This window comes from Streptomyces sp. NPDC057702, assembly GCF_042799315.1.
In the GTDB taxonomy this organism is placed as follows: domain Bacteria; phylum Actinomycetota; class Actinomycetes; order Streptomycetales; family Streptomycetaceae; genus Streptomyces.
In genome coordinates, this window is the sequence record NZ_JBHVJC010000021.1 from 1 (window position 1) to 57,671 (window position 57,671).

Annotated in this window: 42 protein-coding genes (1 of these 42 running past the window's edge); 22 read left to right on the forward strand and 20 right to left on the reverse strand. The window is 72.9% G+C overall.

Annotated elements, in window-relative coordinates:
• Positions 1–176: 176 nt before the first annotated feature.
• Complete coding sequence (locus ACFVFR_RS17540) at positions 177–1,478, reverse strand: transglycosylase family protein (RefSeq protein ID WP_383702422.1); 1,302 nt, start codon at positions 1,476–1,478, stop codon at positions 177–179.
• Positions 1,479–2,689: 1,211 nt separating this feature from the next.
• On the opposite strand from ACFVFR_RS17540, the gene ACFVFR_RS17545 reads away from it, so the two are divergent.
• From ACFVFR_RS17545 to ACFVFR_RS17565, 5 genes are read left to right on the forward strand one after another with little or no spacing between them, the layout of a single operon-like run.
• The gene (locus ACFVFR_RS17545; protein ID WP_383702425.1) at positions 2,690–4,282 is read left to right on the forward strand and encodes an ABC transporter substrate-binding protein; all 1,593 of its coding nucleotides are present in this window, start codon (positions 2,690–2,692) and stop codon (positions 4,280–4,282) included.
• Between the two features lie 35 nt (positions 4,283–4,317).
• The gene (locus tag ACFVFR_RS17550) at positions 4,318–5,283 is read left to right on the forward strand and encodes an ABC transporter permease (protein WP_383702665.1); all 966 of its coding nucleotides are present in this window, start codon (positions 4,318–4,320) and stop codon (positions 5,281–5,283) included.
• On the forward strand, positions 5,276–6,316 hold the full coding sequence (locus tag ACFVFR_RS17555) for an ABC transporter permease (RefSeq protein ID WP_383702427.1): 1,041 nt from the start codon (positions 5,276–5,278) through the stop codon (positions 6,314–6,316). Before ACFVFR_RS17550 ends, ACFVFR_RS17555 begins: the two co-directional genes overlap by 8 nt.
• Positions 6,313–7,578, forward strand: a complete 1,266-nt coding sequence (locus ACFVFR_RS17560) for an ABC transporter ATP-binding protein (protein WP_383702429.1) — start codon at positions 6,313–6,315, stop codon at positions 7,576–7,578. The genes ACFVFR_RS17555 and ACFVFR_RS17560 overlap by 4 nt, the downstream gene beginning before the upstream one ends.
• Positions 7,571–8,239 (forward strand): ABC transporter ATP-binding protein, encoded by a 669-nt coding sequence (locus ACFVFR_RS17565; RefSeq protein WP_383702431.1) that lies wholly within the window; start codon positions 7,571–7,573, stop codon positions 8,237–8,239. The genes ACFVFR_RS17560 and ACFVFR_RS17565 overlap by 8 nt, the downstream gene beginning before the upstream one ends.
• Before the next feature lie 117 nt (positions 8,240–8,356).
• Here the strand turns inward: ACFVFR_RS17565 and ACFVFR_RS17570 are convergent, their stop codons facing one another.
• The 4 genes from ACFVFR_RS17570 to ACFVFR_RS17585 form a co-directional block, all read right to left on the reverse strand.
• Positions 8,357–9,319 carry a zinc-binding dehydrogenase gene (locus tag ACFVFR_RS17570; RefSeq protein ID WP_383702433.1) on the reverse strand — a complete coding sequence of 321 codons (963 nt, stop codon included), beginning with the start codon at positions 9,317–9,319 and terminating at the stop codon, positions 8,357–8,359.
• Between the two features lie 340 nt (positions 9,320–9,659).
• Positions 9,660–11,063, reverse strand: a complete 1,404-nt coding sequence (locus ACFVFR_RS17575) for a family 2B encapsulin nanocompartment shell protein (protein WP_383702435.1) — start codon at positions 11,061–11,063, stop codon at positions 9,660–9,662.
• 73 nt (positions 11,064–11,136) lie between these two features.
• The gene (locus tag ACFVFR_RS17580) at positions 11,137–12,546 is read right to left on the reverse strand and encodes a family 2B encapsulin nanocompartment shell protein (RefSeq protein WP_383702438.1); all 1,410 of its coding nucleotides are present in this window, start codon (positions 12,544–12,546) and stop codon (positions 11,137–11,139) included.
• Between the two features lie 118 nt (positions 12,547–12,664).
• Positions 12,665–13,909, reverse strand: coding sequence for a phosphodiester glycosidase family protein (locus ACFVFR_RS17585; protein ID WP_383702440.1), 1,245 nt, complete (start codon positions 13,907–13,909; stop codon positions 12,665–12,667).
• A 222-nt stretch (positions 13,910–14,131) separates the two neighbouring features.
• Between ACFVFR_RS17585 and ACFVFR_RS17590 the strand changes: the two genes are divergently transcribed.
• Positions 14,132–14,995 carry a phosphatidylinositol-specific phospholipase C/glycerophosphodiester phosphodiesterase family protein gene (locus ACFVFR_RS17590; RefSeq protein WP_383702442.1) on the forward strand — a complete coding sequence of 288 codons (864 nt, stop codon included), beginning with the start codon at positions 14,132–14,134 and terminating at the stop codon, positions 14,993–14,995.
• Positions 14,996–15,201: 206 nt separating this feature from the next.
• Positions 15,202–15,690: a GNAT family N-acetyltransferase gene (locus tag ACFVFR_RS17595; RefSeq protein WP_383702444.1), complete on the forward strand. Its 489-nt coding sequence runs from the start codon at positions 15,202–15,204 to the stop codon at positions 15,688–15,690.
• Positions 15,691–15,952: 262 nt separating this feature from the next.
• On the opposite strand, the gene xylB is transcribed toward ACFVFR_RS17595, so the two are convergent.
• The 4 genes from xylB to ACFVFR_RS17615 all read right to left on the reverse strand — a co-directional run bounded on the left by xylB (position 15,953) and on the right by ACFVFR_RS17615 (position 23,324).
• A complete protein-coding gene (gene xylB, locus ACFVFR_RS17600; protein WP_383702446.1) occupies positions 15,953–17,395 on the reverse strand; it encodes a xylulokinase in 1,443 nt (480 codons plus the stop codon).
• 148 nt (positions 17,396–17,543) lie between these two features.
• Complete coding sequence (locus tag ACFVFR_RS17605) at positions 17,544–18,413, reverse strand: YceI family protein (RefSeq protein ID WP_383702448.1); 870 nt, start codon at positions 18,411–18,413, stop codon at positions 17,544–17,546.
• Positions 18,414–18,960: 547 nt separating this feature from the next.
• The gene (locus tag ACFVFR_RS17610) at positions 18,961–20,346 is read right to left on the reverse strand and encodes an SWF or SNF family helicase (RefSeq protein ID WP_383702450.1); all 1,386 of its coding nucleotides are present in this window, start codon (positions 20,344–20,346) and stop codon (positions 18,961–18,963) included.
• Positions 20,346–23,324: a DEAD/DEAH box helicase gene (locus ACFVFR_RS17615; protein ID WP_383702453.1), complete on the reverse strand. Its 2,979-nt coding sequence runs from the start codon at positions 23,322–23,324 to the stop codon at positions 20,346–20,348. The genes ACFVFR_RS17610 and ACFVFR_RS17615 overlap by 1 nt, the downstream gene beginning before the upstream one ends.
• 353 nt (positions 23,325–23,677) lie before the next feature.
• On the opposite strand from ACFVFR_RS17615, the gene ACFVFR_RS17620 reads away from it, so the two are divergent.
• The 3 genes from ACFVFR_RS17620 (at position 23,678) to ACFVFR_RS17630 (ending at position 25,636) form a co-directional block, all read left to right on the forward strand.
• Positions 23,678–24,727 carry a fatty acid desaturase family protein gene (locus tag ACFVFR_RS17620; RefSeq protein WP_383702455.1) on the forward strand — a complete coding sequence of 350 codons (1,050 nt, stop codon included), beginning with the start codon at positions 23,678–23,680 and terminating at the stop codon, positions 24,725–24,727.
• 77 nt (positions 24,728–24,804) lie between these two features.
• Positions 24,805–24,987, forward strand: a complete 183-nt coding sequence (locus tag ACFVFR_RS17625) for a hypothetical protein (RefSeq protein ID WP_383702457.1) — start codon at positions 24,805–24,807, stop codon at positions 24,985–24,987.
• A gap of 106 nt (positions 24,988–25,093) precedes the next feature.
• Complete coding sequence (locus tag ACFVFR_RS17630; protein ID WP_383702459.1) at positions 25,094–25,636, forward strand: MOSC domain-containing protein; 543 nt, start codon at positions 25,094–25,096, stop codon at positions 25,634–25,636.
• Between the two features lie 47 nt (positions 25,637–25,683).
• On the opposite strand, the gene ACFVFR_RS17635 is transcribed toward ACFVFR_RS17630, so the two are convergent.
• Complete coding sequence (locus ACFVFR_RS17635) at positions 25,684–26,574, reverse strand: hypothetical protein (protein WP_383702461.1); 891 nt, start codon at positions 26,572–26,574, stop codon at positions 25,684–25,686.
• A gap of 500 nt (positions 26,575–27,074) precedes the next feature.
• On the opposite strand from ACFVFR_RS17635, the gene ACFVFR_RS17640 reads away from it, so the two are divergent.
• A complete protein-coding gene (locus ACFVFR_RS17640) occupies positions 27,075–28,025 on the forward strand; it encodes an oxygenase MpaB family protein (protein ID WP_383702463.1) in 951 nt (316 codons plus the stop codon).
• Positions 28,026–28,213: 188 nt separating this feature from the next.
• Here ACFVFR_RS17640 and ACFVFR_RS17645 read toward each other — a convergent pair whose 3' ends face one another.
• A complete protein-coding gene (locus ACFVFR_RS17645) occupies positions 28,214–29,599 on the reverse strand; it encodes an aldehyde dehydrogenase family protein (RefSeq protein ID WP_383702465.1) in 1,386 nt (461 codons plus the stop codon).
• Between the two features lie 2 nt (positions 29,600–29,601).
• Positions 29,602–32,067, reverse strand: a complete 2,466-nt coding sequence (locus ACFVFR_RS17650; RefSeq protein ID WP_383702467.1) for an aminotransferase class III-fold pyridoxal phosphate-dependent enzyme — start codon at positions 32,065–32,067, stop codon at positions 29,602–29,604.
• Between the two features lie 944 nt (positions 32,068–33,011).
• Between ACFVFR_RS17650 and ACFVFR_RS17655 the strand changes: the two genes are divergently transcribed.
• Both ACFVFR_RS17655 and ACFVFR_RS17660 read left to right on the forward strand, forming a co-directional pair.
• A complete protein-coding gene (locus ACFVFR_RS17655) occupies positions 33,012–33,422 on the forward strand; it encodes a roadblock/LC7 domain-containing protein (protein ID WP_383702469.1) in 411 nt (136 codons plus the stop codon).
• 108 nt (positions 33,423–33,530) lie between these two features.
• On the forward strand, positions 33,531–34,781 hold the full coding sequence (locus ACFVFR_RS17660; RefSeq protein WP_383702471.1) for a DUF6397 family protein: 1,251 nt from the start codon (positions 33,531–33,533) through the stop codon (positions 34,779–34,781).
• On the opposite strand, the gene ACFVFR_RS17665 is transcribed toward ACFVFR_RS17660, so the two are convergent.
• Both ACFVFR_RS17665 and ACFVFR_RS17670 read right to left on the reverse strand, forming a co-directional pair.
• Positions 34,732–35,610, reverse strand: a complete 879-nt coding sequence (locus tag ACFVFR_RS17665; RefSeq protein ID WP_383702474.1) for an acyl-CoA thioesterase — start codon at positions 35,608–35,610, stop codon at positions 34,732–34,734. The two genes, ACFVFR_RS17660 and ACFVFR_RS17665, sit on opposite strands and share 50 nt — an antisense overlap.
• Positions 35,611–35,683: 73 nt before the next feature.
• Complete coding sequence (locus ACFVFR_RS17670; protein WP_383702476.1) at positions 35,684–38,197, reverse strand: DEAD/DEAH box helicase; 2,514 nt, start codon at positions 38,195–38,197, stop codon at positions 35,684–35,686.
• 136 nt (positions 38,198–38,333) lie between these two features.
• Between ACFVFR_RS17670 and ACFVFR_RS17675 the strand changes: the two genes are divergently transcribed.
• The 3 genes from ACFVFR_RS17675 (at position 38,334) to ACFVFR_RS17685 (ending at position 41,653) form a co-directional block, all read left to right on the forward strand.
• Positions 38,334–39,125, forward strand: a complete 792-nt coding sequence (locus ACFVFR_RS17675; RefSeq protein WP_383702478.1) for a metal-dependent hydrolase — start codon at positions 38,334–38,336, stop codon at positions 39,123–39,125.
• A gap of 938 nt (positions 39,126–40,063) precedes the next feature.
• Entirely contained in the window at positions 40,064–40,321 is a 258-nt protein-coding gene (locus ACFVFR_RS17680; RefSeq protein WP_383702480.1) for an ArsR/SmtB family transcription factor, read from the forward strand.
• Between the two features lie 99 nt (positions 40,322–40,420).
• A complete protein-coding gene (locus tag ACFVFR_RS17685; RefSeq protein WP_383702482.1) occupies positions 40,421–41,653 on the forward strand; it encodes an MFS transporter in 1,233 nt (410 codons plus the stop codon).
• 12 nt (positions 41,654–41,665) lie between these two features.
• On the opposite strand, the gene ACFVFR_RS17690 is transcribed toward ACFVFR_RS17685, so the two are convergent.
• From ACFVFR_RS17690 to ACFVFR_RS17700, 3 genes are all read right to left on the reverse strand, one after another.
• Positions 41,666–41,812 carry a hypothetical protein gene (locus ACFVFR_RS17690; protein ID WP_383702484.1) on the reverse strand — a complete coding sequence of 49 codons (147 nt, stop codon included), beginning with the start codon at positions 41,810–41,812 and terminating at the stop codon, positions 41,666–41,668.
• Between the two features lie 427 nt (positions 41,813–42,239).
• Positions 42,240–44,021: an ABC transporter ATP-binding protein gene (locus ACFVFR_RS17695; RefSeq protein WP_383702486.1), complete on the reverse strand. Its 1,782-nt coding sequence runs from the start codon at positions 44,019–44,021 to the stop codon at positions 42,240–42,242.
• Positions 44,018–45,961, reverse strand: a complete 1,944-nt coding sequence (locus ACFVFR_RS17700; protein WP_383702488.1) for an ABC transporter transmembrane domain-containing protein — start codon at positions 45,959–45,961, stop codon at positions 44,018–44,020. The genes ACFVFR_RS17695 and ACFVFR_RS17700 overlap by 4 nt, the downstream gene beginning before the upstream one ends.
• A gap of 193 nt (positions 45,962–46,154) precedes the next feature.
• On the opposite strand from ACFVFR_RS17700, the gene ACFVFR_RS17705 reads away from it, so the two are divergent.
• Positions 46,155–46,886 carry a L,D-transpeptidase family protein gene (locus ACFVFR_RS17705; protein WP_383702490.1) on the forward strand — a complete coding sequence of 244 codons (732 nt, stop codon included), beginning with the start codon at positions 46,155–46,157 and terminating at the stop codon, positions 46,884–46,886.
• Between the two features lie 72 nt (positions 46,887–46,958).
• Here ACFVFR_RS17705 and ACFVFR_RS17710 read toward each other — a convergent pair whose 3' ends face one another.
• Together ACFVFR_RS17710 and ACFVFR_RS17715 are read right to left on the reverse strand one after the other, a co-directional pair.
• Positions 46,959–48,416 carry a Gfo/Idh/MocA family protein gene (locus ACFVFR_RS17710; RefSeq protein WP_383702492.1) on the reverse strand — a complete coding sequence of 486 codons (1,458 nt, stop codon included), beginning with the start codon at positions 48,414–48,416 and terminating at the stop codon, positions 46,959–46,961.
• 263 nt (positions 48,417–48,679) lie between these two features.
• Positions 48,680–49,132 carry a MarR family winged helix-turn-helix transcriptional regulator gene (locus tag ACFVFR_RS17715; RefSeq protein ID WP_383702494.1) on the reverse strand — a complete coding sequence of 151 codons (453 nt, stop codon included), beginning with the start codon at positions 49,130–49,132 and terminating at the stop codon, positions 48,680–48,682.
• A gap of 112 nt (positions 49,133–49,244) precedes the next feature.
• Here ACFVFR_RS17715 and ACFVFR_RS17720 point away from each other — a divergent pair, with 112 nt between their 5' ends.
• Complete coding sequence (locus ACFVFR_RS17720; protein WP_383702496.1) at positions 49,245–51,110, forward strand: ABC transporter ATP-binding protein; 1,866 nt, start codon at positions 49,245–49,247, stop codon at positions 51,108–51,110.
• Between the two features lie 299 nt (positions 51,111–51,409).
• On the opposite strand, the gene ACFVFR_RS17725 is transcribed toward ACFVFR_RS17720, so the two are convergent.
• Positions 51,410–53,248, reverse strand: a complete 1,839-nt coding sequence (locus ACFVFR_RS17725) for a hypothetical protein (protein ID WP_383702498.1) — start codon at positions 53,246–53,248, stop codon at positions 51,410–51,412.
• Positions 53,249–53,589: 341 nt separating this feature from the next.
• Here ACFVFR_RS17725 and ACFVFR_RS17730 point away from each other — a divergent pair, with 341 nt between their 5' ends.
• From ACFVFR_RS17730 to ACFVFR_RS17745, 4 genes are all read left to right on the forward strand, one after another.
• A complete protein-coding gene (locus ACFVFR_RS17730) occupies positions 53,590–54,351 on the forward strand; it encodes a DeoR/GlpR family DNA-binding transcription regulator (RefSeq protein ID WP_383702500.1) in 762 nt (253 codons plus the stop codon).
• 361 nt (positions 54,352–54,712) lie between these two features.
• Positions 54,713–56,089: an ABC transporter substrate-binding protein gene (locus ACFVFR_RS17735; protein ID WP_383702502.1), complete on the forward strand. Its 1,377-nt coding sequence runs from the start codon at positions 54,713–54,715 to the stop codon at positions 56,087–56,089.
• The gene (locus ACFVFR_RS17740) at positions 56,086–57,051 is read left to right on the forward strand and encodes a carbohydrate ABC transporter permease (RefSeq protein WP_383702504.1); all 966 of its coding nucleotides are present in this window, start codon (positions 56,086–56,088) and stop codon (positions 57,049–57,051) included. Before ACFVFR_RS17735 ends, ACFVFR_RS17740 begins: the two co-directional genes overlap by 4 nt.
• On the forward strand, positions 57,048–57,671 hold the 5' portion of the coding sequence (locus tag ACFVFR_RS17745; protein ID WP_383702506.1) for a carbohydrate ABC transporter permease. 291 nt of this gene lie beyond the right edge of the window; only the first 624 of its 915 coding nucleotides appear in the window; its start codon is at positions 57,048–57,050; its stop codon lies beyond the right edge, outside the window. Before ACFVFR_RS17740 ends, ACFVFR_RS17745 begins: the two co-directional genes overlap by 4 nt.

Here is a 57,671-nt window from a genome sequence, read left to right on the forward strand (position 1 = left end):
GCGAGGAGACGTTCGGGCCCATCCTCACGGTGGAGACCTTCCGTACCGAGGAGGAGGCGGTGGGGGGGGGGCCCCCCCACCAGTTAGGGCAGGCCGGCGCCGGGGGGGGGGGGGCGCCCACCCCCCCGGGCCGGTGCCGCGCCGCCAGGCGTCCGGGGCCCGGCGACCGTCGGGGGCTAGATGCTGACGCCGTGTGAGCGCAGATAGGCCAGCGGGTTCACATCCGAGCCGTAGCCGGGCCCGGTGCGGATCTCGAAGTGCAGGTGCGGCCCGGTGCTGTTGCCGGTGGAGCCCGAACGGCCGATGCGCTGACCGCCGCTGACGGGCTGCCCCTCGCGCACCAGTATCTGCGACAGGTGGGCGTACTGGCTGTAGCGGCCGTCCGCGTGCCGGATCACGACCTGGTATCCGTACGCGCCGCCCCAGCCGGAGGAGACGACCGTGCCGGGGCCGACCGCCTTGACCGAGGTGCCGATGGACACCGGGAAGTCGATGCCGGTGTGGTAGCCGCGAGACCAGCTCGAACCGGCCACCCGGTACCCGGTGGTGACGCTCGCGCCGCTGACCGGCGCGGTGTAGCCGCCGGCCTCGGCGGCCGGCCGGCTGCGCTGCCGCTGGGTCGGCTGTGGAGCGGGCTTGGCCACCGGCTTGCGGACCGGCCTGGGCGCGGGCTTGCTGACCTGCTGGCGGCCCTCGTCCTTGGGGACCGGCTTCGCCCTGGGCCGCTCGGGTGCCTTCGGCTGGGGTCTTGGCGTGGCGCGCGGCGTCCTGGCCTGGGGCTTCCCGGGCTGGACGGTTCCCGGCCGGGCCGGCGCGACCGAGCCGCCCCCAAGCGACAGTCGCTGGCCCGGCAGGATCAGGTTCGGATCGTCGCCGACGGTGGGCCGGTTGGCCTGGTACAGGCCCCGCCACCCCCCGCGCACCGCGTGCTCGTCGGCGATGCCGGAGAGCGTGTCGCCGCCCACCACCACGTACGGCCCGGCCTTGGGGCCACGGCCGGGCAGCGAGGTGGGCGTGGTCTCGACCTTCGACCGCGCCTGCGCCGCCGGCGTGACCTGGCGCGCCGGAGCGGGGGCGGCGTGGGTCCGGGGCAGCGCGTCGGCCCGGGTCAGGGCCCCGTCGTCGGAGCAGTTGGGCCAGGCACGCGGGCCCTGCGCGGCCAACACCTTCTCGGCCACCGCTATCTGCTGCTCCCGCGTGGCCAGGTCCGCGCGCGGGGCGTACGCCGCGCCGCCGTACTCCCGCCAGGTGCTCTGCGAGAACTGGAGCCCGCCGTAGTAGCCGTTCCCCGTGTTGATGTCCCAGTCGCTGGTGCTCTCACAGCGGGCCACCTTGTCCCAGGCTTCCGGGGAGGCGGCGCTCACCCCCGCCGCCGCGACGAGCGGCAGGGCCATCCCCGCACCGCCGGCGGTGACGGTGAGCGAGGCCCGGGAGACCCGGCTGGGCTGCTGACGGCGATGGCGGCCACGTACGGACATAGCGCGTTCCTCTCGCTGCACCCGTGGACGGGTGTTCGGCGCGCCACAGCGTAGGGCCGCCGCCGAACTCCCTACAAGGGGGCATCCGCCCCCGCCCACCCCCTCGCGCGCCCGCCGCGCACCACCCGCCGGAACGACTGCCGCGCACGGCGCCCGCCACCGCCGGCGCGACAGGGCGCCGCCTCCGAACACGCCCCAGGTCAAAGGCGGTTGGCCCGGTCGCCGCCCTGCGGGCCCGGCGCCGGAGCCGGCTCCGCCTGTCCCCGCACGGGCTTCACCCGACCCGGTGAACTGTCGTCCTGGCGGCGTACCGACTGGTGAGGGTGCGCCCCGGGCGCACCCCCGCGCCCATGCCACCTCGACGGGGCACGGGAGGCCAGCACATGCGGGCACGGCGGGTGCGCGAAAGCGGCGGGCCGAGTGCGACCAGGCGCCGGCGCACGTCCCCGACGGCGGCTCCGGGAGCGACGCAGCGACGCGGCCAGGCCGCGCGCGCCGACGAGACGACGTACGAGGTGGTGGGCCCACCGGACGGGGTGAGCCGGGCCGCGTCCGGGGCGGTGGGCGGGCGGGACGGGGCGGTCGAGGCGTCGAGTGGCGGGCTGTACGGGATGGTGGGCGGGCGCTACGCGACGCCCGGGAGGCCGACCGGGGGTGGCCGCCGACCTGCTGGCGGCGCTCGCGGCGGGGGAGTGGATCGGAGTGCTGGCCATACCGCTGTCCAGCGCCCTCGGCGCGCCCCAGACCACCTCCGTACGCGTCGACGCGCGCCACCCTCACCGGCCACGTCACCAGCGTCGCCGCCGCGCTTCCCGCCGACGTCCGCCGGCCCCGGCGCGCGGCCCGTACGGCACCGGGCCGTACGCCGTGGAGACGGCCGGGCCCGACCGTCTCCACGCGGGGGCGAGTGCACCCGGTCACCCCGCTGGACCTGCCCCGCACCCTGGCCCGCGGCGACCTCGACGGCGCACCCGCGCGCCGCGTCGCCGGCCTCGACCTCGCCCGCTCCCGTCCGACGCCCCTGGGACCCGCCCCGGCGCCACCCCGAACCGTCGTGTCGGCGGGCCGCCGGCCAGCAGGTCCCCTGTCCGCGAACGGGCACTTCATAGCCGTGCGTGACCGGGTCCGCACCCCCTCTGGGCTTGTCCTTCGACATGTTGTTTAATTGCGACCGTTTCGCAGTAACGGTTGATCTTCAACAGAGGTGGGGCATGACGGCCCGGACGATACGGACCCTGACCGCCGCGACGACGGCGGGCGTCCTGGCAGTGGGCGCGGCAGCGTGCTCCACCCCGGACGACGGCAAGAGCGGTGGCCCCAAGGACGCGGCGGTCGTCGGCATCGCGTACGAACCCGACACCCTCAGCCCGCTCCTGGGCTACGGCAAGGACGGCAACTCCAAGATCTTCGACGGGCTGCTGACACACGACGCGACGATGCGGCTCAAGCCCGCCCTCGCCGCCCGGCTGCCGAACATCTCCGGCGACGGGCTGACGTACACCTACACCCTGCGTGACGGGGTGCGCTTCAGCGACGGGGAGCCCTTCACCGCGGACGACGTGGTCTTCACCTACCGCACCATCCTCGACAAGAAGACCAACAACGCGTCCAAGACCGAACTCGACGCGGTCGCAAGTGTCGAGAAGAAGGACGGCAAGACGGTCGTCTTCCGTCTGAAGTACCCCTACGCGCCGTTCGCCGAGCGCACCGTGCTGCCCATCGCGCCCCAGCACGTCGCCGGTCAGCAGGACGTGAACACCGGTTCCTTCACGACCAAGCCCGTCGGAACGGGACCCTACGTCCTCAGCAGCTGGAGCAAGGGCGAGAAGCTGGTCTTCAAGGCCAACCCCACCTACTGGGGCGGCGAGCCGAAGATCAAGAAGTTCACGATGGCGATCATCAAGGACGACGACGTACGTGCCACCCGGCTGCGCTCGGGCGACCTCGACGGCGCCATCCTGCCGCCCAACCTCGCCGCCACCTTCAAGAGCGACAAGGGCCTGCGCACCCTGACCGCCAAGACCTACGACTACCGCAACGTGACGCTGCCCAGCGACAACGCGGTCACCGGCGACCGCGCCGTGCGCCGCGCGCTCGACGTGGCCGTGGACCGGCAGGCCATGGTGGACGGCATCCTGGACGGCGCGGGCAAGGCCGCCTACGGCCCGGTCCCCACCGACAGCCAGTGGTTCACCCGGGGCACCGAACGCCGCCACGACCTGCCGGCCGCCCAGCGCATCCTGGACCAGGCGGGGTGGAAGCCGGGCAAGGGCGGCGTCCGCGCGAAGGACGGCGAGCGCGCCTCGTTCACCCTCTGGTACCTCAGTGGCGACAAGCTCCGCCAGGACCACGCCCTGGCCTACGCCTCCGACGCCAAGAAGGCCGGCATCGAGATCAAGGTGCAGTCCGGCACCTGGGAGGTCATCGAGCCACGGATGAAGCGGGACGCGGTCCTCGCGGGCGGCGGCAGCCCGGCCGACCCCGACTTCGACCAGTACACGCTGCTCAACTCCGCCCTGGCCGGCGACGGCTTCAACAACATGGCGTACTACGACAACCCGGCCGTCGACAAGGCGCTCGCCGAGGGCCGGCGCAGCGGTGACAAGGCCCAGCGCAAGGCCGCGTACGACACCGTCCAGCGCGAACTCGTCAAGGACCCCGGCTACACCTTCCTCACCCACATCGACCACCTCTACGTCCTGGCCGACCGCTGGGCGCCGCTGACCACCCAGGTCGAGCCGCACGACCACGGCCTGGCCTCCGGCCCGTGGTGGGACGTCGAGGACTGGCGGCCGAAGAAGTGACGCGAACCCGGCGTCCGGGCCTGCCCTGGCTCTCGATGGCGCGGCTGGTCGGGCGCCGGGTGCTGTTCGCGGTGCCCGTGCTGCTCTGCGTGACCTTCGGCGTCTTCGCCATCGCCGCCGCCTCGCCCTTCGACCCCGTCAAGGCGTACGCCGGCACCGCCGGGCTCACCGCCTCGCAGGAGAACCTGGACCAGTTGCGCGCGAACCTGGGCGCGGACGACCCGTTCGCCGTCCGCTGGTGGAACTGGCTGACCTCGGCCGTCACCGGCGACCTGGGCGACTCCAACGCGCTGCGGCAGCCCGTGGCCCAGGTCATCACGGAACGCATCGGCTGGTCCACGCTGCTGTGCGCGGTCGCCTTCGCCCTGGCCCTCCTCGGCGGCACCGTCCTCGGTGTCCTGGCCGCCCGCCGACGGGGCGGGCTGTACGACCGCGCGATCACCTTCGTCTGCTACACCCTGGAGGCCGCCCCGCCGTTCTGGCTCGGGCTGCTGGCCGTGTGGCTGTTCGCCCTCAAGCTGGACGCGCTGCCCGCCGGCGGACTGACCGACACCGCCAGCGAGGTCGCCACCACCGGCCAGGTCGCCCACCACCTGATCCTGCCGGCCGCCGTGCTCGCCGTCTCCCAGCTCCCGTGGTTCGTGCTGTACGTACGCCAGGGTGTGGCCGACGCGCTGGAGGAGGACCCCGTACGTGGCGCCCGCGCCCGCGGCCTCGGCGAGCGCACCGTCCTCTTCGGCCACGCCCTGCGGTCCGGGCTGCTGCCGGTGCTCACCCTGGTGGGCTCCCGGGTTCCCGAGCTGATCACCGGAGCCCTGCTGATCGAGACCGTGTTCAGCTGGCCCGGCATCGCCTCCGCCACCGTCGAGGCGGCCACCAGCGTGGACTTCCCGCTGCTCGCGGCCCTCACGGTGCTGGCCACCCTGGCGGTGCTCGCCGGCAACCTGCTCTCCGACCTGCTGTACGGCCTCGCCGACCCCCGGGTGGGCTTCGATGGCTGAGCAGAGCCGCCCCCTCGACCGCGACCAGCGACCCGACCACGATGTCGAGCCGCGCTCCGACCACGCCCACCAGCCCCAGACGCCGACCCCCGGGACCGCGACACCGCCACCCGCCACCGAGGTCTCCACCGCGCCGACGGTGGAGGCGGCGACCGACCCGACCACCACCGCGCCCCGCTGGCGGTCACGCGCCGCCGGCGCCCGGCGCGGCGGCCACGCCCTGCGGGCACGCGTCAGCGCCGGGCTCGTCGCGGCCATCGTGGCCACCGTCCTGCTGGTCCCGCTGTTCTTCCCGCTGGACGAACAGGCCGTCCACCTGGCCGACAAGCTGCTGGCCCCCTCGCTCGACCACCCCTTCGGCACCGACGACGTCGGCCGCGACCTGCTGCTGCGCTGCGTCTACGGACTGCGGGTGTCCCTGCTGGTCGGCGTCGTCGCGGCGCTGGCCGCCACCGTGATCGGCACTACCGTCGGCGCGCTCGCCGGCGCCCTCGGTGGCTGGCCCGACCGCGTCGTGATGCGGCTCGTGGACGTCTTCTCCTCGGTGCCGCACCTGCTGCTCGGCATCTTCATCGTGGCCATGTTCCAACCCGGTGTCTGGCCCGTGGTGATCTCGGTCGGGCTCACCCACTGGCTGTCCACCGCCCGCATCGTGCGCGCCGAGATCCTCTCGCTGCGCACCCGCCCCTACGTGGAGGCGGCCATCTCCGGCGGGGCCTCCCGGCTGCGCGTGACGGTGCGCCACCTGCTGCCCGCCGTAGCGCCCCAGGCCGGGCTCGCGGCCGTGCTGATGGTGCCGCACGCCATCTGGCACGAGTCCGCGCTCTCCTTCCTCGGCCTCGGCCTGCCCAGCCACAAGGCCAGCCTGGGCGCCATGGTGCAGGGCGCGCGCAGCTCGCTGCTGGCCGGCGACTGGTGGCCCACCCTCTTCCCCGGCCTGCTGATCATCATCCCCACGCTGGCCATCGCCGGCCTCGCCGGCGCCTGGCGCGAACGCATCAACCCCCGTCGCCGATCGGAGCTGACCCTGTGACAGGTCCCGACCGGCAGCCCCCGGTCCTCGCCGTGGACGGCCTCTCGGTCCGCTTCCGGATGCGTGCCGGCCGCTACGTCGCCGCCGTCACCGACGCCACCTTCGCCCTGCGACCCGGCGAGTGCCTGGCCCTGGTGGGGGAGAGCGGCTGCGGCAAGTCCGTGCTGGCCTCCGCGTTGCTCGGGCTCCTGCCGGGCAACGCCGAGACGGCCGGCACCGCCCACCTCGCCGGCCCGACCGACGCCGAGCCCGTCGAACTGCTGGGCGCCGACGAACGCCTGCTCTCGCGCACCGTACGCGGCAGGCGCGTGGGCCTCGTACCGCAGAGCCCCTCCGCCCACCTCACACCGGTGCGCACCATACGGGCCCAGCTGGAGGAGACGGTGCGGGAGCTGACCGGGACCCGCCGGCCGAAGCTGCGGGCCGCGGCCCAGGCGGCGGCCGAGCGGGCCGCGTTCCCCGCCGACCACCTGGACCGCTACCCCCACCAGCTCTCCGGCGGCCTCGCCCAGCGCGCGGCCACCGCCCTCGCCCTGGTGGGCGACGCGGCGCTGCTGCTCGCCGACGAACCGACCACCGGCCTCGACCGTGACCTGGTGGAGCGCACCGTGGATGAGCTACGCCGCCACATCTCGCCGACGCCGACCCCGGCACCAGCCTCGACCCTCGCCCACCGCGCCCCGGACGAGCCCGACCCACGCCCGGCCCCCGACACCGGCACGCCACAGGACGCGGCACCCATCGGGGCGAGCGCCGGCCAGTCGCCCACCGCGGCACCCCCACCCCGCACGTCGGACGACGACGCTCCCAGGGCCCGCGCGCTGCTCATGATCACTCACGACCTGCTCGCCGCGGAGCGCGTCGCCGACCGGGTCGCCGTGATGTACGCGGGCCGCATCGTGGAGATCGCCGACGCGCGCGCCTTCTTCGGCGCCCCCGGCCCCCGCCACCCCTACGCCAGGCGCCTGCTCGACGCCCTGCCCGAGCGGTCGTTCACCCCCATCCCCGGCATGCCCCCCGAACTCGGCGACCTGCCGGCCGGCTGCGCCTTCGCACCCCGCTGCGACCAGGCGACCGAGCGGTGCGCCGCCCTGCCCGCCCTCCGGGATGACGTGGCCTGCCACCACGCGCCACCTCGCGCCCCGGCCCAGACCGGGCCGACCGCGCACCCCCCGGCCCAGCCGGAGCCGGGGCGGACCCCGCCGACTCCGGCCGCACCCCAGGCCCCCGGGCCGCGTACCGACGAGGCCCACCATGCTTGAGCTGTGCGACATCACGGCCGGATACGAGCGGCGCTCTCCCGTGGTCCGTGGCGTCTCGCTGCGCATCGCGGACGGCGAGGCCGTGGGGCTGCTCGGCCCCAGCGGTTGCGGCAAGTCGACCCTGGCCCGCGTGGCCGCCCTGCTGCACCGGCCTGACCGGGGGCGCGTCCTGCTCGACGGCGAGGCCGCCCGTGGCTGGCGCCACCGCGCCCCCCGCGCCCAACGCACCGCGTACGGCGTCATCTTCCAGCAACCTCGGCTCTCCGCCGACCCGCGGCTGCGGCTCGCCGACCTGATCGCGGAGCCGCTGCGAGCCACCGGCCAGGGGAGCGCTGCGGCCTCGCGCACGGCCGAGCTGGCGCGTCGGGTGGGACTGGGCGACGACCTGTTGGCACGCCGCCCGCACGAGGTCAGCGACGGTCAGCTGCAACGGGCCTGCCTGGCCCGCGCGCTCGCGCTGCGCCCGCGCTGGCTGGTCTGCGACGAGATGACCGCCATGCTCGACGCCTCCACGACCGCCGCGCTGGTGCACGTGGTCGAGGAGTACCGGCGGGAGAGCGGCGCCGGTCTGCTCGCCGTGGGGCACGACAGCGCGCTCCTCGCCCGCTGGTGTGATCGCACGGTCGCCTGGTCCGAACTGGTCGACTCCCCGACGAGCTGACGCCGGCCGGCCCGGGGCCGGTGGCCTTCGCGAGGCCCACGTGGGCTGGTCCCGCCGACGCGCTCGACCGGGGCGGGGCGCCGACGGGCAGCCACGAGGCCGCCCGGCCGGAGCGGGTCAGGGCGTCAGCACGATCCGCCCGAAGACCTCGCCCGCGTCCATCTTCCGATGGGCCAGTACGGCCTGCTCCAGCGGCAGCACCTCGTGCACCACCGTCTGGAGCTCACCCCGCCCCGCGGCGCCGAACTGCTCGCCGCGCACGACGTGCTGGTCGGCCGCGGGGATGGAGTCCGCGCTGAAGAACCCGAAGGACAGCGACCTGCTGAAGGCGGACATGATCCTCGCACCGAGGTCGGCCGGCGGCCAGCCGCCGAGGATCCCGACGCTGACCAGCCGGCCGTTGGGCCGCAGCCGGTCGAGGAACGTGGACAGGTCGGGGCCGGCCACGACGTCGATGATCACGTCGTAGCCCTCGGGCGCGTCCCGGTCGCCGGCCCCGGAGCGGTCCAGGACATGGCTCGCGCCCAGCCGGCGCAGGCGCTCGCCGCGCTCGGCCGAGGAGGTGGTGACGGCCACCGCCGACGCGCCTCGACCCGCCGCGAGCTGTACCGCCGCGATGCCGATGCTGCCCGCCGCGCCGCGCACCAGAACCGCGTTGCCGGGCTCGAACCGGGCCTGCGCGAGCCCGAAGTGGGCGACGATCCCCGAGCCGCCGAGGGTCACCGCGCGTATGGCCGAGAGGTCGGCGGGGAGCGGCAGGACGTCCTGGACGCGGGCCAGCGCCTGTTCGACGTAGCCGCCGCCGGTGCCGGTGAACCCCCACACCCGTCGGCCCACCCACGACGCGTCGACGCCGTCGCCGACCGATGTGACGGTGCCCGCCACCTCGCCGCCGAGCACGTGCCCCGGCGCGAAGCCGAGGTCGGCCAGCGTTCCACGGCGGATGACGGCGTCGACCCCGCCGACCCCCGCCGCCTCCGTCGCGATGAGCACCTGCCCGGCGGCGGGCTCCGGTGTCGGCAGCTCCACCACCGCCAGCCCTTCGGGGGCGCCGTACGTCCGTACCGCGATCGCCTTCACCGTGGTTCTCCGTGTTCTCTCGACCCAAGTGGTCAGCGGCTGGGCGCGACCGTACGACCTACCGGCGCGGTGGTCTCCCGCACGCCCGTCGCCGAAGACGGCGCGGGCGCGGCGACCACGCGACGGTGGCCCCGTCACGGGCGCTGTGCGCCGTGGCGAACCGCTGTGCCAGGGACGCTAACCGAGCCACCCGCCCCGGGGGCCGAAGTGAGAGCGATGGCCGGGTGATTGCCTCACACTCCGCGCCGACCGCGCCCCCCCGAACGCGGAAGCGGCCGTAGAGCCCGGGACGCCGCCCGAGCCCCACGGCCGCTCGCTCACCTCGGCGAACGGGGAGAACTCAGAGACCGATCTCCACGTCCTCCAGTACGCCCAGCGCGTCCGGAACCAGGACGGCGGCCGAGTAGTAGGCGCTGACCAGGTAGGACGAGACGGCCTGCTCGCTGATGCCCATGAAGCGGACGTTCAGGCTCGGCTGGTACTCGTCCGGGATGCCGGTCTGGTGCAGGCCGACGACACCCTGGTCCGCCTCGCCGGTACGCATGGCGAGGATCGAGCTCGTACCGGTCTCGCTGATCGGGATCTTGTTGCAGGGCAGCAGCGGCACCCCGCGCCAGGCCCGCACCGTGGAGCCCATGAAGTCGATGCCCGTCGGGTACAGACCCCGGCTGTTGCACTCGCGGCCGAAGGCGGCGATGGTGCGCGGGTGCGCCAGCAGGTACTGCGTCTTGCGCCGACGCGCCAGCAGTTCGTCGAGGTCGTCGGGGGTGGGCGGGCCGCTGCGGGTGTGGATGCGCTGGCTGAGGTCGGCGTTGTGGAGGAGGCCGAAGTCGCGGTTGTTGATCATTTCGTGCTCTTGGCGTTCGCGGAGTGCTTCGACGGTGAGTCGGAGCTGCTCTTCGACCTGGTTCATGGGTTCGTTGTAGAGGTCGGCGACGCGGGTGTGGACGCGCAGGACCGTTTGGGCGACGCTGAGCTCGTACTCCCGGGGCGCCAACTCGTAGTCCACGAAGGTGCCGTCCAGCACCGGCTCGCCCGCATGGCCGGAGGCCACCGCGATGTCGGCCTCACCACGCCGGTTGGTGGGCAGGTCCGGCCGGGTCGCGAACGCCTCGGTGTGCGCGGTGAGCGCGGAGTGCCGCTCGGCGACGGTCTGGTACGCCTGCCGGGAGAGTGTGAGCACGGTGGCCCGGGTCACGGCCTTGACCGTGTACTCCCACACGCCGTCCTGGTCCACCGGCACGCGGTCGCCGAAGTAGTCGCCGTCGGCGAGTACGCCAAGGACGGTCTCGTCGCCGTACTTGCCGGTGCCGATCTTGTTGAGCTTGCCGTGCGCGATCAGCACCACCTGGTCCGCGGGCTGACCCGCCTCGACCAGCACGCTGCCCGCGTCGTACTCCCGCTGCTCGAAGGCGCCCGCCAGCGCCTCCAGCGCGGCGGAGTCCGCGAAGCCGCGCAGCAGCGGCAGCTCACCGAGCTCCGGTGGGATCACCCGCACCTCGGCGCCCGTGGTGACGAACTCGACCCGGCCGTCTCCGACCGTGTACGTCAACCGCCGGTTCACCCGGTACGTGCCGGCCTGGACCTGCACCCAGGGCAGCACCCGGAGCAGCCACCGTGTCGAGATGCCCTGCATCTGCGGGACGGTCTTGGTGGTGGTGGCCAGATTGCGTGCCGCGGCCGTACCCAGGCTGAGCTGCCGCTCGCCGCCGGTGGTCGAACCCGTTTCCGCGGAAGTCGTCATTCTTTAAACAACCTTTCTAAAAACCTTGCGATGCCGGAAGTGGCCGCTGGAGATGTTGCGGCCGGCGGAGGGATCAGCGGCCGATTTCCACGTCTTCGAGAATGCCGAGGGCGTCCGGCACGAGAACGGCAGCCGAGTAGTAGGCGCTGACGAGGTAGGACATGATGGCTTGTTCGCTGATTCCCATGAAGCGAACCGAAAGGCCCGGCTGGAGTTCGTCGGGCAGCGCGGTCGGCTGCAGACCGACCACGCCCTGGTTTTCTTGACCGGTACGCATCACGAGGATCGATGTCGTGCCGCTCTCGCTCACCCCGATTTTGTTGCAGGGGAGCACGGGAACACCCCGCCAGGCCGGCACCGCGTGGCCACCGTAGTCAACGCTTTGCGGATAGATGCCGTGGGCGTTGAATTGCCGCGCGATGGCCGCGATGGCCTTCGGGTGCGCCAGGATAACGCCCGGGTCCTTCCAGACCGTGGCCAGCAGTTCGTCGAGGTCGTCGGGGGTGGGCGGGCCGCTGCGGGTGTGGATGCGCTGGCTGAGGTCGGCGTTGTGGAGGAGGCCGAAGTCGCGGTTGTTGATCATTTCGTGCTCTTGGCGTTCGCGGAGTGCTTCGACGGTGAGTCGGAGCTGCTCTTCGACCTGGTTCATGGGTTCGTTGTAGAGGTCGGCGACGCGGGTGTGGACGCGCAGGACCGTTTGGGCGACGCTGAGCTCGTACTCCCGGGGCGCCAACTCGTAGTCCACGAAGGTCCCGCCGAGCGCGGGCTCGCCCACGTGTCCGGCGGCCACCGAGATCTCGGCCTCACCCTGCGCGTTGCGCGGGCGCTCGCCCTCGCTCAGGAAACGCTCGACGTGCGCGCCGAGCTCCGCGTCCGCGTCGGCCACGCCCTGGAAGGACTCCCGAGTCAGGGTGAGTGCCGTGCCGCTGGTCAGCGCCTTGATCGTGAACGGCCACACGCGCTCGGGACCCGCCAGCCCGTCGTCGCCGACGTGGTCGCCGTCGGCGAGTACGCCAAGGACGGTCTCGTCGCCGTACTTGCCGGTGCCGATCTTGTTGAGCTTGCCGTGCGCGATCAGCACCACCTGGTCCGCGGGCTGACCCGCCTCGACCAGTACGTCGCCGGGGGCGAAGTCGCGCTGGGTGAAACGATCCGCGAGCGCGGTCAGCGCGGCGTCCGCGCTCAGGTCCCGCAGCAGCGGCAGCTCACGCAGCTCCGGCGGAATGACCCGTACTTCGGAGCCGGTGCTGGAAAACGTGACCCGGCCGTCGCCCACCGTGTAGCTCAGCCGGCGGTTCACCCGGTAGGCGCCGCTGGATACGGGAATCCACGGCAGGACGCGCAGCAACCACCGCGAGGTGATTCCCTGCATCTGCGGAACCGTCTTGGTCGTCGTGGCGAGATTCCGAGCGGCATCCGTGCTCAGGCTTAGCTGCGACTGCTGGCCCGCGCCGGCCGAACTCGATTCCACTGACGTTGTCATTAAATGGTCACCTAACCCCGAAACGGACATGCGGAGGGGGCACCCCCGCGGCAGTCCCGAAGGTATCAGCGACCTTTAGTAGTTGCATTCACTCGAAAGAGTGGCATAAAGCTATGAGTTAAATCGCGGTAAATACTCCAATCCCATTCGGCACCGGTCGTTCGGTCCCACCTGACGGGTTGTTGCGTACCGTCGGCTCGGGCGTGCCCGGCGCGCGCGTGACCATCGTGGACGAGCCTCCGCCGTCCAGGTTCACCGCGTCGTCGGCGCCCAGCGTCAGCATCAGCCCGGCCAGTTCGGCGATGGTCAGCCCCGCGCGGTACTCCGCCCGCCCGTCCAGCGACAGCAGGTACACCCGGTGCCCGCCGGCCCCGATGCCGGCCGCCGAGCGCACGGCCGAGGTGTTGTCGTCCAGGCCGTCCAGCGGCTGGTGTCCGCGCGCGATCGGGTAACCCCCGACGGCGAAGGCCAGCGGTCCCGGACGGCTGGCCGCCAGCGCGTGGCGTACCGCCACGCGGTCGCCCACGGCCAGCTCCCGCAGTGCGGTGGCACCCGCCTCCCGCCCCACCAGGACCACCGAGTCCGCGGCCACCGGCCCGCTCCCGGGCGTCCGCGCCACCTGGCTCACCCGTCCCTTACGCACCGTCACCTCGTAGGTCTCGGTGCTGCACGGCGCCCCGCGGTCGGTGTCGGTTCCGCACGTCGCCCGCACCCGCGAGGTCCGGCCCCACGCCGTGGTGAACGCCCCGATGCCGTTCTGTGCCAGCGCGTACTGGTTCAGACCACGCAACGCCAGCGCGCCACGCGGCGTGCGCACCGTGCCCCGTAGCCGCAGGCGATCCAGGCGGGCGGTGCGGTCGCGGCCCATCGCGATGACGTCCTCGGTGTCCGTACCGGGCGGCAGCTTGGGGCCGAAGCGCTGGCCCACCGGCACCGCCCCCTTGAGCCGCTGCCCCGAGGCCACGGCCGGCCCCACCGGCGCGCCGGTCGCCTCGACGCCCGGGTGCTGGGTCTCGGTGATGTTGAAGAAGTCGCCGTTGACCGCCGCCACCGCGCCCCGCCGGCCCGCCAGCCGAGACAGCGGCTCGCGCGCCCCCACAGCACCCGGGTGGACCAGGTCGAGCGAGAGCCCCGGCGTCCGCAGGTCGACCGAGAGCAGATGCCCGTACGCCGTGCCGTGCGCGGAGGCCACGGAGAACTCGCGGTACTCCACCCCGGGCGCGAGTGCCGCGCGCCGTGTGAAGTGCGGCCCGGCCTCGGCCGCGTTGACCGCCGGCGCGTTGACCAGACCGCCCCCGAGCACCGCCAGCCAGGCCACCACCACGCCCAGCGCCACGCGCCCGCCACTCACCCGTCTCCGCATGCCTGCCTCACTCCGCCTCTCGGTCGCCGTTCGCTGAGAACCCGTCACGAACACAGGCATCCCCCCACCGCGCGCCAGAGGCTCAGAACGTCAGGGAAATGGCTGACGACCACCTGCGGAACTCTCCGCGCGTCCCTGTCCGACGGCCCCGACACGCCCGATACTCACTGGCGTCCGTCGTGCACACCCGGCCCCGGGTCGGGGTGAGAGCCAGGAGGCCCCATGCTCCACAGCACCCGCCGAGCGTTCGTCGTCACCCTCGGAGCCGCCCTGGCGGGCGGGGCCGCCGTGCCCGCGTACGCCGGGACCCACGGCGCTCGCCCGGGCGGCCACGGCAAGCCCCCGCTGCGCCAGGCGCACGCGCACAACGACTACGAGCACACCCGCCCCCTCCACGACGCGCTCAGCCACGGCTTCACCAGCGTTGAGGCCGATATCTGGCTGGTGGACGGTCAGCTCCTGGTCGCCCACGACGAGGTGGATCTGGACCCCACGCGCACCCTGGAGCGGCTCTACCTGGACCCGCTGCTGCGCCGGGTGCGGGCGGGCGGCGGCCGGGTCTACCCGGGTCACCGTCAGTCGCTGCAACTGCTCATCGACATCAAGAACCAGGGCGACGCCACCTACCGGGTGCTCTCCAAGCGGCTGCACCGCTACCGCTCGATGCTCACCTTCGCCGCCGGCGGCCGGGTCTTCGAGGGCGCGGTCACCCCGGTGATCTCCGGCGACCGCGCCGCGCGCCCGGCCATGGAGGCCGAGCGCGTACGGCACGCCTTCTACGACGGTCGCCTGGAGGACCTGAACACCGGGGTCCCCGCTTCCTTCATCCCGCTGATCAGCAGTAACTGGTCACAGAGCTTCACCTGGCAGGGCGTGGGCCCGATGCCCACCACCGAGCGGGCGCGGCTGCGGGAGATCGTGGACACCGCCCACGCACGGCGGCAGCGGGTGCGCTTCTGGGCCACCCCGGACCTGGCCGGGCCGGCGCGTGACGCGGTCTGGAGCGAGCAGCTCGCCGCGGGCGTCGACCACCTCAACACGGACGACCTGGCCGGCCTCGAGGCGTTCCTGCGCGCGCCCCGCTGACTCCCCCGACCTGGCCGGCCCGGGATGGCCGTGACGGTGGCGGGGCGACGCCAGGCACGCGCGTGCTCGTGGCCCCGCCGACACGGCGCGCCACGCCCCCGCCCCCGGGCACGCGCCGTACGCCCACCGGCGCGGGCTCGGTGGGCGGCGCGGGGCTGGCGGAAAATCGCTGGCTCCGCGACCCGCTCTCGCGCATGCTGACGGCCATGCGGATCACTCTCGCCACCGACGACCACTGGCCGGCCATCTGGCCCTTCCTGCGCGAGATCGTCGTCGCGGGGGAGACGTACACCTTCCCCCGGGATCTCGGCGAGGAGCTGGCGCGGGAGATGTGGATGCTCGCGCCGCCCAGCCGCACGGTGGTCGCCGTCGCCGACGACGGCACGGTCCTCGGCACGGCGAAGATGAACCCGAACCACATGGGCCCCGCCGCGCACATCGCCAGCGCCAGCTTCATGGTCGACCCACGCGCCTCCGGGCACGGTGTGGGCCGGGCCCTGGGTGGCTACGCCCTGGACTGGGCCCGCTCCGCCGGTTTTCGGGCGATGCAGTTCAACGCGGTGGTCGAGACCAATACTCGCGCCGTCGCCCTGTGGCGGTCCCTGGGTTTCGAGATCATCGGCACGCTGCCCGAGGGCTACCAGCACCCGACCAAGGGGTACGTCGGGCTGCACATCATGCACCGCCGGCTCTGACCTGGGCCCCGGTCGCCCGCCCCGGTCGCCTGTCCGCGGTCGCGCGGGGTGCCGCCCCGCGGACCCTGCCCGTCGCGCACCCCGGTGGCGTACGGACCTGACGGGCGTGGGGGCGCTCGCCACCCGACGGGCGTGAGGGAGTGGCAACACCCCGAGCCCGTGACGGACCTCCGCCGACCTCGGCCACCCCGTGCGCGAGAGACCCGCCCGGCCGGACCGCCTCGCCGGGTCGGCCGCCCCACCGGCTCGGTCCGCGCCCGGTTCAGCCGGAGCCCAGCAGGGTGCCGGCGTCCTTGAGTGTCGCCGCGATGCGCGCCAGCGTGGCGTCATCGCGCGGCACGGCCTCGTACGCCGGGCCCTCGGCCGTCGCCCAGCGACGGGCCACCGCGACCGGGTCCTCGCCGAGCAGCAGCCCCGCGGCCTGGGCGGCGGCGCCCAGGGCCACCAGGTCGGTGGCGCGCGGCACCCGCACCGGTCGGCCGCTGAGCCGCTGGATCGTGGTGCGCCACGCGGTGCCCCGCGCCCCGCCGCCGATGAGGAGGATCGGGGCCCGCGGATCGGCGTCCGGGCCCACCACCGTCTCCAGCGCGGCGAGCAGCGCGTACACCGCCCCGTCGTACGCCGCCTGGAGCACCTGGCCCGGGGTCGTGTCGTGGCGCAGGCCGTGCAGCATGCCGGTGGCCGCGGGCAGGTGCGGGGTGCGCTCGCCGTCCAGGAAGGGCAGCACCGTCACCGCGCCTCCCGGTTCCACCGCCTCGCGGTCGCGGCCGAACAGGGTCGCGAAGCGGTCCACGGCCAGGGTGCAGTTGAGCGTGCAGGCCAGCGGCAGCCAGGCGTCGCGCGCGTCGGCGAATCCCGCGACGATGCCGGACGGGTCGGTGGGGCGCCGGGCGGAGACCGCGTAGACGGTGCCCGAGGTGCCCAGGCTGAGCACGGGTTGCTCGGCGGGCAGGCCCAGTCCGAGGGCCGCCGCCATGTTGTCCCCCGTGCCGGTGGCGACCAGCATGCCGGCCGGAAGCGGCAGGTCGGGCCGGGGCTGCACGGTGCCGGCCGCCTCGCCGGGCCGCAGCACCGTGGGCAGCATGTCCGGGCTCAGCCCCACGTGCTCCAGCACCCGCTGGTCGTACTCCCGGTGGGCGGTGGCCCACCAGCCGGTGCCCGAGGCGTCTCCACGGTCGGTGACGGCCCGGCCGGTGAGCCGCTCGGTCAGGTAGTCGTGCGGCAGCCGCACCGCCGCCGTCGCGCGCGCCGCCGCGGGCTCGTTCTCACGTAGCCACGCCCACTTGGTGACCGTGAACGCCGGCGCGGGCACGCTGCCCAGCCGCCTTGCCCACGCCCCGGGTCCGCCCAACTCGCTGATCAGCCGGTCGCGTTGGTCGGCCGAGCGTACGTCGTTCCACAGCACGGCCGGACGTACCGGCTCGCCCGTCGCGTCGAGGGTGACCAGGCCGTGCTGTTGCGCGCCCACGGAGAGGGCGGCGGCCTGGCGCGCGTGGTCACCGCACTGCTCCAGCGCCGCGCACAGCGCCGTCCACCACTGTCGGGGGTCACTCTCCTTGGCCGGGCCCGGGCTGACGGTGTGTTCGGCTCGCCCGCGCGCCAGGACGGAGCCCGTCGCGGTGTCGACCACGAGCACCTTGGTGGACTGCGTGGAGCTGTCCACTCCGATGACGAGCGGTCCCTCCGGTACGGCGGCCACGGTCATGCGCTCTCCTCCAGCCTGGCGGTGCCTCGACGTCCCCTACGGGCGATCGTGCATCGTAGCTGCCGGCTCTCACCACGGGAGCGGGCCGCGCTCACCAGGTGGCAACGGACCCCCGTACGGCGGCCGTTGACCCGTGTCGGGCGGCCGGCTAGCCCTCGGGAACGGCCTGGATGTCGAGCTCGACGCGGATGGTCGCGCCGACCACCGCGATGCCCCGGGAGAGCATGGTGCGCCAGTCGAGGGTGAAGTCCTCGCGGTGCAGCTCGGCCGTCGCGCTGCACGCGGCGCGGGTCTCCCCGGCGATGCCGGTGCCCAGACCTAGGTAGCGGGTGTCGAGCGCGACGCTGCGGCTGACGCCGTGCAGGTTCAGCGCGCCCTGGACGGACCAACGGGAGCCACCCCGGTGGACGAAGCGGTCGCTGGCGAAGTGCATGTACGGGTAGGTGGACGCGTCCAGGAACTCCGCCGAGCGCAGGTGCTCGTCCCGCTGGCGCACGTTGGTGTCGATGCTCGCCGTCTCGATCGCCACCTCCAGCCGGGAGTCCTCCATGCGCTCCCCGACCGTCATGGTTCCCTCGAACTGGTTGAACCGGCCGTGCACCGCGGCCAGCCCGATGTGTCGCGCGACGAAGCGCACCGCGCTGTGGTCGGGATCGATGCGCCAGGCGCCGGGGGCGGGCAGTGCCGGCTGCGGGGCGAGGTCCATCGTCACCGACTCGACGGCGGTACGGATCCCGCCGGTGGCCTGGCAGTCACGACGCACGGGCTGGTAGCCCTCGGAGGTGATGGCCAGGCCGTAGGAGCCGGGCCGCACGGTGGCGGTGAAGCGGCCGTTGGGGTCGGTCTGGCCACGCACCACCTCCCGGCCGTCGGCGTCGCGAACGGAAACCTCGGCGCGGGGCAGCGGCAGCCGTACGGGGTCGAGCACCACGCATTCCAGCGATCCGGAGCCTGGTGGCAGGGGCGTGGCCTCCCTCCCCGTAACGCGGTGACGACGGCGAAGTAGGGCAAATGCCATTCCCATGGCCTCTCTGGAGCAGTAGGTGGTTGAAGGGGCGACCACCGCATTGTGTCATCAGAAGGGACAAGAAAGCACAAGCCCTCGTCACGATCGCAAACAAGGCGGTCAACTGCGGCCAGTGCGCCCCGGGGTGCGGACACCGCCGGCGGCACCGCGAGCCTCCCGACGCCGCCGTACCCGTGCCGTCCCGCACCCCCGCGCGCCCAGCCCACCCGCACCCCATCCGCGCCCTCACGCGCCCCGGCCTCGGCCTTCGCGTCGCCTCCGCCCCGCCCCGCGACCGCCCCCGCCGCACCGGCGCGCCGTCGCGCTCACCCCACCGTCCCCGCGCGCCTCCGCGAGCACCGGTGGGTCACGCGTCGGGGACATCGGCCTGGCCACTGTCCGCGCGCCCCCTGCCCCGTTCGACGACGCCCCGCCAGGAGCGGGAGCGCCGAGCATCCCGCCCCACGGTGCCCCCACCCCCGCACCCGCCCCGCGCGCTCTCGCGCGACATTCCGCGCCCCGGCTGGCCGCTCGGCCGCCCGGTCGGGCCTCGTGCCGGTCAGTCGTCGCGGAGCGCGCCGGCCAGCGCCGCCGCCGGGTCGGTGGCCGCGGGGCCCGCCGAATGCCACTGGTCGCCCTCCCGCCGGAACGGCCACCAGCGGCCGTCCCGGCCGTAGCGGAGCTGGGCGTGGCCCGCGCGCAGCGTCCACCAGTTGCCCTCGGCCACCAGCTCGGGCCGCCCCGCCTCCTCCTCCCAGGCCCGGTCGAGCTGCGCGCCGGCGCGCGCCAGCGCCTCGGGGTCCGGGGTCCACCGCTCGTCGAGCACGTCCAGCGCCGCGCGCCCGCCGTGTTCCCAGGCCCGTACGGCGCGTGCGAGATCGGCGGGTTCCCGGCCGCAGCCCGCGGCGAGCCGGGCCGCGATGCGCGGCCCCGGCCCGGCCGCGGCCAGCCGCACCGCGTCCTGCCACACCGACAGCTCCGCGCGCGCGGGCGTGTCCGCGTGGCCCGGCGCGCACGCCTGCGCCAGCAAGTGGTGGGCGCGCGCCGCCGCGTCGGCGGCCAGGAACTCCAGCGCCTCGGCGTCGGGAGCGGGTGGCCCGGCCGCCCCCGTGGCGCCGGCTGGCTCGTCCCCGCGCAGGCGCGGCGGCCGACCCGGCTCCGCCACCGGCGGCGGAGCGGCCGGCAGCGGAGCCACGGCCAGGGCCTCCGCGAACGCCGCGCGCGCCGTGACCGTACGCGGGGTCGGCGCGGCGCTCGCGCGCTGCGGAGCGTGGGCGGCGGCGCGTACCGTCGAGCGCGCCTGGAGGTCGTCGAGCACCGCGCGCTCGCCCCGCCCGCGCATCAGCAGCAGGACGAACGGGTCCTGGTCGAGCAGCCGGGCGAGTTGGTAGCACAGCGCCGTCGTGTGCGGGCAGTGGTCCCACGCCTCACAGCCGCACTCGGGCTCCAGGTCGCCGATGCCGGGCAGCAGCTCCACGCCGGCCGCCGCGGCGTCCTCCACCAGGTGCGGCGGCATGTCGCGGTCGAGCAGCGCCGCGATGTGTCCGGCCTGGTCGGCGACCATGTCGAGGAACCGGTCCCACTCGCCGTCCGTCAGCTCCCGCAGCAGGACATCCGAGCGGTACGGCGTGCCGTCCTGACCCCGCACCACGGCGGTGATGCGCCCGGGGCGCACGCTGACCGCGCCGACGGCGCCCAGCCGGGCCTGTTGGCGACCCTTCTTGAGCTGCTGGTTGTCCAGAGCCGTGTCCTCGAGGGCCTTGAGCCACGCCTGGCCCCACCACGTCCGGGCGAAGCCGCGCCCCTGCGTGGGCGGCAGCGCCGCGAAGGTGCGCTCGACGCCGGCCGAGCCCGCGCGAGAGGGCGCCTCCCGCGCTGCTTCCGGGGCGTCCTCGTACGCGTCCGTCGGGTTCCCGCCCTGGCCGCTCGGGTCGATGGGGGACATCAGTTGGCCTCCCTGGCACTCGTCGGGCGTAGCGCCACCAGCTCCGTCAACTCCGCGTCGGACAGCTCGGTCAGCGCCACCTCACCGGAGCCGAGCACGGCGTCGGCCAGTTCCCGCTTGCGCTCCAACATGGCGGCGATGCGGTCCTCCACGGTGCCCTCGGCGATGATGCGGTGCACCTGCACCGGCTGGGTCTGGCCGATGCGGTACGCCCGGTCGGTGGCCTGCGCCTCGACCGCCGGGTTCCACCACCGGTCGTAGTGCACGACGTGCTCAGCCCGGGTGAGGTTCAGACCAGTTCCGGCGGCCTTGAGGGACAGCAGGAAGACCGGCACCCGCCCGTCCTGGAAGTCCCGCACCATCTCCTCGCGGCGGGCCACCGGCGTGCCGCCGTGCAGCAGCTGGGTGGGCACGCCCCGCGCGGCCAGATGCCGTTCCAACAGCCGCGCCATCACGACGTACTGGGTGAAGACCAGCACGCTGGCGCCCTCGGCGAGCACGGTGTCCAGCAGTTCGTCGAGCAGCTCCAGCTTGCCCGAGCGGCCCGCGATCACCGGCGCGTCCTCGCGCAGGTACTGCGCCGGGTGGTTGCAGACCTGTTTGAGCGCGGTCAGCAGTTTGATCACCAGGCCACGACGGGCGAAGGCGTCCGCGCCCGCGATCTCGGCCAGCGTCTCGCGCACCACCGCCTCGTACAGGCCGGCCTGCTCCTTGGTCAGCGCCACGGCCCGGTCGGTCTCGGTCTTGGGCGGCAGCTCCGGAGCGATGCCCGGGTCGGACTTGCGGCGGCGCAGCAGGAAGGGGCGGACGAGCCGGCCCAGGCGCTCGGCCGCCGTGGTGTCCCCGCCCTCCACGGCCTGCCCGTAGCGGGTACGGAAGCGCGCCAGCGGCCCCAGCAGGCCGGGCGTGGTCCAGTCGAGGATGGCCCACAGCTCGGAGAGGTTGTTCTCCACCGGTGTGCCGGTCAGCGCCACCCGTGCCTTGGCGCCGATGGTGCGCAGCTCCCGCGCGGTGGCCGCGTACGGGTTCTTGACGTGCTGTGCCTCGTCGGCGACCACCATGCCCCAGCCCACCTCGGCCAGTCGCGCGGCGTCCCGGCGCATCGTGCCGTACGTGGTCAGCACGAACGTGCCGTCCACCACCGTGTCCAGGTCCCGCGCGGAGCCGTGAAAGCGGCGCACCGGGGTGCCCGGCGCGAACGTGTTGATCTCCCGCTCCCAGTTGCCGAGCAGCGAGGTGGGGCAGACCACGAGCGTGGGGCCGGCCGCCTCGGGCGCCGTCTGCCGGTGCAGGTGCAGGGCGATCAGGGTGATGGTCTTGCCCAGGCCCATGTCGTCGGCGAGACAACCGCCGAGCCCGAGCGAGGTCATCTGGTGCAGCCAGGCCAGTCCGCGCGACTGGTAGTCGCGCAGCGTCGCGGCGAGTGCCGCGGGCTGCGGCACCGGCTCGGCCCCCGCCCCGTCGGCCCCCGGGCCCACCAGGCGGTCGCGGAGCGCGGCGAGCCAGCCCGTCGCCTCCACCTCCACCTCGGCCCCGGCGACCTCGGTGTGCCCGGTGAGCGCGGCGCTCAGCGCGGCGACCGGGGTGACCGTGTGGTCGCGCCGTTCGCGGGCGCGGCGCGCGAGCGCCGGATCGATGAGCACCCACTGGTCGCGCAGCCGCACCACCGGCCGGTTGGCCTCGGCGATACGGTCCAGCTCGGCGCGGGTCAGCTCCAGGTCGCCGACGGCGAACCGCCAGCTGAAGTCCAGGAGCGCCGAGGCGGACAGGAAGGTCGGTAGCCCGGAACCGTCCTGCGTGGCGTCGTCGGGTGGCCCGACCACGGCGCGTGCGGTCAGCTCCCGCGCCAGCTCCCTGGGCCAGTGCACGCGTACGCCCTCGGCCTCCAGCGCCCCCGAGGCCCGCCCGAGCAGCTCGCTCACCTCCTCGTCGGCCAGGTCGATCGCGTCCGGCACGGCGGCCGACAGCAACGGTGCCAGCGGGGCCCAGGCGAGGGCCGCCCGGCGCAGCGTGAGCAGCGCGTCCATGCGGGCTCGCGGGCCCAGCGCGGCGACCAGGTGCGCGTCCCCACCCCACACCTCGGCGGCGTCGGCCACCAACGTGGGGTCGGTGGCGCTGTGGAGCTGGAGCACGGCACGAAAGCGCGCTCCAGGCCCGTCGTCGTCGGCGTCCGTCTCGTCGGCGAGCTCGTGCGCCGTCAGCCCCAGCACCTCGACGCGCAGCGACAGCCGTACGCCGGCGTCGTGGCCGGCGGCGATGCTCGCGGCCCACTCGCGCTGTTCGGGCAGGTGCACGGGCTGCCGTGCGGCGAAGGCCGGCCCACCCGTGGCGAGCGCGGCGGCGGGGGAGCGCGGCAGGCCGTCGGCGACCGCGTCCAGGAAGGAGCGCAGCAGGTGCTCGGGCTCGGCCAGCAGCCAGTCACCCACCTCCCCGGGTGCCTCGGGGGCGTCGTCGGAGTGGGGGAGCGGCGCGGCGTGCGCGGCCGGCGGCATGGCTGCGGCCAGCTCACGCACGCGCAGCAGGTCCGCCTCGTCGAGCGGGCCGACCCGCCAGGCGTCGTGGTCGCCGGCGCTCAGCCCGGGCAACAGCCGCCCACGGGCGGCCAGTTGCAGGGCGAGCACCGAGGCCGAGCCCCAGAACGCCGCCGCCGTGTCCGTGCGCGCGGCCCTGGCCCGGGTGAGCGCCGGCAGCGCGTCGCGTACGGGGAGCACGGTGGCCGACACGGTCAGCGCCGCGACGCCCGAGCCCTCCGCGACGACGACGGTCACCTCCTCGGTGGAGCCGGCGTCGGCTTCCGGGGCAGGGCCGGTGTCGGGGGCGAGCGGTGCGACGGTGGGGTCCCACGGTTGCCAGAAGGCGACCCGACCGGTGCGCGCCGGGTCGCCGGGCAGGAAGACGGCCGAGCAACGGCCGAGTTGGGCGAGCTGGGAGGGGGGCAGGGAGCGAGCGGGGGCAGATGGGATCACAGGCTGCTGCATTCCTCAAATTTGACTAGTGAACGCCGGTGGCGGCCGAGAATAGCCGACCCGACGCGTCGACGGGCCGCTACGCGTCGTGAGGAATGCCACCCTCCCCTCCACCCGGTCGCGGTCGACACCGACCGTGCGGCATGCCCACGTGAACCGGTCGCCCGGCCCCCGGCACTCCCACGCGAGGACCCCGCGCGCCACGAGGGTGGTGCTAACCCCCCTTGTGAGTACGGGGCGTGGCACCCGCACGGCCCGGGGGACCTCTCCATGGCACCGCCTGGCCCGCGACGCCTACGTTCTCAAAGGTCAGGCCCCGTGCGGCGAGCGTCGTACGGGGATCGCCTCGGTTCACCGGAGTCGCCATGTCCCAGGCCACCGTCGCAGCGCCCCCCGCACCCCCCGACGGGCCGCGCGCGCCCGCCACGGGCAGCGACTTCGCACCCCTGCTGCGCGAGGTGCGCGCGGCCGGCCTGCTGGAGCGCCGCACCGGCTGGTACGTGCGGGGCATCGCGCTCAACCTGGCGGCGCTGGCCGCCGTCGTGACCGCGATCGTGCTGGTCGGCGACTCGTGGTGGACGGTGGCGCTCGCCCTGCCGGCAGCCGTCTTCTGGGCCCGCACCTCCTTCGTCGGCCACGACGCCGGGCACTCCCAGATCACCTCGAACCGTCGCGTCAGCGCGGCAGTCGGCCTCGTCCACGGCAACCTCCTCCTCGGCATGAGCCGGGCCTGGTGGAACGACAAGCACAACCGGCACCACGCCAACCCCAACCACATCGACAAGGACCCCGACGTCGCCGTCGGCGCCCTCGTCTGGACCCGCCACCAGGCCGCGCTGCGTCAGGGTTTCACCCGCTGGCTCACCCGCCACCAGGCCGGCCTCTTCTTCCCGATGCTGCTCCTCGAAGGTCTCAACCTGAAGGTCTCGGGCCTGCGCGACCTGCGCCGACAGAGCCCACGCGAGCGCGCCGTGGAGGCGTCCCTGCTGGCCGCGCACTACCTGGCCTACGTCGGATTCCTGCTGGCCGTCCTCTCGCCGGGCAAGGCCGCCGTCTTCGCGCTCACCCACCACGCGCTCTTCGGCCTCTACCTGGGCATGGCCTTCGCCCCCGGCCACAAGGGCATGGAGATGCCCGACCCGCGACACGACCCCTGGGGTCACCTGAGGCGCCAGGTCGTCACCTCGCGCAACATCCGCGGCGGCCGGGCCACCGACTGGCTGCTGGGCGGCCTGAACTACCAGATCGAACACCACCTCTTCCCCAGCATGGCCCGCCCCCACCTGCGGCGCGCCCAGCCCCTGGTGCGCGCCCACTGCGCCCGGCTGGGCCTGCCGTACACCGAGACCGGACTCGTCGCCTCCTACGCCTGGGCGCTGCGCCACATGCACGACGTCGGCGCCCCACTGCGCTAGCGACAGAGGGAACCCATCGTGTCGCATTACCGTTGAAGAGGGAGAAAGCGGTACAAGCGTCGAGGAGGCGGAAAACGATGTCGAACCGTGCGAAGGTCGCCGTCGGTGGAGTGGTGGCGGGCGTGCTGCTGCTGTGGCTGCTGCCGAACTGGCTCGCGCTGCTGATCATGATCGGCGTGCCGGCCGGCGCCTACCTCCTCCTCGACCCCTCCCAGCGCAGCCGGCTGCGCCGTGCCTCGCGCAAGCAACTGGGACGCTGACCCGCACCGAGACCGCCCGACCCGGTCGGTGGGCCAGGAGGGTGCGTGCCGGCCGGTGGCAGAATGCCGGGGTGAGATACCGGCGTACCGAGAGGAGCGTCCCGGCATGGGCGCGACGGCCCTAGCGGTGTGCTGCGACGACCAGCACGCGTTCAGCAAGCCCCTCCGCGAGCGGATCACCCTGCTGGCCGGGCTCGGCGTGGCGGGCGACGCCCATCGGGGAGTCACCGTCCAACACCGCTCCCGCGTCGCCCAGGACCCCACCCAGCCCAATCTGCGCCAGGTGCACCTGATCCCGTGCGAACTCCTCACCGAACTGGAGACGGCCGGCTTCTCCGTGCGGCCGGGTGACCTCGGCGAGAACATCACCACCAGCGGCGTGGACCTGATCAGCCTCCCGACGGGCACCCTGCTCCACCTCGGTGCGACGGCCGTCGTCGAGGTCACCGGGCTGCGCAACCCGTGTCGACAGATCGACGGTTTCGCCAACGGGCTGCTCAGGCATGTGGTCGGCCGTGACGCCGACGGACACATCGTCCGCAAGGCCGGCGTCATGAGCATCGTGCGCGAGGGCGGCACGGTCTGCCCGGGCGACGCCATCCGGGTGGAACTGCCGAGCGGCCCGCACCACCCACTGGAGCGCGTGTAACGACCGGCGGTGGGCAGTCCTTCGGGGCGCCGGCCCCGACGCTCCGGTCACACCGGGCGTACGGCCAGCGCGTCCAGGGCGCTCAGCAGGCCCGGCAACTCGCGTCCGCGGCCCACCGGCAACACCTCGCCCGGCTCCTCGTCCAACAGCACGAACGCGATGTCGTCGGTCCTGGCCACCAGACTCCACCCCGGCCCGTCGGCGCGCAGCGTGCGCGCCGCCCCCGACGCGTACGCCGAGCGCACCCGCCCCGGCGGCGGGGGAGTGCGCACATAGCCGTGGGCCTCGCGCAACACCCGGCGCACCCCCGCGTGCCCCGGTGTGAGCGCACCGGACGCGGCTGCCGGGCCGGCGGTGGCGGCCCCGCTGTCCACGGGCGCGGTCGGGCCGGACGCCTCGCGCGCCGTGTCCCCGCCCGCATCGGGCTGCGCGAAGGTGACGTCGTCGCCGATCTGCTCGCGCCACACCGCCCACCGCGACGCGATCTCGTCCGCCCCCAGTCGCCGCTGCGCCGGCCCCCATCGGGTGCAGTCGGGCGGGCTGAGCGGCGGCCGGACCACCCCGTCGGGACCGGGCTCCGGCGCGGGATCGTGCGGCGCCGGCACTCCCGGCGCGGCGACCGCCACCGCGAGCGGCCAGCCCGGCAGCGCGGCCACGACGGTGCGCTCACCGGGCGACAGGTCGTAGTCCATGCCGCAGTCCCAGGCCGCGAGCGCGCAGGCGACCAGTGAGACGTCGTCGGTGACCACGGTCCAGCGCGCGCCCGCCCCGTCCTGACCCAGCACCAGGCCGTAGCCGTCGGGCCGGGGCGCGAGCCCCAGCACCGCGCACACCTGCGGATAGTCGTCCCCCAACACACCGGGGAACCGCGCGGGGGTCAGCAACACCGCGGTCAACACGTACAGCGCCTCGTCGTTCGACCCGCCCGCCGTGTCCACCGTGGCCTCCCCTGGTGCCCGTCCTCGACCGGCGCACCTTAACCAGCGGGTAACCGCTGAGTCGATACCCGCGACACGATCCCGTACGCCCCGGCCCCCCGGGCGCGACTCGCCTGTCCGACACTCCGCCCGTCGCCCCTGAGGAGTCCACCGCACCACCCGTCCGATGCCCGCCTCGCGAGCGGCCTGGCGCGGTCGGTATCGGGCGCGGCGCTCCGCGCGGTGTGACGGTCAGGGGGACAGCGCTCTTTCCGGTGCGGGATGCCACGCCCCGCCACACCGGTCACCGGAAATATCGCGCACACCGTCGGCGGGCGTGTTGTCTGATTTCCCCTCAGCCCCGTCTGCGGCGCCACGAAATCAGCCCCCGGCACGGCTCGCGGGGTCAGTTCCGATCGCCCTCGCGTCGCGACCGTACGCCGCCGCCGCATTCCCTCCGGCGCCTTTACAGTGGAAGTCCGGGCACCGCGCCGTGGCACCACCGAAGGGAAGCCGGCGACATGCGGCGATACGACTGGCTACGCGAGATCCAGCGCCTCGACCCGGAGCGGGACTTCCTCCGCATCTACCGCATCACCGCGACCCACGAGTTCCCCTGGGACCTCAGCCGAGCCCTTGAGCTGGCCCTCTTCCGCACCTACGCGGTCCCGAGCGTCGGCCGGCTGCTCGCGCGGACCGGCGAGCTCACCGAGCGCGCGCAAAAGCGCTATGACGACACGGCACTTCTCCTGGACGCGGTGCTCGAACACGGCTTCGCCGACGCCCGCGGCCGTACCGCGATCCGGCGCATGAACCAGATGCACGGCTCGTACGACATCAGCAACGACGACATGCGCTATGTACTGAGCACCTTTGTCGTCGTCCCCAAACGCTGGCTGGACGAATTCGGGTGGCGACCCCTGTGCGAAGCGGAAAGAGAAGCCTCGGCGTATTACTTCGGCACTCTCGGCCGGCACATGGGCATCAGAGAAATCCCCGCCACATACGCGGAGTTCGAGCACTGTCTCGACATGTACGAGGCGGCTCACTTCGGCTGGGACGAGGGAGGCAGGAGCGTGGCCGACGCGACACGCGCGCTGATGGCCTCCTGGTATCCGCGCCCGCTCGCCCCCCTCGCGCGGACGGCCAGCCTGGCTCTGCTCGACGCGCCCCTGCGACGCGCCTTCCGCTATCCGGAGCCCACTCCCGTGGCCACCGCTCTCGTGCGCGGGGCGCTGCGGTTGCGCGGCCGGGCGGTGCGCCTGCTGCCCCCGCGCCGCACGCCGCACTACGCGCGGCAGAACTCCCAGATCAGGGGCTACCCCGAGGGCCACCCGCTGGCCGACCTCGGCACCTTCCCACTTGGCCGTGGCGCTCGTGACCCTCGCCCCACCCTCACTCCCGGCTGCCCGGTCGTCCACGCGACGCCCCCGCCCGACGCGGCCCCGGCGGCCGGGGCGGAGCCGTCGTAGCACCGCTCGCCCCGCGCCTCGCCCTCATGGCCGACCTCGCGGCGGCCGGCCGGCCGGCCGGCCGGCCGGTCCGGGCCGGTCCGGTCGTACCGGTGCCGCCGCCGAGGCCAGGCCCCGAGGGGTCGTCCACGGCGACGGCACCGGTGTGCCGAGCCCCCTTCCCGTCGTACCTCCCTCTGCCGGCTCCGCTACGTCGTCGCCGGCGCGCCGCGCGTGAACGTCTTGGCGCGCATGAGGAAGTCGCCGAGGTAGCCGTCGTGCGGCAGTCCCGGCACCAGCACATGGGTCGGGTGATCGCCGACGTGCAGATTGCGGATGGTCGGCTCGTGGAGCAGACGATCGATCAGTTCCTGATCGGAAGTGAGCGCGGTGAGCACGATCGTGTCGCGCAGCGGGGCCACGTCGTCCGCTCGGCTCCACGGTGCGACCCACACACAGGGGAACGGCAGCTCCAGCCGTGTCTGCGGCGCGTCGGCCCGGGACAGTTCGAGGACCGCCGGACGCAGCACCGCCGAGCCGTCACCGAGTTCGGCGACGATCGTGTCGCCGCCGAGCCAGGCGGTGGCGCCGGCGCTCTCGGAGTACAGGTACTTCTCCAGGCTCCGCGCGGCATCCACCTGCCGCACCGGCAGCACCGCCCCCTCGTCCTCCGGCGCCAGTGAGGGCAGGCCGGCCAGCCGTTCGGCGATGGCCTGGGCCACGGGTGCCGGGTCCCCTTCGACGAAGACCGCCGTGGCGTTCACGCACGCGGCGCCGGCCTGCGCGCTGACCGAGTCGACGATCGTGTCCAGGTGGCGCGTGACATCGCTCTCCGCGGTGATCAGTATCTTGGCCCGCCCCGGCCCGTGCGGCAGCACCCGCGTGCTTGCCCGGTAGGTGTCCACCACGGTGTCGCCGCCGTAGACCATGGCCAGATCCGCACCCTCGATCAGATCGTCGGCGACGCCGTGGTCAGAGGGCAGCAGGATGACCTGATCCGTGCCGAACCCCGACGCGTGCAGGGCCGAGACCAGCCGGTGTGCGCTGAGCGGCTCGCGCCGGGAGGGGCGCACCGCGACGCGGTACCCCAGGGCCAACGCCTCCGCCCACTGTTCGTGAATTCCGGGGTGGTTGCCGGCCGTCAGCACGGCGAGCACGTCACCACGCCGGATCCACACCGCGTCGCCGGCGCCGTCGGAGGTGGCCCGGCTGCCACGCGGCCGGGCCTGGCCCGCGAATCCGTACGCGCCGGCCAGCCCCGCCGCGACGGCGCCGGTGGCCTCCCGCACGACGGAGATCGGCAGCCCGCTGACCCGAGCGACGGCGTGCTCGTACCGCGCGACGCTCATGCCGTTGACGGTGGCGCCGGCGAACAGCCGGCCCGCCTCGGCCAACGCCGCCGTCCGCTCGTCCACGGGCAGTGTCCGCGCCCGCCGCAACGCCGTCAGACCGCGCCGCGCGTACAGCCGTGGCACCATGCTCAGCTCGGCGAGCGGTGTGCCGGCGACGTCGTGGACGATTTCCCTCGCCTGTGACCGATAGGGTCCACGGGGTCCGAGCGCGTCCAGGCTGACCGGTGTCGGGGAATCGGGCATCGTCAGTACACCCCCTCGACAACCGCGGTGCCACCGAACGACGGGACCGGCTTGATATCGGCGACGGCATCGCCACCGAATCCCTCGGCGGCCGGAAGACGGATCGCGGTGTCCCGTTCGAGGTTGTTCGGAATCAGCATGCTGCGGCTGATGTGGTTCATGACCACCTGACCACGTTCGCCATAGGGCACCACCTCTCCGGTACGCGGGTCCACCACGCGCATGCTGATGAACGGGTACGGCGGATCGAAGGTGGACGGGTGGTCGGGAGCGAGCCCCTTTCGCTCGTACATTCCGCCGCCGACCATGGTGCTCCCGTAGAAGCCGAGCAACTGGGCATCGGGGAACACCTCGTCCCGGAAGAGGGTGCGGGTGTCGACGCTCATCGAGGCGCCGCCCCATATCAGGGTGCGGACCTTGCGGTTGATGAGCTCGGCCATTTGCTCGTGCCCGGCCAACGCCTCCAGCAACGGTGGTGTGGTGAAGATGACGCCCACGTCCTGACTGTGCAAAAGCCACTCCGCCTGGTCGAGAACGTGCGCGAGATATCTCCTGGTCTCCTCGGTCCGCCCCTCCGTCACGCACTTCTTGGCCCACCGCGGATCGAGGTCCACGGCAAAGGGCGTGCCACCGCGAAGATGCGCTACCGACCGGGTGATGGGCCCGAATATGTGCGGACCGCTCGGGCCGATCGTCAGCCAGTTCACCCCACGGGGAACACCACGGTCGTCCAGAACCTGGTTGTGCCATGAGCACAGCCGTTCGTGGTGGTCGGGAAGCCACGCGACGCGCTTGGGTGAACCGGTCGTGCCGCCGCTCTCGTAGATATCCAACGGAATGCGCTGGTCGCCGTACCCGCGCGGAACCAGGTCCTCCACGCGGACGTCACGCAACTCGTCGACGATGTTCGGGAAGAGCGCCAGATCCGCCTCGGTACGAATGTCCTCGCGCGGGTCGAAGTCCAGGCTTTTCGCCCGCTCCAGCCAGAACCGGGAACCGGTCTTCGGATGGAAATGCCACTCCATGGCGGCACCCAGCAGATCTGTTATGGACGGGGGCCGGTCCCATGCCGCGTCGAGCGCCGCCGGCTCCGGCGTCGACACGCTCACCCGACTCCTGCCCGCGTTCGCGCGCTCGGTGAGCACCTCGGTCACCGCCGTCGCCACCCGGTCCGCCTCGGCGTGGCTCATCACCAGCGGCGGGCTGAGCAGCACGGTGTTCGGGTTGTTACGGATGATGATCCCGTGGCGCTCGCGCACCAGCGGCGGCACCCACTCGGCCGACAGCGGTTCCCCGGTGGCCGGGTCCCGCGTCAGCTCGATGCCGATCATGAGCCCGACCTGTCGCACCTGCCCGACGATGGGCAGCTCCTCCAGTCGGCGCAGCTGGTCCCCGAGGTGGTCGCCGACGTCGACGGCCGCCGCGAGCAGGTTCTCCCGCTCCAGGATGTCGAGATTCTCCAGAGCCACCGCACAGCCGGTCGCGTGACCGCCGTAGGTGTACCCCCCAACGAATCCCTCCTCGCGGGCGACGACATCGGCCACGCGATCGGCCACCAGCAACGCACCCATCGGGAAGTATCCCGAGGTCAGCCCCTTGGCGGTGACGATGAAGTCGGGCGTGACCCCCATTCGGTCCGAGACGAACCAGTGCCCCGTCCGACCGAAAGCGGTAATGACCTCGTCGAGAATGAGGAGAATTCCGTGGGACGCCAACAGTTCACGGACCCGCGGCCAGTAGTCGCTGGGTGGTTCCACTACGCCGGCCACCCCGAGAATCGGTTCACCGATCATGACCGCGATCCGCTCGGGGCCGATCTCCTCGATCGTCTCCCGCAGTTCGCGGAGGCAGAACTCGGTGGGGTCCTCGCCGCCGTACAGTTCCGGATGGAACGGCATGGGCGGCGTCAGGTGACGCACGTTCGGCATCATCGGGCCAAAACCCTGATGGAACATGGGAAATCCGGTCGCCGCCGCGCCGCCGTAGGTGACGCCGTGGTAGCCGAAGTTACGGGCCAGAACCCAGGTGCGTTCCGTGTCACCGCGCCGGTGGTGGTAGAGGCGGGCCATGCGGAGCGCGGCGTCGACCGCCTCCGCGCCGCCACTGGTGAAATACACCCGCTCCATCGCGGAGGGCGCCAGCCCGATGAGCCGGTCGGCCAGCCTGATCGATGGTTCGTTGGTGAACTCGTGGAAGCTGCTGTAGTACTCCAGCTTCGACATCTGCCCGGCGGCGGCCTCGACGAGTTCGCGTCGGCCGTGCCCGACGTGTCCGAGCATGAGCCCGCCCGTGGCATCCAGGTACTCGCGGCCGTGCGCGTCCCGTAACCGACAGCCGGCGCCCTCCACCATCACGACACGGTCAAGGGAGTCACCTGGCAGATGTGGGTGGATCAACCGGGTCTGGTCTCTCTTCACCAGAGTGTCCGCGTCCATCGGTGGCGGCGTCATCGGATTCAGGGACGTCATCGCATCCTCACATCAACAATGGGAGTGGAAAGTTCCATTCCTGGCGTTTTTCGTGGAGATGCCCAGTGTGCAGCAGGAGAGAGGGGAAAGCGCTGGCTTCGCGTCAACTCGACCAGAGTGTGGACAGAGATGGTGACGTCGCCGTGCATTCGCCGTGGAACCCGTGCGCGGCGATACGGATCGCCCATCTTATCGACAGACCCCATTCCGCTTCCGTGATCGCGAATACATGGAAGGAATCATTAGTTCCGTAAAGGAGACCGGCGGGGGCGACTGGCCTCCGTATCCGTGCGTCGAAGCGATGCGTCGATTTGCGGGTGGGTTTCATTGAGGCGTGTCCGCTCGCTGTTCATCAATTCCCGCATATCGGAAATGCCGTCCGCCCGTCCGTGGTGATCCCGCCGCCATGGCGATGGCCAGCCTTACGGTCAACCTTAGGGTGAGGCTTTGGCGCGTCCGCGGTCGCGCCCGGTCGTGCCGTACCCCTCGACGCGCCCGGGTCACGCGTCGGGTGCGGGCATACGGGCACCGGCGCCCGGCAGTCGCACACCCCCGCCCTCGCTGATCGCTCACCCAACGTGACCTCGCCGGGGTCCGCGGAGCGGTCTCCCACGCGTGTCGATCCGAGGGGCGGAGGGTGCGCCTTGGCGCGCGCGTCCCCCTCGGTCCTGCTGCCGGGCGCCCGCCGTGGGCCGAGGAAGGCTCGCGCGCGGGCTCCGCGGGATTCCCCGCTCGTGGCCGGCGCCCGGACGAAGTGTGTCGAGGTTCGCCCATCTGGTGGCGAACCGTGCCACCGAACCGCTCCGATCTGCTCGGTCGTGTCCGCGCCCTGTGTCAGGGTGGGGACAAGAGCGGTCTATGGCCAAGGCCGGGTTGCCGAGACGGCGGCAGTGAGCAAGGCTGGCACGGCAGTTACGGGGAATGCCGTACGGGGAGGCGAGGGCATGGCACTGACCAAGGGGCTCGACTGGCTGCTGGACGATCTGACCACGCGGATCGAGCACATACGGCACGCCTTGGTGCTGTCCAACGACGGCCTGGTGACGGCGGCGAGCACGTCCCTCATCCGCGAGGACGCCGAACACATGGCCGCCGTGGCCTCCGGCCTGCACAGCCTCGCCAAGGGCTCTGGCCATCATTTTCGGACAGGTCAGGTACGTCAGGTGATGGTGGAGTTCGAGGAGGGTGTGCTGTTCGTGACGGCCGCCGGCGACGGAAGCTGCCTCTGCGTGCTCAGCCACGAGGAGGCCGACGTCGGTCAGATCGCCTACGAGATGGCTCTCCTCGTCAACCGCGTGGGTGAGCACCTCGGCGTCGAGGTACGCCAGCAAAGTGGCGCCCCGGGTGGTGTCTGAGCGGGCGTCACCGACCCCGTCCCGAAGTTATCCACAGGCGCGTCGCGCGCGTCCTCTCCCGAGCTACAGTCGTCACTGTCAGTGATCGACCGACGGGGGAGAGGCATCATGTCCGTACGGGCAGAGGACGGGCGCACGACGACCAGGGCGACCGTTTCACTCGGCAGCGCGGCCAGGGAGCTGGGCTGGCAGCGCAGAGAGCTGGAGTTCGCCGTGCAACTCGGTGCGGTGCGCTCCGTCGGACTGGGGGAGCCGGCCCCCTGGGGTCGGCTCGACGCCAGCGGTTCGCTCCCTCCGGCGGTGCCGGGAGCGTCATGGCAGCGGCGCGTGCTCCGCGCCGAGATCGACCGACTCGCGGCCGACCCCTCCGCACGCCAGATGCTGCGCGGGCGGCTGCGGCTCGTGGGCACGGCGGAGGCCGCGGAGCTGCTGGGGATCAGCCCCGGGCGCTTCACCCGGCTGGCGCGCGGTGGATGCGTCAGTCCCGCTCGCTTCTCCGTCAACCGCTACCGTGCCGTGGTCTGGTGGTACCTGGCGGCGGAGCTCCACGAGTTCGCGGCCAGCGAGCCGGGGCTGGGCGCACCACGCGCCCCCGAGCGGCTGCGCGCCATGATGCGGGCGGATGTCGACTGGCGTGGACGGAACTGGCGGGCCCGCCGGGTGGGGCAGCTCCTCGCCCACAGCGCCGATCCTTGGAGCCGGGCCGCCGTCTCGGCCGCTGTGCTGAGCGCCGAGGCCCTGGCCGAGACGGTCCCCGCGCCCGCCGAGCGGGCCTTTCTGCGCGAGCTCGACCCTCCGCTGAGCCCCGTGCGCGCGGTGGCTCCCGCCGTGTGCGCGGTGGTGGACACGGCGGTGACGGCCGACGGCCGCGACGAGGTGATCTGGCACCAGATCGGCCTGGCGACGGCGTTGGACGACGCCCGGGTCGCCCTGCGGGGATCACCCCAGGCGGCGGCCGTGCGCCAGGCACGCGATGCCACGTCAGCGGCGCGGGCGCTCCCCGAACCACCCACCGGCCCGGCCGACCCCGCCCAGCCGCACCACGCCGGGAGCTGTCGCGAAGCGACCCCGCTCGGCAGGCGTCGCGGCGTCTCCCAGCTTCCTCCGCCAGGGCGTCGCGCGGTGCCCCCGGGCACGCCCGCCGGGCGACCGGGGACAGCGTGGGAGTGGCTCGCGCATGTGGCCGCGGCTCGCCGTGCCCGCGAGCGTGGGAGTCTCCGACGGCCGGCGGCCCCCGGGAAGCGGGGAGCCGTGAGCGCCCACGAGCGGCGCCCGGCACGGCTGACCCACGACGACGGGGGCGCTGACCTCAGCCCTCGGTGGCCTGGCGGTGCGGGCGGAACAACCCCTCCTGCATGACGGAGACCAACAGGGCGCCGTCGCGGTCGAAGATCTGACCTCGTGCCAGGCCCCGGCCGCCCGTCGCGATGGGCGACTCCTGCTGGTAGAGAAACCACTCGTCTGCCCGGAAGGGCCGGTGGAACCACATCGCGTGATCCAGCGACGCCATGTCGAAGCCGCGCGGTCCCCACAGGGGTTCCACCGGGATGCGCACCGCGTCCAGGAGCGTCATGTCGCTGGCGTACGTCAGCGCGCAGGTGTGGACGAGCGGGTCGTCGCCCAGCGGCCCCACCGCCCGCATCCACACCCCGCTGCGCGGCTCCGCTCCCTTCAGCTCCTCGGGCGTCCACCGCAGCGGCTCCACGTAGCGAAGGTCGAACGCCTGTCGTCGCTCCATGCGCCGCAGCGCCTCGGGTAGCTCGCCCAGCCGCTCGCGGATGGCGTCACCGAGCTTGGGCAGCGACTCCGGGTCGGGTACGTCCGGCATCGGTACCTGATGCTCGAACCCCGGCTCCGGCTGATGGAAGGAGGCCGTCAAGTTGAAGATCGTCCGACCCTGCTGGACCGCCACCACCCGACGCGTGGTGAAGGACCGGCCGTCCCGCACCCGCTCCACCTGGTACACGATGGGCACCCCCGGCGTGCCCGGCCGCAGGAAGTACGCGTGGAGCGAGTGCACCGGGCGCTGGCCGTCGGTGGTCCGCCCCGCCGCCACCAGAGCCTGCCCGGCGACCTGTCCACCGAAGACCCGCTGCAGCGACTCGTCCGGGCTGCGCCCCCGGAAGATGTTGGTCTCGATGCGCTCCAGGTCGAGAAGGTCGACCAGCCGCTCGGCGGGGTTGGGCATCGGTGCTGCTCCTTTGCTGGCGTGCCGCGAGACACCGCCCGGCCGTGACCCGGCGCGGGCGGCGTCAGGGACGTTACAGCGTCCCCACGTCGGTCACGCGGATCACGGCGCGCCCCTCCTCGTCGGACGCGGCAAGGTCCACCTCGGCGGAGACGCCCCAGTCGTGGTCGCCTCCCGGGTCGGCGAAGGTCTGTCGGATGCGCCACAGCCCGTGCTCGGGTTGCTCCTCGATGCTCAGCAGCTTGGGGCCGCGCGCGTCGGGCCCGGTGCCGATCTCCTCGTACTCGTCCCAGTACGCGTCCAGGGCCCTGCCCCAGGCTTCCGCGTCCCAGCCCGACTCCGCGTCGAGCTCGCCCAGCTCGTCGGCCCGGTCCAACGCCGCCAGCTCCACACGGCGGAACATGGCGTTGCGCACCAGGACCCGGAAGGCGCGGGAGTTCGCCGTGACCGGCCGGACCTGGTCCGCCCGCTCCTGCGCCGCCTCCGCCGTCTCGGTCTCCGGGTTCGCCAGCTGCTCCCACTCGTCCAGCAGGCTGGAGTCGACCTGCCGCACCATCTCGCCCAGCCAGGCGATCAGATCCTCGAAGTCGTCCGACTTCAGGTCGTCCGGGACGGTGTGGTCCAGTGCCTTGTAGGCGCTGGCCAGGTAGCGCAGCACGATGCCCTCGGTGCGCGCCAGGTCGTAGAACGACGTGAACTCGGTGAACGTCATCGCGCGCTCGTACATGTCGCGGATCACCGACTTGGGCGACAGCGGGTGGTCGCCCACCCACGGGTGGCTCTTGCGGTAGAGGCCGTACGCGTGCGAGAGCAGTTCGTCCAGCGGCCGAGGGTAGGTGACGTCCTGCAGGAGCTCCATTCGCTCCTCGTACTCGACGCCGTCGGCCTTCATCTGCGAGACAGCCTCGCCCCGCGCCTTGTTCTGCTGCGCGGCCAGGATCTGCCGGGGGTCGTCCAGGGTCGACTCGACGACGGAGACCATGTCCAGGGCGTACGAGGGCGACTCCGGGTCCAACAGCTCGAAGGAGGCCAGGGCGAACGTCGACAGCGGCTGGTTGAGCGCGAAGTCCGCCTGCAGGTCGACCGTGAGCCGTACGATCCGGCCCTCGGCGTCGGGCTCGGCCAACTGCTCGACCACGCCGCCGTCCAGCAGGGAGCGGTAGATGGCCAGGGCGCGACGGATGTGCCGCAACTGGTTCCTGCGCGGCTCGTGGTTGTCCTCCAGCAGTCGCCGCATCGCCTCGAACGCGTTGCCCGGGCGCGCGATGATCGCCAGGAGCATCGTGTGGGTGACGCGGAACCGGGAGGTGAGCGGTTCGGGCTCGGAGGCGATGAGTTTCTCGAAGGTGTTCTGCCCCCAGTTGACGAACCCCTCGGGCGCCTTCTTGCGCACCACCTTGCGCCGCTTCTTCGGGTCGTCGCCCGCCTTCGCCAGCGCCTTCTCGTTCTCCACCACGTGCTCGGGCGCCTGGGCCACCACGAACCCGGCGGTGTCGAACCCGGCCCGGCCGGCCCGGCCGGCGATCTGGTGGAACTCGCGCGCCCGCAGCGTGCGCACCCGCTGCCCGTCGTACTTGGTGAGCGCCGTGAACAGTACGGTCCTGATCGGCACGTTGACACCGACGCCGAGTGTGTCCGTACCGCAGATGACCTTCAACAGCCCGGCCTGCGCGAGCCGTTCCACCAGCCGCCGGTACTTGGGCAGCATGCCCGCGTGGTGCACACCGATCCCGTGGCGCACGTAACGCGAGAGGTTGCGGCCGAACTTGGTGGTGAAGCGGAAGTTGCCGATCAGCGCGGCGATCTCGTCCTTCTCCGCGCGCGAGCACATGTTGATGCTCATCAGGGCCTGCGCCCGCTCCACGGCCGCGGCCTGTGTGAAGTGCACGATGTACACCGGCGCCTGGCGGGTCTCCAGCAGCTCCGTCAGCGTCTCGGTCAGCGTCGTGGTCCGGTACTCGTAGCTGAGCGGGACGGGGCGGGTCGCCGAGCGCACCACGGCCGTGGGCCGGCCCGTGCGCCGGGTCAGGTCCTCCTCGAAGCGGGAGACGTCTCCCAGCGTCGCCGACATGAGCACGAACTGCGCCTGTGGCAGCTCGATGATGGGGATCTGCCAGGCCCACCCCCGGTCGGGCTCGGCGTAGAAGTGGAACTCGTCCATCACCACCTGCCCGACGTCGGCGTCCTTGCCGTCCCGCAGCGCGATGGACGCCAGCACCTCGGCCGTGCAGCAGATGATGGGCGCGTCGGCGTTGACCGACGCGTCACCGGTGAGCATGCCGACGTTCTCGGTGCCGAAGAGCTTGCACAGCTCGAAGAACTTCTCCGACACCAGCGCCTTGATCGGAGCCGTGTAGAACGTGACCTCATCGCGCGCCAGCGCCGAGAAGTGCGCCCCCGCCGCCACCAGGCTCTTGCCCGAGCCGGTGGGCGTGGACAGGATGACGTTCGCGCCGGAGACCACCTCGATCAGCGCCTCCTCCTGGGCGGGATAGAGCGAGATACCACGTCCCTCCACCCAGGACGAGAACGTCTCGAAGAGGGCATCCGGGTCGGCGTCGCTCGGCATCTGATCGATAAGAGTCACGCCCCCATACTGCCTGCTCCCGACCCCCGCGCGGGAACCGACCGCACTAACGAAGATCGTTCGTGGTTAGGCTGTGCCGGGCCGATGAGCACACCACCCGCCAAGGAGCGGGCGCGAACAGGGGTGGGGAACGACGATGATGGGACCGGCGCATTCGCTGTCCGGAGCGGCGGCCTGGCTGGGGGTGGGAGCGGCAGCCGGGGCCGCCGGGCACCCCATGCCCTGGCCGGTGCTCGTCGTCGGCGCGCTGATCTGTGCCGGTGCCGCGCTCGCCCCGGACCTCGACCACAAGTCCGCGACGATATCCCGCGCCTTCGGGCCTCTCTCGCGGGCCCTGTGCGAGGTGATAGACAGCCTCTCGCACGCCGTCTACCAGGCCACTCGCAAGGCGGGCGACCCTCGGCGTACGGGCGGGCACCGCACGCTCACCCATACGTGGGCATGGGCGGTGCTGATCGGTGGCGGCGCCTCGGCGCTCGCCGTCACCGGAGGCCGCTGGGCCGTGCTGGGCCTGCTCTTCGTTCACATGGTGCTCGCCGTCGAGGGCCTGCTGTGGCGCATGGCCCGGGTCTCCAGCGACGTGCTGGTCTGGCTCCTGGGGGCCACCAGCGCGTGGATCCTGGCCGAGATACTCAACAAGCCCGGCAACGGATCGGACTGGCTGTTCACCGGCGACGGCCAGGAGTACCTGTGGCTGGGGTTGCCGATCGTGCTCGGCGCGCTGGTCCACGACATCGGGGACGCGCTGACGGTCTCCGGCTGCCCGATCCTGTGGCCCATACCCATCGGCCGCAAGCGGTGGTACCCGCTCGGCCCGCCCAAGGCTCTGCGGTTCCGTGCCGGAAGCTGGGTGGAGATCAAGGTGCTGATGCCTGTCTTCATGCTGCTGGGCGGCGTGGGCGGCCTGGGAGCACTGGGCTTCCTGTAGCCCGGTGCGGACCGGCGGCGGTGCGCTTCCACGGTCGGACGCGCCCGCCGGCCGCCCGCGAGGACGAGCGGGGGCCGCCCTCGGCCCAGCTGTGAACGTCCCGGCGCGGCGCCTCCCTCACGTCGGTAGCCGCACCCGTCACCGTCGTCAGGTGGGTGGGGGTGGCGGACGACGTGGGCCGGACCGCGCGTTGACGTGGGCGCTTCGTGTACGGCGTCGCCCGACCTCGTTCCCGCTCACCGGGCGGGGAGCGCGTCGGGCGTCATCGCCGTGACGGCACGCTCTCCCGCGGGGCGCCGCGAAGCCGCCTGTTCCCCCCGGGGCGCGGCGAGCTCGATGCCGGCAGGCCGTGCCCCGGGAGCCCGCCGAGCCGTGGCCTCCGTTCCGCCCGCGCGGGCAGGGTCGCCGACAAGGCATGCACGGTTCGGGAACGTGCCCGCCGCGCCGGGACCCCCGGCACTCCGTGATGAACCTGGTCCCGACTGGACGGGTCTGGTGCGCCGCGGGCCATCCCACGGCGAGCGCCGTTCGGAGCCGGCGGGCTGGTGGGTCGCTGGGCGGGTGGTCGGTGGGTCGGTGGCCAGGTCCCGTCAGCGCGACCGCGTGCGCGGGTGAGGAGGCGATCGCGCCCGCACCACGGCCGCCGGAGGGATGGCCGTCGTCGCAGGGAAGGGCCGCGTTCGCCGTCCAGGGTGCTCCCGCCACGCCAGGGCCACAGCCCTGGTCGTGGCCCCCACCGTCGGCCTGCCCCTGTTGTCGGACCAGGAGGAGCGGCCCGGCCGTGGCGAGCGAGGGCGCGGCATGTGACACTGTCCCACGTATCGGAAAAAGTAGATGAGTCGCGTCGAGCCTGAGAGGACTCCATGAGCCGCCCGACCCGCACCGTAGACCCCCTGCTGGTCCACAAGGCGCTGGCCAATCCGGCGCGCCTGCGGTTCATGCGGTGGTTGAAGGATCCGGCGCGGTACTTCGACGAAGCCGTCTACCGCGAGCGAGGTCTGGGGTTCCATATCGGGGTCTGTGTCGGTGAGATCCAGGCCCGCTCCGGACTCAGTCAGTCCGTCGTCTCCGGCTACCTGCAGACGCTCAAGGAAGCTGGCCTGCTGGAGTCCGAGCGGATCGGCAAGTGGACGTACTACCGGCGCGACGAGCGCGCGATCAGGGCGTTCGTCGAGCAGGTCCGCGACGAACTCTGATCCGCCGGCCACGGTCCCACGTGCTGGATCGCGTTCAGATGTATCTAGAAATCGCTATACGTAGGTGGGTGGCCCGGCCTCCCACCGGGGAAGACGAGCATGAGAAGAAACTCGCTGGCTGTTCTGTCGCTCGCTTTGGGTGTGTTCAGCATCATCACGACCGAGATGGGCATCGTCGGTGTGCTGCCGCAGACCGCCGACAGGTTGGGGGTCAGCACCTCGACCGCGGGCCTGCTCGTCGGGTCCTTCGCCCTCGTCGTGGCCCTCGCCGGCCCCTTCATGACGCTCGCGGCCTCTCGCGTCAACCGGCGGACCGTGCTGGCCGCGACCATGGGTGTCTTCGCCGTCTCGAACGCCGTCTACGCGCTCACCACGCACTTCGAGGTGATGCTGGCCTTCCGGATCATCCCCGCCCTGGTGCACCCGGTCTTCTTCTCGGTCGCCCTGGCCACCGCCGTGCGCCTCGCGAAGGCAGCGGACGCCGCCCGCGCGACCGCCCGTGTCTTCGCCGGCGTCACCGTCGGCTTCGCCTTCGGCGTGCCGCTCACGTCCTACCTCGCTGACCACTTCTCCCTGCAGACCGCCTTCTGGTTCGGCGCGGCCGTCAACCTGCTCGGCCTCGTGTGCGTCGCGCGGTTCCTGCCCACGATGCCCGCTGACGGACGCCTGTCCTACGGGGCCCAGCTGGGCGTACTGCGGGACAGCCGCACCTGGCTGACGTTGCTGTCCATCGTCTTCGTCTTCGCGGCACTGTTCTCGGTGTACGGCTACGTCGCCGAGTACCTCGCCGACGTGACCGGGATGAACGCCGCATGGATCAGCGCGATGCTGACGGTGTTCGGCATCGTCATGATCGGCGGTAACTTCGTCTTCGCCGCGCTCCTCCGCACAGGGGTCCACCGCACGACCCTCCTGCTTCCCATCCTGTGCGTCGTGGTCTACGCGCTGGTGTTCCTCCTCGGCGAGCACCTCGCTCCCATGGTCGCGGTCGTCCTGGTATGGGCGGCGGTGCACTCCGGTGGCCTCATCGTGTGTCAGGCCTGGCTCGGGCGGGACACGGAGCACGCGCCCGAGTTCGGCAACAGCCTGTTCGTCTCCTTCTCCAACCTGGGCATCACCGTGGGCACGACGGTCGGCGGCTGGGCGCTGACCTCCTGGAACACCCGCTCGCTGCCGTGGGTCGGAGCCGGCCTCGCGCTCACGGCCCTGACGCTCGTGCTGCTGCGCGTGACGCTGGACAAGCGTGACCCCAGGGCCTCGAAGCGGGTCGCGGAAGGAAGGCCCACACCGGCGGCGCCGTCGGCCCAGGCGTCAACGACCCAGGCCGGCTGAGAGCGACCCAGCTCAGAACCCACCCACGACCGCTCCCAGCCAGGCCAGCCCGCCCGCGCCGGCGGCGGCGGCCCGCGGCGCGACGACGAGCACGGGTGTCATGGCGAGAGGGACGGTGTCGCGCGCGGCGCACTCCCCGCCCCGAGGTGGGGCGTTCACGCGGACGAAGATCCCGGAGGAGATATCGGGCCGTCGTGGAGATCGCGTGTGCCCTGGCGCGCCGGTACGGAGCCGAACACCTCACCACTCGGGATCAAGCGCGTACCGGACGAACGGGCCGGTCACGCGCCGGATTCGGCATCGCCGCAACCACACGGGGGATTCAGAGCCGGGGGCTGGCCATGGCGCGTGGCCAGGGTCCATGGCCTCGGCGGGGTCGTGTGACGGCCAGCGGCACACGTCGAGGCGGTGCGGCCGGCGCGGGTCGCGCCGGCCGCCGGTGTCGTCGACCAGCGGCCCGCAGCGGTAGAACGGTGGCCGCGAGACGCGGGCCGGCGCCGCGACCGCCTACGCGCGACGGTTCGGCCAGCGCCGTGGCCTCGGGGCACGGCCTGGGTGTGTCGCCGTGACGGGCCGGCTCTCGGTCCTACTGGTGCCAGGAGCGCCACAGCGCGGCGTACGTGCCGTCGGCCGCCACCAGTTCGTCATGGCCACCGAGTTCGCTGATCCGACCGTCCTCGACCACGGCGATGACGTCGGCGTCGTGCGCGGTGTGCAGCCGGTGCGCGATGGCCACCACGGTGCGCCCCTCAAGGACCTGCGCCAACGAGCGCTCCAGATGGCGCGCCGCGCGGGGGTCGAGCAGCGAGGTCGCCTCGTCGAGCACCAACGTGTGCGGATCGGCGAGCACCAGCCGGGCCAGCGCGATCTGCTGGGCCTGGGCCGGCGTCAGCGTCAGGGCCCCCGAGCCGACCTCGGTGTCCAGGCCGCCCGTCAGCGCCCGGACCCACCCGTCGGCGTCCACGGCCGACAGCGCCGCCCACAGCTCCGGGTCCTTGGCCGTGGTCCGGGCCAGCAGCAGGTTGTCCCGCAGGGAGCCGACGAACACGTGGTGTTCCTGGTTGACCAGGGCCACCTGCCGGCGCACCCGTTCGGTGGGCATCCGCGCCAGCTCGGCCCCGCCGAGGGTCACCTCGCCCAGCCGGGGCGCGTAGATCCCGGCGAGCAGTCGCCCCAGGGTGGACTTGCCCGCCCCGGACGGTCCCACCAGGGCCACCCGCGTGCCCGAGGGCACCGCGAGCGTCACGTCGTGCAGCACGTCGGCGCCGGCCCGGTAGCCGAACCGCACCTCCTTCGCCCGCACCGCCCGACCCTTGGGGGTCACCGCCTCGTCGGTGTCGGGTGTCCCGATCTCCCGTACGCCCACCAGCCGGGCCAGCGACACCTGGGCGACCTGCAACTCGTCGTACCAGCGCAGAACGAGGCTCACCGGGTCGCCGAGCAGCTGCGCCAGCAGCGCCCCCGTGGTCAACTGCCCCACCGTCAACCAGCCCTGCAGGACGAAGGCGCCACCCAGCATCAACACCGCCGCCAGGATCAGCACGTGAGAGGCGCTCACCACGGGGAAGAGCACCGTGCGCAGCCACAGGGTGTACCGCTCCCAGCGCACCCACTCGGCGATACGCCGGTCGGACAGAGCCACCCGTCGGTCGCCGAGGCGGTGGGTCTCGATCGTGCGACCCGCGTCGACCATCTCGGCCAGCGTGGCGGCGACGGCCGCGTTCCCGGCCGCCTCCGAACGGTAGGCACTCGGCGCCCGGCGGAAGTACCAACGACAGCCGACCCACAGCACCGGCAGCGCCACGAGGACGGCCAGCCCCAGGGGTGGCGCCGTCACGGTGATCGCACCGAGCAGCAGCCCGGCCCACACCACGCCGATGGCCAGCTGGGGGACCGCCTCGCGCATGGCGTCGGCCAGCCGGTCGATGTCGGTCGTGATCCGCGACAGCAGGTCACCCGTGCCGGCCCGCTCCAGCACACCCGGCGGCAGCCGTACCGAGCGGACCAGGAAGTCCTCGCGAAGGTCGGCCAGCATCCGCTCGCCCAGCATGGCCCCGCGCAGCCGCACCTGGTGCACGAAGGCGGTCTGCACGGCCAGGGCCAGCGCGAACAGCGCCACAGTGCGGCCGAGCGCGATGTCCTCGCGCCCGGCCGCCAGGTCCTCCACGACCCCACCGAGCAGATAGGGCCCGACCATCGAGGCCAGCACGGCGGCCGTGTTCACCAGGATGAGCAGGACGAAGGCGCGCCGGTTGCGGCGCAGCAGCTCGCGGACGTAACCGCGCACGGTCGCCGGCGACCCGACCGGCAGGGTGGTGGCGGACTCGGGGGCGGCCGGGTCGTACTCGGGGGGCCTGAGGCCGATCATGCCGACTCCTCGACGTCGCTGGTCTGGTGGGCGGAGCCGGCCGGTCCGGTCGCCGTCAACTCCTCGTCGGTCTCCCGCGTCACCACGGCGCGGTACGCGGGCTCGCGGCGCAGCAACGCGCGATGGGTGCCCACGGCCGTCACCACGCCGTCGGGGACGAACACCACCCGGTCGGCCCGGTCGAGCAGCAGGGGGCTGGAGGCGAAGACGATCGTCGTACGCCCTCTCCGCAGCTCGCGCAGCCCGTCGGCGATCCGGGCCTCGGTGTGCGAGTCGACGGCGGACGTCGGCTCGTCGAGCACCAACACCCCAGGGTCGGCCACCAGGGACCTGGCCAGGGCCAGTCGTTGGCGCTGCCCGCCGGAGAGCGAGCGCCCACGCTCGGTGATCGTCGCCCCCTCGGCGGTTCCCGAGCCGTCGCCCTTCGCCTGTGCCAGCGCGGCCAGGACGTCGCCGCACTGCGCGGCGGCCAACCCCCGCTGGACGGTGACCGCGCCGGAGGTGGGGATGTCGAAGAGCTCGTCGAGGGTGCCGGACAGGAGCACCGGGTCCTTGTCCTGGACGAGGACGGCGGCCCGGGCGGCCTCCAGCGGCAGAGCGTCCAGTGCGACGTCGCCCAGGCGTACGGAGCGGGTGTGGGGCGCCGACGGCGTGGCGGCGGGCGCACCGCCCTCCGCGCGGACACCGTCGGACTCCGGGACGAGGCCGGCGCCCTCCGGGGTGTCCGAGGCGGTGGCCGAGGGGTCGGACGCGTGTCCGCCGAGCCGGTCGGCCAGGCGCCCCGCCGCGTCCGGGTCGCCGCACACCACCAGCGTCAGTTGGCCGGCCGGCGCCAGCAGGCCCGTCACCGGGTCGTACAGGTCACCGTCGGGCGCCGGCCCGGCCATGGGATCGGCGGGCTGAGCGAGCGGCGCCGCCGAGGTGGTCGGCGTCGGCTCGGCGGAGGAGCGGCGCAGGGCCAGCAGGCGGGCGGCCCGCTGGGCGGACGGCCGGCAGAAGGAGTACGCCATGGCGATCTCCTCGAAGTTGCGCAGCGGCAGCAGCAGGAAGGTGACCGCCCCGTAGACCGTGACCAGCTCCCCGACGGCGAGCCGGCCGTCGCGTACCAGCGCCACCCCGGACCAGACCACGGCGATCAGCAGCAGTCCCGGCAGCGCCACCTGCACGGCGGCGATGACGGCCCACATCCGGGCGCTGCGCACGGCCGCCGATCTGACCTCCTGGGACGCGGCGCGGTAGCGGTCGAGGAAGAGTTCCTCGCCGCCGATGCCACGCAGCACACGCAGGCCGGCCACCGTGTCGGCGGCCAGCTCCGTGGCCCGACCGGCCTTCTCCCGCTGGGCGTCGGCCCGCCGTGTGGCGCGCGGCAGCAGGGGCAGCACGCCGAGGGTGAGCAGCGGGATGCCGATCGAGACCACCAGCCCGAGCGCGGGCTGGTAGATGACCAGACCCACGCACACCGCCACCGTGGTCACCAGGGCCGCCGTGAACCGGGACACGGCCTCGACGAACCAACTGATCTTGTCCACGTCCCCGGTGGACACCGCCACCGCCTCGCCCGCCGCCACCCGTCGGGTCAGGGTCGAGCCGAGCTCGACGGCCTTGCGGGCCAGGAGCTGCTGGAGCCGGGTGGCCGAGGTGATCCAGTTGGTGACGGCCGCGCGGTGCAGCATCGTGTCGCCGGTCGCGGCGAGCACGCCGAGCAGCAGCAACAGTCCGCCGGCCAGCGCCAGTCGCCCGCCCGAGCGATCCACCACGGCCTGTACGCCCAGGCCGAGTGCCAGCGGCAGGCAGGCCAGCGCCGCCATGTGCAGCGAGCCCCACAGGGCCGCTGCCACCTGCTGACCCCACTGCCGCCTGCCGAGCCAGATCAGGAGGTGCGGTCCCGAGCGTGTGTCGGGGTGGCCGGGATCGGAGAAGGGCAAGTCTCGAAGCTGCATGACATCCCGGGCTAGCGACGGAGGGGCGGACGGCGAGGGGTGGGTGAGGACGTGAAAGGTTCGCCTCCCCGGCGGGGCCGCTTCAACTGGTTTTCCGCCCACCGCGACTGGTTTCCGCCGGTCACGCCGCCGCCCGCCGGGGGTGTCGCGGGCACGCCGGGCGGCGGCCCACACGGGTGCGACCATGGACGGCATGCGAAGGACGGGCGTACTGCGGGTGTTGGGGATAGCCGTGCTGGTCACCGGTCTGTTGGCCGGTTGTGATGGCGGTGCGGGCGGCGACGCGAGAAATCCGGGCGAAGATACCGGGCCCGCGACCTCGAAGCGGCCACCGGACTCGGACCGGCGCGGCATCCCGCGCGTGGGGGAGAAACTGGCGGCGAGGATCCCCGCCGCGACGCGACAGGCCGTGGTCGTGTACGGCAGGAGCGCCCACTCGGCCAAGTCCACCGTCGTGCTCTACACCAAGGACGGCGACCGCTGGCGGCGGGACCGCTCGTGGCCCGCGCACAACGGGCGACGGGGGTGGACGACCCACCACCACGAGAACGACAAGCGCAGCCCGGTCGGCGTCTTCACCCTCGGCGACGCGGGTGGCGTGCTGCCCGCGCCCGGCACCGACCTGCCCTACCACCACTCCGCGGCCTTCGCCGCCCCGCGCTACTGGCCGAAGACCCACTGGCACGACTTCGACTACGTGGTGGCGATCGACTACAACCGCGTCAGGGGTACGTCACCACTGGACCCGACGCGCCCGCAGGGCACCCGCAAGGGTGGCAGTATCTGGCTCCATCTCGACCACGGAAGTGGCACGTCAGGATGTGTGAGCCTGCCCAAGACAGGCATGGCGTACCTGCTCAGGACGCTCGATCCGGCACAGCACCCGGTCGTGGTGATGGGGGACAGGCGGCAGTTGGCCGCCTGAGCCCGGCGCGCGACCCGCGAGCAGCGGGGGCGGGCCGCGGACCGGGCGTCCGTCAGGCTCGGGCGGCCGAGGTCAGCCGTCGACGGGCTTGGGTGAATCGATGCCCGCGCGCGGCTTCCTCCACAGCCCGCGGGTGAAGTCGGGGATGTCCTGCGGGGCGCCGTTGGCCCTGATCGAGGCGTGGCTCAGCGGCAGCGGTGCGGTCCAGGTGGCCGCGTCGTAGACGTCGAAGTCCGGGACGAGGCCCAGCCGCATGCTCTGGACCAGGCGGAACAGCATGATGTAGTCCATGCCGCCGTGCCCACCCGGCGGGTTGGCATGTTCCTTCCACAGCCAGTGGTCCCAGTCCGCGTAGGTCGCGAAGTCACCCCACTGGTCGTCGTTCCTGTCCGGTTCCAGATAGATGCGCGCCGGATAGTCCTCGAAGACGCCCTTGGTCCCGCCGAGGATGTTCACGCGGCTGTAGGGGTGTGGGTTGGACACGTTGTGTTCCAGCCGAATGACACGGCCTTTGGCTGTCTGAATGAGACTGATCGACATGTCGCTCTCGATGTACGACTCCTTCCAACTCGGGTCGCCCGGCGGCATGTGTTCCGCGCGGTAGGCGGCCAGCCCGAGGGAGGGCGAGCCGAACGTCGTGACGCGGACGGCTCGATCACCCCGGTTGACGTCCATGTAGTTGGCGACGGGGGCGAACCCGTGGTTGGGGTAGAGGTCACCGCGCAGCCGGGTGTGCCACAGCCTGCGCCAGGGCCCCTCGTAGGAAGTGGGCGAGAACATCAGTGAGCGCAGGTCGTGGAGGTACGCGCCGGCGCCGTGCAGCAAGTCGCCGAAGAGACCCGCGTGCGCCATGCGCAAGACCCGCATCTCGTTCCGGCCGTACGCGCAGTTCTCCAGTTGCATGCAGTGGCGCCGCGTGCGCTCGGAGACGTCGACCAGCTCCCACAGCTGGGGCAGCTCCATGGCGACGGGGCACTCCACGCCGACGTGTTTGCCCTGGAGCATGGCCGTCCTGGCCATCGGGAAGTGGTTCTCCCAAGGCGTGGCGACGTAGACGAAGTCGAGGTCGGAGCGCTGGCACAGCCGTTCGTAGTCCTCCTCGTCCTTGGTGTAGAGCGCCGGTGCCGGCTGCCCGGCCGCCGTGACCTTGCGGGCGGCCCGCTCGGCCTTGTCGCGGACCACGTCGCACAGCGCGACCACACGCACGCCGGGGAGCGCGAGGAACAGATCGATCATGCCGCCGCCGCGCTGGCCCAGACCGATGATGCCGATCCGCACGGTGCCACGTCTTTCGAACGGCACCCCGATCATGGTCGCGGGCCGCCGGGCGGACGTCGCCGCCTCGGCGGGCTCGCCACGGGGCGCCGACCGGGTGGGCGCCGCCGTCGCGTGCTGGGTGCCGAGGGCGCCGCCGATGCCGAGCCCGGCGGCTCCGGCGGTCCACAGGACGGAGCGTCGGCTGGGGGCGGGGGAGTCGCCGCTCGACGGGTCGTCGGTCGTGCCGTGCCCGTGCGGTGTTGCCTCGTTCATCGAGCCTCCTGGAAAGCTGATGGCGCGTGGCGTGCTACGTCGCGTCAGACCCTGCTGGGTGGGGGGCTCGCGGCACAAGAGGCGGAACGCGGCTCCCGAGCGTGGACCGGAAACGGGCCCGGTCCGCGGGAAACGCTCGGGTCCGCGCGCGGGCCCCGCCGCTCCCTCGCCCCGCCCGACAACGTCTTGCCGCGCGCGAGGTGCGCTCACCGGCACCGACCGGGGGAGCGCCCTGACGGTCCGCCCGCCGGCCGCCCGATGTCCTAGAGGTCGCCGGCGCGGCCGTACGGACTGCCCGCGAGCGTGTCCAGCAGGCCGCCGAGCAGCTCGCGTTCGCGCGCGGTCAGCGGTTCCAGGATGTCCTCGGCCGCGGAGCGGCGGGCGTGGCGCAGCGCGCGGAGCGTCGCCCGGCCGGCGTCCGTCAGCTCGACGCGTATCACCCGCCGGTTCGAGGGATCGCTGACGCGACGCACCACACCGCTCGCCTCCAGGGCGTCCACCAGCGTGGTCACCGCGCGCGGGACGACCTCCAGCCGGGCGGCCAGATCGGCCATCCGCGGCGGCTCGGCGTCGTACTGCGCCACGGTGCGCAGCAGCCGGGCCTGGGCCGGTGTGATGCCCAGGGGCTCCAGATAGCGCTTCTGCGCGCGGTGCAGACGACGCGTGAGGCGCAGCAACTGCTCGGCGAGATGACCGGAGGCATCGGGGGCGGGCATGCCGAAAGCGTACAGGACCAGGTTCATTGTGAGCTTAGGTAACAATGAGCTATGCTCGGCAAGTCTCACGACCGGACGGTCCCGCGGACCTCCGCGTACCCGGAAGGAGTCCATGCGCGATCACGAACCACGGTGGGAGCCACCCGTCGCCGACCGCGACGAGCCGGCGCAGGTGCGTCGCATCCTGCGCCTCTTCCACCCCTACCGAGGCCGCCTCGCCCTGGTCGGGCTGCTCGTGGCCGCTTCCTCGCTGGTCACGGTGGCCTCGCCGTTCATGCTGCGCGAGGTGCTCGACACCGCCATCCCCCAGGGGCGCTCGGGGCTGCTGACCCTGCTGGTGTGCGGCATGATCATCGCCGCCGTCGTCAACAGCGTCTTCGGCGTCCTGCAGACCCTGATCTCCACCACGGTCGGTCAGCGGGTCATGCACGACCTGCGCACCGCGGTCTACGACCGGCTCCAGCGCATGCCGCTGGCGTTCTTCACCCGCACGCGTACCGGCGAGGTCCAGTCGCGCATCGCCAACGACATCGGCGGCATGCAGGCCACCGTCACCTCCACGGCCACGTCCCTGGTCTCGAACCTGACCAGCGTGATAGCCAGCATCGTGGCCATGCTGGCACTGGACTGGCGCCTGACGGCCGTCTCGCTGTGCCTGCTCCCGGTCTTCGTCTGGATCAGCCGCCGGGTCGGCCGGGAGCGCAAGCGGATCACCTCGCAGCGGCAGAAGCAGATGGCGGCGATGGCCGCGCTGGTCACCGAGTCGCTGTCGGTCAGCGGCATTCTGCTGGGCCGCACCATGGGGCGGGCGGACTCGCTCACCGCGGACTTCACCCGGGAGTCCGAGCGGTTGGTCGACCTGGAGGTGCGCTCCAGCATGGCCGGTCGCTGGCGGATGGCGACCATCGGCATCGTCATGGCGGCCATGCCCGCGATCATCTACTGGACGGCCGGCATGACGCTCCAGGGCGACGGCCCGAGCGTGACCATCGGCACCCTGGTGGCCTTCGTCTCGCTCCAACAGGGACTGTTCCGGCCCACGGTGAGCCTGCTGTCTACGGGTGTGCAGATGCAGACCTCGCTCGCCCTCTTCCACCGCATCTTCGAGTACCTGGACCTGCCGGTGGGTATCGCCGAGCCGGCGAAGCCGGTGCGCCTGGACACGGTCCGTGGGGACGTGCGCTTCGAGGGCGTGAGCTTCGCCTACGAGCCCGACGCCGCGGCCGACCCCAAGACGCCGGCCGGCCCCGCTCCCACCACCGGCCCCGGCCGCGTGAGGCCCACGCTGCGGAACATCGACCTCGCGGTGCCCGCCGGTGGCAGCCTGGCCGTGGTGGGACCCACGGGATCGGGCAAGAGCACCCTCAGCTACCTGGTGCCGCGCCTGTACGACGTGACCGGTGGACGGGTGCTCATCGACGGCGTGGACGTACGGGACCTCGGCTTCGACACGCTCGCCGACGCGGTGGGCGTGGTCTCCCAGGAGACGTACCTCTTCCACGCGTCCGTGGCGGACAACCTGCGGTTCGCCAAGCCCGACGCGACCGACGCGCAGATGCGAGCGGCGGCCGAGGCCGCGCAGATCCACGAGTACATCGCCGCCCTGCCCGACGGCTACGACACGCTCGTCGGCGAGCGCGGGTACCGCTTCTCGGGAGGGGAGAAACAGCGGTTGGCCATAGCGCGGACGATCCTGCGCGACCCACCGATACTGATCCTCGACGAGGCCACCAGCGCGTTGGACACCCGCACCGAGCACGCCGTACAGCGGGCCATCGACGCCCTGGCGGCCAACCGCACCACCATCACCATCGCGCACCGACTGTCCACGGTGCGCGAGGCCGACCAGATCGTCGTCCTGGACGGCGGTGACATCGTCGAGCGCGGCACACACGAGGAACTGCTGCTGAAAGCGGGCCGGTACGCCACGCTGGTACGCGGAAGCACCACAGCGGCGGAGGCGATACCGACCGGTTGAGGCGCGGGGCCGAGACACCGCGCCCCGGCCACGGGTCGGTGCCGTTCCAGCCCCTTCGACCGGTCGTCCTCGCGCGCCGGACCGTGGACCGGTCGGACGGCGCGCACGGCCGGGGCGTGCGCCGATCGAGTACGGACGGGACGCGGGTGCCGCTCTCTCGCGCCGGACCGTGGACCGGTCGGACGGCGCGCACGGCCGGGGCGTGGGCCGATCGAGCACGGACGGGACGCGGGTGCCGCTCTCTCGCGCCGCCGCCGGGCGTCCGGCGGTCCGGCGCGCGGGCGAGGGCCGGTCGACCCTCAGTTCGCGCGGGCGCCGCGCAGGGTCGCCAGCCTCGCCTCGATAGCGCCCAGGGCGCCGGGCCTGCGCCCCGGTACGCGGGTGCGCAGGGTCACCAGTTCGGCGGCCAGCGACCGGGCCCGCAGCAGGTCCTCGACGTGTTGCCACTGGTGGTGCGCCCGGTCGACGGCTCCCTCCACGTCGGCCTGGTCCGCCGGTTGGCCCGCGCCCAGGCGCGTGGTGGCGGCGGCCATCCACAGTTCGCAGGCCCGCGCCGGGTCGCCCGCGAGTCGGGCCAGATCCGCGCGCACCTCAAGCCAGTGCAGGGCCTGCGGGGAGTCGGGACCGGCCGAGCGGAACGCCTCCTGCTCCCAGGCCGCCGCCATCGCCGCCGCCTCGCTGTGCCGCCCCGCGTGAGCCGCCTCCAGTATCGCGCCGTGCGGATCGTGCACCACCGTGCCGCCCGCCGGCCCCGGCGCGTACGCGGGAGGCGGGCCGGGGTCGTACGGCGGTCTCGGGGTCGCCTCGGCGGCGGTGGCAGCCGACAGGGCGGACGGATCGGGCTCGACGGTCGCGGCCGGCACCGTCGCCGCCGATCCGGCCGCGCGGTCCGCCACGGCCGCCTTGGCCGCGAGGGGCGAAGGTGGCTCCTGCGCCCGAACATCCGGAACCGGAAGCTCGGGTGGGCCGTCCGCCGGCCAGATCGACGTGTCGGCGGTCTCGGTCGACGGCGCCGGGGAGGCCGACGGCACCGGTACGTCGCCAGCCGTCTCCGGTGCCGTCTCCGGTGGCACACCGGGTGAGCCGGCGGACTCCGACGCCACGTGATCTTGGTGGGGTGCGGGCGTCGGAGCCGGCGTGGCGTCGGGCTCGGTGCCCGGCCCGGGCACGGACGGCGGTGAAACGGAACCGCCGACGGAGGGCGCGGGCGCTTCGGCGATGGCCAGGTGTGTCTGGTGCGTGGGTGGCGCTGGTAGCGGCGACCGCGGGGCGGGTGTGGCCATCGGGAAGCCCGGGACCGGGGGCAGCCCCGTGCCCGGCGCGCCGGGCACGGGGGGCGCCCCCGGCGGCGCCCACGCGTGCGTCCCGACTGCCGGCGCCGTGCCGTCCGTCGGCCATGTCGGGTCCGTCGGCGTCGCCGCCTCGCGGGGCACTGGCGGCAGCGCGGCCAGGCTCCCGAGGTCCGGGGCGGCCGATCCGCCTTCCTCCGACGCCAGGAGCAGGGTCCGGCCCTGGTCGAGTCCGGCCTGCTCGGCCGCGTGCTGGTGCAACTGCGCCAGCGGGGGGCGGGAGGCCACGGCGCGCAACGTCGCCGCCAACGCCCGTGTGTAGTGCGGGGTGTTGAGCTGACGCCGGCGCGGCGGGGGAGCGACGCAGCCGTACAGCGCGAGGCCGGTGGCCAGGTGCGCGACGGTCAACCGGGGCCAGGCCGCCTCGTCGGCCGCCAGGTCGGCGAAGACGGTGGTGGCCCCGGCCGGCCGGTGGCCCAGTTCCGAGAGCAGCCAGTGCCAGGGAAGCGCGGTGTACCGGGCCGTCTTGGGCGTCGTGCGGGCCAGCGCCAGATGCGGCAGGTGTTGCTTGGCGTCCAGCGTCAACTGGCCCACGAGATAGACCAGTACGGGCCCCGGGTGCGCGGCGGCCGTACGCAGGTGGGTCAGCACGGTGTGCGGCTCGTCGGGATCGACGAGCTGCACCACCTGGGCGCCGCCCGTCACGCCCAGCAGCACCGTCGGTGCCACGGCCGCCAGCGGCGGCAGCGCGGCGGCCGTGTCCATCGCCCGTTGCCTGCCCGTTGGACCCGCCGCGATGAGCAGGGCGTATCCCGACTCGCTCGCCGCACCTGCCCCGTTGTTTGCCATGACAGCACCGTATCCGCTCCGGCCGTCCCGCCGGGGCTCGCCGGCCGGCTCGCACACAGTGCCGTGGCCCGGGGTGGATGTGCCGTAGCGGGCGGCAGTGGGCATTCCTGTTCCACCAACCGGGGGTAATCCGGTCATGTTGCTGCCCGGAAACGGGCAGTGGCAACCCCCGGTCGGTGTCGTGAAAACACCGTTGGCCTGGGGGTTTCCGGGGAGCTAACCGGGCAGAGACGGTCAGGAGAGATCCGGTGCCCGACCTGGTCTCATGCCAACTCCCCTTGTAGAAATCTGATCAGGAGCTGCCCGAACGGGCAGTGCGGCACGTCAGATGGAGAGACACAGTGGACGCAGAGGAACGCCGGCGCACGGTCCTCGAACTGGCTCGCCACACCGGCTCCGTCGTCGTGACGGAGCTCGCGGACAAGCTCGGGGTGTCCAAGGAGACCGTTCGGCGTGACCTGCACGCGATGGAGAACCGGGGCCTGTTACGCCGCACGCACGGCGGCGCCTATCCCGTGGAGAGCGCCGGCTACGAGACGACTCTCGCCTTTCGTACCACCATGCACGTCGCGGAGAAGTCCAGGATCGCCGCTGCCGCCGGCGCCCTGGTCGGCGACGCGGAGACGGTCTACGTCGACGAGGGGTTCACGCCCCAGCTCATAGCCCAGGCCCTGCCCCGCGAGCGGCCCCTGACCGTCATCACCTCGTCGCTGGCCACCGCGAGCGGCCTGGCGGTCAGCGACCGGATCACCGTGCTCCTGCTCGGCGGCCGGGTCCGTGGCAGCACACTGGCCTCCGTCGGCCACTGGACCACCCACATGCTGCAGGGATTCGTGATCGACCTGGCGTTCATCGGTGCCAACGGCATCTCCCGGCAGTACGGACTGACCACCCCCGACCCGGCCGTCAGCGAGGTCAAGGCCCAGGTGATGCGCGTCGCCCGGCGGCGCATCTTCGCCGGAGTGCACACCAAGTTCGGCGCCGTCAGCTTCTGTCGCTTCGCCGAGGCCCACGAGTTCGAGGTCATCATCACCGACACCGGGCTCCCGCTGGCCGAGGCCCACCGCTACGCCCTCCTCGGGCCCCAGGTGCTCCGCGTCTGACCGCACCGCACCGTGGCCGACGGCCCCCGTAACGACCGGAGCCCCCGGCCAACCGGCCGGCCCGGACCGGCCGCCCGCGCCCCGTCGGCCGGGACGACGGCGCCCACCGACCCCGACCCCACCGGAGACGCCTGACCCCACACCGACCCCCCACCATCCCGCGCCCACGCACCCGCGCGCGACCCACCACCACGGTGCCCGTGCCCACGCGCCAGCGCGCCTGGCCCCAGCCCGCTCACCCCGTCGGCCTCCGGTCGCACGGCGAGCGCGGGGCCCCTCGCGCGCCGCGAGCCGCCGGCCCACCCGGGCCCGACCCAGGGCCCCGCACAGCCACCCAGCTCACCGATCACGGGGAGAACCCATGTCCAGCCACACCGGCCGCGGCGCCCGCGCACTGCTCGCCGCCGCCTCGGCGGGGGCGCTCGTCGCGGCGTGCACCGGATGCGAGGGGTACGCCGGCGCAGGCGGCTCCTCGCTCTTCGGGGGCGATGCCATCAACGTGCTGATGGTCAACAACCCGCAGATGACGGAGTTACAGAAACTGACCAAGCGGCATTTCACCAAGAAGACCGGAATCAAGGTGAACTTCACCGTGCTGCCGGAGAACGACGTCCGCGACAAGATAAGTCAGGACTTCTCCCACCAGGCGGGCCAGTACGACGTCGCCACCATCAGCAATTTCGAGGTGCCCTTCTTCTCCGCACACGGCTGGCTACGCGACCTGGGCCCCTATCTCGCCCGGGACACCGCCTTCGACCAGCGCGACATTCTGGCGCCGGTGCGCCAGTCGCTGACCGCCGACGACGGCAAGGTGTACGCCGAGCCGTTCTACGGCGAGTCCTCTTTCCTGATGTACCGCAAGGACGTCCTCGCCGAGCTCGGTCTGACCATGCCCGCCGCACCCACCTGGGAGCAGGTGGCCGACATCGCCGCGAGGACCGACGGCGCGCGGCCCGGCATGAAGGGCATCTGCCTGCGCGGACTGCCCGGTTGGGGCGAGCTGACCGCGCCACTGACCACCGTGGTGAACACCTTCGGCGGCACCTGGTTCACCAAGGACTGGAAAGCCCGACTCACCTCGCCGGAATTCGTCGAGGCCACCGAGTTCTACGTCGACCTGGTACGCGAACACGGACAGTCGGGTGCCGCGCAGTCGGGATATGCCGAATGCCTGAACAACATGACCCAGGGCAAGAGCGCCATGTGGTACGACGCCACCGCCGCGGCCGGCACCCTGGAAGAGACAAAGTCCCCGGTCAAGGGAAAGATCGGATACGTCAGGGCGCCGGTGAACAGGACCGCCGACTCCGGCTGGCTCTACACCTGGGCCTGGGGCCTGCAGAAGGCGTCCACCAAGGCGGACGACGCCTGGGAGTTCATCTCCTGGGCTTCCGGCAAGGAATACGAGGCGCTGGTGGGACGCGAGAGCGGCTGGGCCAACGTGCCGGCGGGCAAACGCGCCTCGACGTACGCCCGACCCGAGTACCGCTCCGCGGCCGGCGCGTTCGCCGACGTCACCCACCGCTCCATCGCCGCTACCAGGCCGCGTGACCCGGGCGTCCAGCCGCGACCGACCGCCGGTATCCAGTTCGTCGGCATCCCCGAGTTCACCGACCTGGGCACCCGCGTCTCGCAGGAGATCAGCTCGGCGATCGCCGGCCGACAGTCGGTGCGCCAGGCGCTGCGCGCCTCCCAGCGAATGGCCGAGCGGGTCGGTCAGGAGTACCGGGACCGATGAGCGCGCCCACCACCGGACCACGAGCCCCCGCCACCCCCACACCGGCCGCACGCCCACAGCCGCCCCACCGCCTGAAGGTGTGGGCGACGCGCGCGCCCCTGCTGCCCGCCCTGGTCTTCCTGATCGCCGTCACCCAACTGCCCTTCGTGGCCACCCTGGTGATCTCGCTCTTCGACTGGAACTCGCTGGACCCCGACGCGCGGCACTTCACCGGACTGAGCAACTACCGGCACGCCGCCGAGGACGCCGCGCTGCGCGAGTCGGTGCTCACCACGGCCGTGCTCACCGCCAGCGTCGTGCTGGCCAGCCTCGTCCTCGGCCTGCTGCTCGCCCTGCTGCTCGACCGCGAGTTCCGGGGCCGGGGCGTGGTGCGTACCCTGCTCATCGCGCCGTTCCTCATCGTCCCGGTCGCCGCCGCGCTGTTGTGGAAGCACGTCCTCTACAACCCCGAGTACGGCCTGTTCAACGGCGCCCTGACCTGGGTGGCCGCGCGCTTTGGGGACGACAGTCCGCCCCAGCCGGACTGGGTCACGGACATGCCGCTGCTGGCCGTCGAGGCATCGCTGGTGTGGCAGTGGACACCGTTCATGATGCTGATCCTGCTGGCGGGGTTGCAGAGCCGCCCCACCGACATGATCGAGGCGGCACGCATCGACGGCGCGGGCAACTGGCAGATCTTCCGCTACCTCACCCTGCCGCACCTGCGTCGCTACCTGGAGCTCGGCGTGCTGCTGGGCTCGGTGTACATCGTGCAGAACTTCGACGCGGTCTTCACCATCACCGCGGGTGGCCTGGACACGGCCAACCTGCCGTACACCATCTACCAGACCTTCTACCAGGCCCACGAGTACGGCCAGGCGTCCGCGGCCGGCGTGCTCGTCGTCATCGGCTCGATCATCATCGCGACCTTCGCGCTGCGGGTGGTCTCGTCGCTGTTCACCGAGGAGGCGTCCCGCCGATGACCGCCACCGCTCCCGCCGACGCCACCGCGACCCCCGCGCCCCGGGCGCCGGCCCCCCGGCGCCCCGCACCGGCCGGCCCGCGACGCCGGGCCCGACGCCGGGGAGCCGCGCTCGGCCTGCTCGCCTGGCTGGTCGGTGTCCTCTTCTTCCTGCCCGTGGCCTGGATGGTGCTCACCTCCCTGCACTCGGAGTCCGACGCGGCGACCAACCCGCCCGCCCTCGGCGCCTCCCTGACCTGGGACGGCTACCGCACCTTCTTCGGTACCGACGGCGGTGCCAGCCCCTGGCCCCCGCTGATCAACTCCCTGACGGCCAGCGTCTGCTCCACCCTGCTCGTGCTGGTGCTCGCGCTGCCCGCCGCGTACGCGCTGTCGCTGCGACCGGTACGTACGTGGACGGACGTGCTGTTCTTCTTCCTCTCCACCAAGATGCTGCCGGTCGTCGCCGGGCTGCTGCCGGTCTACCTGTTCGCCAGGAACACCGGCCTGCTGGACAACATCTGGTTGCTGGTCATCCTCTACACCTCCATGAACCTGCCGATCGCGGTGTGGATGATGCAGTCCTTCCTGGCCGACGTCCCGGTGGCGATCATCGAGGCGGCACAGCTCGACGGGGCGCCG

Bases quoted from the DNA above. Each gene is read 5' to 3' on its own strand.
- ACFVFR_RS17540 (WP_383702422.1), bottom strand. From the start codon at position 1,478: ATGTCCGTACGTGGCCGCCATCGCCGTCAGCAGCCCAGCCGGGTCTCC.
- ACFVFR_RS17705 (WP_383702490.1), top strand. From the start codon at position 46,155: ATGCGAAGGACGGGCGTACTGCGGGTGTTGGGGATAGCCGTGCTGGTC.
- ACFVFR_RS17605 (WP_383702448.1), bottom strand. From the start codon at position 18,413: ATGGCATTTGCCCTACTTCGCCGTCGTCACCGCGTTACGGGGAGGGAG.
- ACFVFR_RS17565 (WP_383702431.1), top strand. From the start codon at position 7,571: ATGCTTGAGCTGTGCGACATCACGGCCGGATACGAGCGGCGCTCTCCC.
- ACFVFR_RS17555 (WP_383702427.1), top strand. From the start codon at position 5,276: ATGGCTGAGCAGAGCCGCCCCCTCGACCGCGACCAGCGACCCGACCAC.
- ACFVFR_RS17615 (WP_383702453.1), bottom strand. From the start codon at position 23,324: ATGCAGCAGCCTGTGATCCCATCTGCCCCCGCTCGCTCCCTGCCCCCC.
- ACFVFR_RS17685 (WP_383702482.1), top strand. From the start codon at position 40,421: ATGAGAAGAAACTCGCTGGCTGTTCTGTCGCTCGCTTTGGGTGTGTTC.
- ACFVFR_RS17625 (WP_383702457.1), top strand. From the start codon at position 24,805: ATGTCGAACCGTGCGAAGGTCGCCGTCGGTGGAGTGGTGGCGGGCGTG.
- ACFVFR_RS17595 (WP_383702444.1), top strand. From the start codon at position 15,202: ATGCGGATCACTCTCGCCACCGACGACCACTGGCCGGCCATCTGGCCC.
- ACFVFR_RS17655 (WP_383702469.1), top strand. From the start codon at position 33,012: ATGGCACTGACCAAGGGGCTCGACTGGCTGCTGGACGATCTGACCACG.
- ACFVFR_RS17575 (WP_383702435.1), bottom strand. From the start codon at position 11,063: ATGACGACTTCCGCGGAAACGGGTTCGACCACCGGCGGCGAGCGGCAG.
- ACFVFR_RS17695 (WP_383702486.1), bottom strand. From the start codon at position 44,021: ATGATCGGCCTCAGGCCCCCCGAGTACGACCCGGCCGCCCCCGAGTCC.
- ACFVFR_RS17645 (WP_383702465.1), bottom strand. From the start codon at position 29,599: ATGCCCGATTCCCCGACACCGGTCAGCCTGGACGCGCTCGGACCCCGT.
- ACFVFR_RS17590 (WP_383702442.1), top strand. From the start codon at position 14,132: ATGCTCCACAGCACCCGCCGAGCGTTCGTCGTCACCCTCGGAGCCGCC.
- ACFVFR_RS17700 (WP_383702488.1), bottom strand. From the start codon at position 45,961: ATGCAGCTTCGAGACTTGCCCTTCTCCGATCCCGGCCACCCCGACACA.
- ACFVFR_RS17610 (WP_383702450.1), bottom strand. From the start codon at position 20,346: ATGTCCCCCATCGACCCGAGCGGCCAGGGCGGGAACCCGACGGACGCG.
- ACFVFR_RS17630 (WP_383702459.1), top strand. From the start codon at position 25,094: ATGGGCGCGACGGCCCTAGCGGTGTGCTGCGACGACCAGCACGCGTTC.
- ACFVFR_RS17660 (WP_383702471.1), top strand. From the start codon at position 33,531: ATGTCCGTACGGGCAGAGGACGGGCGCACGACGACCAGGGCGACCGTT.
- ACFVFR_RS17715 (WP_383702494.1), bottom strand. From the start codon at position 49,132: ATGCCCGCCCCCGATGCCTCCGGTCATCTCGCCGAGCAGTTGCTGCGC.
- ACFVFR_RS17545 (WP_383702425.1), top strand. From the start codon at position 2,690: ATGACGGCCCGGACGATACGGACCCTGACCGCCGCGACGACGGCGGGC.
- ACFVFR_RS17620 (WP_383702455.1), top strand. From the start codon at position 23,678: ATGTCCCAGGCCACCGTCGCAGCGCCCCCCGCACCCCCCGACGGGCCG.
- ACFVFR_RS17640 (WP_383702463.1), top strand. From the start codon at position 27,075: ATGCGGCGATACGACTGGCTACGCGAGATCCAGCGCCTCGACCCGGAG.
- ACFVFR_RS17650 (WP_383702467.1), bottom strand. From the start codon at position 32,067: ATGACGTCCCTGAATCCGATGACGCCGCCACCGATGGACGCGGACACT.
- ACFVFR_RS17735 (WP_383702502.1), top strand. From the start codon at position 54,713: ATGTCCAGCCACACCGGCCGCGGCGCCCGCGCACTGCTCGCCGCCGCC.
- ACFVFR_RS17550 (WP_383702665.1), top strand. From the start codon at position 4,318: ATGGCGCGGCTGGTCGGGCGCCGGGTGCTGTTCGCGGTGCCCGTGCTG.
- ACFVFR_RS17665 (WP_383702474.1), bottom strand. From the start codon at position 35,610: ATGCCCAACCCCGCCGAGCGGCTGGTCGACCTTCTCGACCTGGAGCGC.
- ACFVFR_RS17675 (WP_383702478.1), top strand. From the start codon at position 38,334: ATGATGGGACCGGCGCATTCGCTGTCCGGAGCGGCGGCCTGGCTGGGG.
- ACFVFR_RS17725 (WP_383702498.1), bottom strand. From the start codon at position 53,248: ATGGCAAACAACGGGGCAGGTGCGGCGAGCGAGTCGGGATACGCCCTG.
- ACFVFR_RS17710 (WP_383702492.1), bottom strand. From the start codon at position 48,416: ATGAACGAGGCAACACCGCACGGGCACGGCACGACCGACGACCCGTCG.
- ACFVFR_RS17680 (WP_383702480.1), top strand. From the start codon at position 40,064: ATGCGGTGGTTGAAGGATCCGGCGCGGTACTTCGACGAAGCCGTCTAC.
- ACFVFR_RS17720 (WP_383702496.1), top strand. From the start codon at position 49,245: ATGCGCGATCACGAACCACGGTGGGAGCCACCCGTCGCCGACCGCGAC.
- ACFVFR_RS17740 (WP_383702504.1), top strand. From the start codon at position 56,086: ATGAGCGCGCCCACCACCGGACCACGAGCCCCCGCCACCCCCACACCG.
- ACFVFR_RS17585 (WP_383702440.1), bottom strand. From the start codon at position 13,909: ATGCGGAGACGGGTGAGTGGCGGGCGCGTGGCGCTGGGCGTGGTGGTG.
- xylB (WP_383702446.1), bottom strand. From the start codon at position 17,395: ATGACCGTGGCCGCCGTACCGGAGGGACCGCTCGTCATCGGAGTGGAC.
- ACFVFR_RS17580 (WP_383702438.1), bottom strand. From the start codon at position 12,546: ATGACAACGTCAGTGGAATCGAGTTCGGCCGGCGCGGGCCAGCAGTCG.